At 67.1% G+C, this 57671-nt stretch carries 51 protein-coding genes (1 of these 51 only partly in view); 22 read left to right on the forward strand and 29 right to left on the reverse strand.

The window, feature by feature from the left end:
* The 8 genes from HB681_RS23290 to mnmH all read right to left on the reverse strand — a co-directional run.
* On the reverse strand, window positions 1-618 hold the 5' portion of the coding sequence (locus tag HB681_RS23290) for an acyl-CoA dehydrogenase family protein (protein WP_213957241.1). 498 nt of this gene lie to the left of the window's left edge; the window shows 618 of its 1116 coding nt (coding positions 1-618); the start codon lies at window positions 616-618; the stop codon falls past the left edge of the window.
* 31 nt (window positions 619-649) lie between these two features.
* Window positions 650-2098: an L-seryl-tRNA(Sec) selenium transferase gene (gene selA, locus HB681_RS23295; RefSeq protein WP_213957242.1), complete on the reverse strand. Its 1449-nt coding sequence runs from the start codon at window positions 2096-2098 to the stop codon at window positions 650-652.
* Window positions 2098-3120 (reverse strand): formate dehydrogenase accessory protein FdhE, encoded by a 1023-nt coding sequence (fdhE, locus tag HB681_RS23300; protein WP_213957243.1) that lies wholly within the window; start codon window positions 3118-3120, stop codon window positions 2098-2100. Before fdhE ends, selA begins: the two co-directional genes overlap by 1 nt.
* Complete coding sequence (locus HB681_RS23305; RefSeq protein ID WP_213957244.1) at window positions 3117-3767, reverse strand: formate dehydrogenase subunit gamma; 651 nt, start codon at window positions 3765-3767, stop codon at window positions 3117-3119. The genes fdhE and HB681_RS23305 overlap by 4 nt, the downstream gene beginning before the upstream one ends.
* Before the next feature lie 11 nt (window positions 3768-3778).
* Window positions 3779-4720 (reverse strand): formate dehydrogenase subunit beta, encoded by a 942-nt coding sequence (fdxH, locus tag HB681_RS23310; RefSeq protein ID WP_213957245.1) that lies wholly within the window; start codon window positions 4718-4720, stop codon window positions 3779-3781.
* A 14-nt stretch (window positions 4721-4734) separates the two neighbouring features.
* A complete protein-coding gene (gene fdnG / locus HB681_RS23315; RefSeq protein WP_213957246.1) occupies window positions 4735-7806 on the reverse strand; it encodes a formate dehydrogenase-N subunit alpha in 3072 nt (1023 codons plus the stop codon).
* An 81-nt stretch (window positions 7807-7887) separates the two neighbouring features.
* Window positions 7888-8190: a hypothetical protein gene (locus tag HB681_RS23320; protein ID WP_213957247.1), complete on the reverse strand. Its 303-nt coding sequence runs from the start codon at window positions 8188-8190 to the stop codon at window positions 7888-7890.
* 111 nt (window positions 8191-8301) lie between these two features.
* Complete coding sequence (mnmH, locus tag HB681_RS23325; RefSeq protein WP_213957248.1) at window positions 8302-9360, reverse strand: tRNA 2-selenouridine(34) synthase MnmH; 1059 nt, start codon at window positions 9358-9360, stop codon at window positions 8302-8304.
* Between the two features lie 18 nt (window positions 9361-9378).
* Here mnmH and selD point away from each other — a divergent pair, with 18 nt between their 5' ends.
* Genes selD through HB681_RS23345 form a run of 4 tightly spaced genes read left to right on the forward strand, consistent with a single transcriptional unit; the run spans window position 9379 to window position 11759 of the window.
* Window positions 9379-10434, forward strand: a complete 1056-nt coding sequence (gene selD, locus HB681_RS23330; RefSeq protein WP_213957249.1) for a selenide, water dikinase SelD — start codon at window positions 9379-9381, stop codon at window positions 10432-10434.
* A gap of 53 nt (window positions 10435-10487) precedes the next feature.
* Window positions 10488-10964, forward strand: a complete 477-nt coding sequence (locus HB681_RS23335; RefSeq protein ID WP_213957250.1) for a peptidylprolyl isomerase — start codon at window positions 10488-10490, stop codon at window positions 10962-10964.
* Window positions 10965-10987: 23 nt separating this feature from the next.
* Window positions 10988-11251, forward strand: coding sequence for a hypothetical protein (locus HB681_RS23340; protein ID WP_213957251.1), 264 nt, complete (start codon window positions 10988-10990; stop codon window positions 11249-11251).
* A 25-nt stretch (window positions 11252-11276) separates the two neighbouring features.
* A complete protein-coding gene (locus tag HB681_RS23345) occupies window positions 11277-11759 on the forward strand; it encodes a GNAT family N-acetyltransferase (RefSeq protein ID WP_213957252.1) in 483 nt (160 codons plus the stop codon).
* A gap of 130 nt (window positions 11760-11889) precedes the next feature.
* On the opposite strand, the gene HB681_RS23350 is transcribed toward HB681_RS23345, so the two are convergent.
* Window positions 11890-12669 carry an aspartate dehydrogenase gene (locus HB681_RS23350; RefSeq protein WP_213957253.1) on the reverse strand — a complete coding sequence of 260 codons (780 nt, stop codon included), beginning with the start codon at window positions 12667-12669 and terminating at the stop codon, window positions 11890-11892.
* Window position 12670: 1 nt separating this feature from the next.
* Complete coding sequence (locus HB681_RS23355; RefSeq protein WP_213957254.1) at window positions 12671-13528, reverse strand: DMT family transporter; 858 nt, start codon at window positions 13526-13528, stop codon at window positions 12671-12673.
* A 103-nt stretch (window positions 13529-13631) separates the two neighbouring features.
* Between HB681_RS23355 and HB681_RS23360 the strand changes: the two genes are divergently transcribed.
* The 6 genes from HB681_RS23360 to HB681_RS23385 all read left to right on the forward strand — a co-directional run bounded on the left by HB681_RS23360 (window position 13632) and on the right by HB681_RS23385 (window position 20455).
* Entirely contained in the window at window positions 13632-14660 is a 1029-nt protein-coding gene (locus HB681_RS23360) for an aldo/keto reductase (RefSeq protein WP_213957255.1), read from the forward strand.
* A 411-nt stretch (window positions 14661-15071) separates the two neighbouring features.
* On the forward strand, window positions 15072-16142 hold the full coding sequence (locus HB681_RS23365) for an ABC transporter substrate-binding protein (RefSeq protein WP_213957256.1): 1071 nt from the start codon (window positions 15072-15074) through the stop codon (window positions 16140-16142).
* Window positions 16143-16171: 29 nt separating this feature from the next.
* Complete coding sequence (locus HB681_RS23370) at window positions 16172-17119, forward strand: ABC transporter permease (RefSeq protein WP_213957257.1); 948 nt, start codon at window positions 16172-16174, stop codon at window positions 17117-17119.
* 5 nt (window positions 17120-17124) lie between these two features.
* Window positions 17125-17916, forward strand: a complete 792-nt coding sequence (locus HB681_RS23375) for an ABC transporter ATP-binding protein (RefSeq protein WP_256354170.1) — start codon at window positions 17125-17127, stop codon at window positions 17914-17916.
* Between the two features lie 80 nt (window positions 17917-17996).
* Window positions 17997-19541, forward strand: coding sequence for an amidohydrolase family protein (locus HB681_RS23380; protein WP_213957258.1), 1545 nt, complete (start codon window positions 17997-17999; stop codon window positions 19539-19541).
* Between the two features lie 8 nt (window positions 19542-19549).
* On the forward strand, window positions 19550-20455 hold the full coding sequence (locus HB681_RS23385; RefSeq protein ID WP_213957259.1) for a polysaccharide deacetylase family protein: 906 nt from the start codon (window positions 19550-19552) through the stop codon (window positions 20453-20455).
* A gap of 57 nt (window positions 20456-20512) precedes the next feature.
* On the opposite strand, the gene HB681_RS23390 is transcribed toward HB681_RS23385, so the two are convergent.
* The 4 genes from HB681_RS23390 to HB681_RS23405 all read right to left on the reverse strand — a co-directional run bounded on the left by HB681_RS23390 (window position 20513) and on the right by HB681_RS23405 (window position 25223).
* On the reverse strand, window positions 20513-21712 hold the full coding sequence (locus HB681_RS23390; protein WP_213957260.1) for an OmpA family protein: 1200 nt from the start codon (window positions 21710-21712) through the stop codon (window positions 20513-20515).
* Window positions 21703-23163, reverse strand: a complete 1461-nt coding sequence (locus HB681_RS23395; protein WP_213957261.1) for an adenylate/guanylate cyclase domain-containing protein — start codon at window positions 23161-23163, stop codon at window positions 21703-21705. Before HB681_RS23395 ends, HB681_RS23390 begins: the two co-directional genes overlap by 10 nt.
* Before the next feature lie 265 nt (window positions 23164-23428).
* Window positions 23429-24211 (reverse strand): exodeoxyribonuclease III, encoded by a 783-nt coding sequence (locus tag HB681_RS23400; RefSeq protein WP_213957262.1) that lies wholly within the window; start codon window positions 24209-24211, stop codon window positions 23429-23431.
* A gap of 19 nt (window positions 24212-24230) precedes the next feature.
* Window positions 24231-25223, reverse strand: a complete 993-nt coding sequence (locus tag HB681_RS23405) for an MDR family oxidoreductase (RefSeq protein WP_213957263.1) — start codon at window positions 25221-25223, stop codon at window positions 24231-24233.
* Between the two features lie 191 nt (window positions 25224-25414).
* Between HB681_RS23405 and HB681_RS23410 the strand changes: the two genes are divergently transcribed.
* From HB681_RS23410 to HB681_RS23420, 3 genes are all read left to right on the forward strand, one after another.
* On the forward strand, window positions 25415-26527 hold the full coding sequence (locus HB681_RS23410; RefSeq protein WP_213957264.1) for a pirin family protein: 1113 nt from the start codon (window positions 25415-25417) through the stop codon (window positions 26525-26527).
* An 89-nt stretch (window positions 26528-26616) separates the two neighbouring features.
* A complete protein-coding gene (locus HB681_RS23415; protein ID WP_213957265.1) occupies window positions 26617-26835 on the forward strand; it encodes a SlyX family protein in 219 nt (72 codons plus the stop codon).
* Between the two features lie 199 nt (window positions 26836-27034).
* A complete protein-coding gene (locus HB681_RS23420) occupies window positions 27035-27559 on the forward strand; it encodes a BON domain-containing protein (protein ID WP_213957266.1) in 525 nt (174 codons plus the stop codon).
* Window positions 27560-27577: 18 nt separating this feature from the next.
* Here the strand turns inward: HB681_RS23420 and HB681_RS23425 are convergent, their stop codons facing one another.
* On the reverse strand, window positions 27578-28345 hold the full coding sequence (locus tag HB681_RS23425) for a trypsin-like peptidase domain-containing protein (RefSeq protein WP_213957267.1): 768 nt from the start codon (window positions 28343-28345) through the stop codon (window positions 27578-27580).
* Between the two features lie 55 nt (window positions 28346-28400).
* Window positions 28401-29516 (reverse strand): YihY/virulence factor BrkB family protein, encoded by a 1116-nt coding sequence (locus HB681_RS23430; RefSeq protein WP_213957268.1) that lies wholly within the window; start codon window positions 29514-29516, stop codon window positions 28401-28403.
* A 253-nt stretch (window positions 29517-29769) separates the two neighbouring features.
* On the opposite strand from HB681_RS23430, the gene HB681_RS23435 reads away from it, so the two are divergent.
* A complete protein-coding gene (locus HB681_RS23435; RefSeq protein WP_213957269.1) occupies window positions 29770-30078 on the forward strand; it encodes an antibiotic biosynthesis monooxygenase family protein in 309 nt (102 codons plus the stop codon).
* A gap of 29 nt (window positions 30079-30107) precedes the next feature.
* On the opposite strand, the gene HB681_RS23440 is transcribed toward HB681_RS23435, so the two are convergent.
* From HB681_RS23440 to HB681_RS23450, 3 genes are all read right to left on the reverse strand, one after another.
* The gene (locus HB681_RS23440) at window positions 30108-31010 is read right to left on the reverse strand and encodes a cytochrome c (RefSeq protein ID WP_213957270.1); all 903 of its coding nucleotides are present in this window, start codon (window positions 31008-31010) and stop codon (window positions 30108-30110) included.
* Window positions 31011-31140: 130 nt separating this feature from the next.
* Window positions 31141-32139: a type I glyceraldehyde-3-phosphate dehydrogenase gene (gene gap, locus HB681_RS23445; protein ID WP_213957271.1), complete on the reverse strand. Its 999-nt coding sequence runs from the start codon at window positions 32137-32139 to the stop codon at window positions 31141-31143.
* Between the two features lie 29 nt (window positions 32140-32168).
* Window positions 32169-34283 carry a transketolase gene (locus HB681_RS23450; RefSeq protein ID WP_213957272.1) on the reverse strand — a complete coding sequence of 705 codons (2115 nt, stop codon included), beginning with the start codon at window positions 34281-34283 and terminating at the stop codon, window positions 32169-32171.
* Window positions 34284-34411: 128 nt separating this feature from the next.
* Between HB681_RS23450 and HB681_RS23455 the strand changes: the two genes are divergently transcribed.
* Both HB681_RS23455 and HB681_RS23460 read left to right on the forward strand, forming a co-directional pair.
* Window positions 34412-34801, forward strand: a complete 390-nt coding sequence (locus HB681_RS23455; protein WP_213957273.1) for an S-adenosylmethionine decarboxylase — start codon at window positions 34412-34414, stop codon at window positions 34799-34801.
* A 30-nt stretch (window positions 34802-34831) separates the two neighbouring features.
* The gene (locus HB681_RS23460) at window positions 34832-35524 is read left to right on the forward strand and encodes a nucleotidyltransferase family protein (protein WP_213957317.1); all 693 of its coding nucleotides are present in this window, start codon (window positions 34832-34834) and stop codon (window positions 35522-35524) included.
* A gap of 73 nt (window positions 35525-35597) precedes the next feature.
* Here the strand turns inward: HB681_RS23460 and HB681_RS23465 are convergent, their stop codons facing one another.
* A complete protein-coding gene (locus tag HB681_RS23465) occupies window positions 35598-37757 on the reverse strand; it encodes a hypothetical protein (protein WP_213957274.1) in 2160 nt (719 codons plus the stop codon).
* A gap of 230 nt (window positions 37758-37987) precedes the next feature.
* Between HB681_RS23465 and HB681_RS23470 the strand changes: the two genes are divergently transcribed.
* Entirely contained in the window at window positions 37988-39370 is a 1383-nt protein-coding gene (locus HB681_RS23470) for an aminopeptidase P N-terminal domain-containing protein (RefSeq protein ID WP_213957275.1), read from the forward strand.
* A gap of 16 nt (window positions 39371-39386) precedes the next feature.
* On the opposite strand, the gene HB681_RS23475 is transcribed toward HB681_RS23470, so the two are convergent.
* The 6 genes from HB681_RS23475 to HB681_RS23500 form a co-directional block, all read right to left on the reverse strand.
* The gene (locus HB681_RS23475) at window positions 39387-41486 is read right to left on the reverse strand and encodes a hypothetical protein (protein ID WP_213957276.1); all 2100 of its coding nucleotides are present in this window, start codon (window positions 41484-41486) and stop codon (window positions 39387-39389) included.
* Window positions 41487-41798: 312 nt separating this feature from the next.
* Window positions 41799-43388: an FAD-dependent oxidoreductase gene (locus HB681_RS23480; RefSeq protein ID WP_213957277.1), complete on the reverse strand. Its 1590-nt coding sequence runs from the start codon at window positions 43386-43388 to the stop codon at window positions 41799-41801.
* 55 nt (window positions 43389-43443) lie between these two features.
* Window positions 43444-45015 (reverse strand): polyamine aminopropyltransferase, encoded by a 1572-nt coding sequence (locus HB681_RS23485; protein ID WP_345944730.1) that lies wholly within the window; start codon window positions 45013-45015, stop codon window positions 43444-43446.
* Window positions 45016-45028: 13 nt separating this feature from the next.
* Window positions 45029-45247, reverse strand: a complete 219-nt coding sequence (locus HB681_RS23490) for a DUF350 domain-containing protein (RefSeq protein WP_213957278.1) — start codon at window positions 45245-45247, stop codon at window positions 45029-45031.
* Window positions 45248-45271: 24 nt separating this feature from the next.
* Window positions 45272-46747, reverse strand: coding sequence for a DUF4178 domain-containing protein (locus HB681_RS23495; RefSeq protein WP_213957279.1), 1476 nt, complete (start codon window positions 46745-46747; stop codon window positions 45272-45274).
* Between the two features lie 3 nt (window positions 46748-46750).
* Window positions 46751-47803, reverse strand: coding sequence for an SPFH domain-containing protein (locus HB681_RS23500; RefSeq protein WP_213957280.1), 1053 nt, complete (start codon window positions 47801-47803; stop codon window positions 46751-46753).
* A 209-nt stretch (window positions 47804-48012) separates the two neighbouring features.
* On the opposite strand from HB681_RS23500, the gene HB681_RS23505 reads away from it, so the two are divergent.
* The 4 genes from HB681_RS23505 (at window position 48013) to HB681_RS38290 (ending at window position 51627) form a co-directional block, all read left to right on the forward strand.
* Window positions 48013-50358 carry an NADP-dependent malic enzyme gene (locus HB681_RS23505; protein WP_213957281.1) on the forward strand — a complete coding sequence of 782 codons (2346 nt, stop codon included), beginning with the start codon at window positions 48013-48015 and terminating at the stop codon, window positions 50356-50358.
* A gap of 182 nt (window positions 50359-50540) precedes the next feature.
* On the forward strand, window positions 50541-50954 hold the full coding sequence (locus HB681_RS23510; RefSeq protein ID WP_213957282.1) for a ribonuclease domain-containing protein: 414 nt from the start codon (window positions 50541-50543) through the stop codon (window positions 50952-50954).
* 44 nt (window positions 50955-50998) lie between these two features.
* On the forward strand, window positions 50999-51433 hold the full coding sequence (locus HB681_RS23515; RefSeq protein WP_256354240.1) for a barstar family protein: 435 nt from the start codon (window positions 50999-51001) through the stop codon (window positions 51431-51433).
* Window positions 51434-51492: 59 nt separating this feature from the next.
* A complete protein-coding gene (locus HB681_RS38290; RefSeq protein ID WP_256735072.1) occupies window positions 51493-51627 on the forward strand; it encodes a hypothetical protein in 135 nt (44 codons plus the stop codon).
* Between the two features lie 131 nt (window positions 51628-51758).
* On the opposite strand, the gene rsmA is transcribed toward HB681_RS38290, so the two are convergent.
* From rsmA to lptD, 3 genes are read right to left on the reverse strand one after another with little or no spacing between them, the layout of a single operon-like run.
* A complete protein-coding gene (gene rsmA / locus HB681_RS23525) occupies window positions 51759-52523 on the reverse strand; it encodes a 16S rRNA (adenine(1518)-N(6)/adenine(1519)-N(6))-dimethyltransferase RsmA (protein ID WP_213957285.1) in 765 nt (254 codons plus the stop codon).
* Window positions 52520-53968, reverse strand: a complete 1449-nt coding sequence (locus HB681_RS23530; protein WP_213957286.1) for a peptidylprolyl isomerase — start codon at window positions 53966-53968, stop codon at window positions 52520-52522. The genes rsmA and HB681_RS23530 overlap by 4 nt, the downstream gene beginning before the upstream one ends.
* Window positions 53969-53979: 11 nt before the next feature.
* A complete protein-coding gene (gene lptD / locus HB681_RS23535) occupies window positions 53980-56382 on the reverse strand; it encodes an LPS assembly protein LptD (RefSeq protein WP_345944731.1) in 2403 nt (800 codons plus the stop codon).
* Between the two features lie 188 nt (window positions 56383-56570).
* Between lptD and HB681_RS23540 the strand changes: the two genes are divergently transcribed.
* A complete protein-coding gene (locus tag HB681_RS23540) occupies window positions 56571-57662 on the forward strand; it encodes a phosphotransferase (protein ID WP_213957287.1) in 1092 nt (363 codons plus the stop codon).
* Window positions 57663-57671 lie beyond the last annotated feature (9 nt).

The raw sequence follows: 57671 nt of genomic DNA on the forward strand, positions 1-57671 counted from the left end.
GGCCGCCGCGATGCGCACGCCCTGCGCCGTGATCGGTGTCGAGGCATTGCCGCGCAGGCCGAGGCCGTCGAAGCTGCCGGGCTGCGACAGGCCATCGGCTTTGGCATCCACGTACCAGAGCGTGCTTGCGCCCTCGGCCGCGAGCGGCTTGCTCGACCAGACGTAGCTGTCCGCCTCGAAGGCCGAGGTCACCCAGCTCTTGCGCGCGTCGAGCAAGATCTGCTCTGCGTCTGCGCGCGCGGTGCCGGTCGGTGCCCAGAAGTGGCTGCGCGAATCCGCTTCGGAGAAGGCCAGCGTGCTCAGGTGCTGGCCCTGCGCGATGGCCTTTCGCACAGTCTCCTCGCCGAACTGTTCGATCACCGCGGTGGCGCAATAGTGCATGCAGAGCACCATGGCGGTGGAGGGGCAGTCTTGCGCGATGCGCGACACGACCTGCGCGGCTTCCTTCATGCCAAGCCCCATTCCGCCAACAGCGGTCGCCGACGTCAAGCCGAGCAAGCCTCGCTCGCCCAGCGCCTGGATCACCTCTCGCGGAAAGCGTCCCTCCCGATCGGTGCGCAAGGCCAGCGGCGCCAGTGTTTCGGCAAGGATGGGGGCGAGTGCGGAGAGGTGGTCCATGGTGGTTCTTCTGGTGGAAAAATCTTGGGCGCTAGGCCAGCAGTTCTCGCAGAAGGGGCAACTGCTTCTCGAAGGCGGCGCTGTCTTCCAGGCAGCGCAGGTCGAGCAGCAGCCGGTCTTCGGCGACCCGGCCGATCACGGGCAAGGGCAAGGCGCGCAGCGCCGTGGCGATGGCATCGAGCGCGGTGCCGATGCCTTTTTTTGCGGTGCCGGCTGGTGTCAGCGCGAGGCCGGCCGACGGCAGCCGCGCCACAGGCAAGGAGCCCGAGCCGATCTGGCCCATCAACTCGACGACCTCGACCGTGAACCGCGGTGCTACCGCGGCGGCAACCCTGGGCTGCAACGCCTGCGCCGTCGAACGGATCGCCTCCGCGGGCCGCGTGAGCATGCGCAGCGTGGGCAAATCTTTGGCGAGCCGCTCAGGCCGCAGATAGAGCATCAGCGTCGCCTCGAGCGCGGCCAAGGGCAGCTTGCTCATGCGCAGGGCACGCTTCATCGGGAACTTGCGGATGCGCCCCACGGCCTCCTTGCTGCCGACGATGAGTCCCGCCTGCGGGCCGCCGAGCAGCTTGTCGCCGGAAAAGGTGACGACGTCGCAACCGGCCGCGAGCATCTCCTGGGGCAGCGGCTCGCGCGGCAGGCCGTAGTGCGCCAGGTCGACCAGCGAGCCGCTGCCGAGGTCCGTGGCCAGCGGCACCCCGCGGGCGTGCGCGATACCCGCGAGCGTGGCTTCGTCGACCGCCGCGGTGAATCCCTGCACCGCGTAGTTGCTGGTGTGGACTTTCATCAGCAGCGCGGTGTTGGCGTTGATGGCGCGCTCGTAGTCCTGCGGATGGGTACGGTTGGTGGTGCCGACCTCGACCATGCGCGCACCCGCGCTCGCCATCACGTCCGGCATGCGGAAGGCACCGCCGATCTCGACGAGTTCGCCGCGCGAGATGATGACTTCGCGCTCGCGCGCCAACGCGGCAATGCTGAGCAGCACGGCCGCCGCATTGTTGTTGACGACAGTGGCGGCCTGCGCGCCGGTGATGGTGCACAGCAAGTCTTCGACGAGCGAATCGCGGTCGCCACGACCACCCGATGCCAGGTCGTATTCGAGGTTGTTGGGCGCGGCCATCACCGTGAGCAGGCGCTGGAGCGCCGCGTCGGCCAGCACCGCGCGACCGAGGTTGGTGTGAATGACAGTGCCGGTCAGGTTCAGCACCGGGCGCATGCGCGGCGCGAGGCGAGCCTGCACGCGCGACGCCAGCGCATCCGCCAACGCATTCGCTTCGATGTGCGCCCTGTTCAAGCTGCCTGCCAGGGCCCGCGCACGCAAGCTGTCCAGCAAGGCACGCGCCTCGTTGGCCACCAGCGTGTGGCCATGTTCATCGAGCAACGCACGCGCCGCTTCCAGCCGAAGCAGCTTGTCCACAGAAGGCAGATCCTGGGGCCTGGCCTTCGAACCGTGAACCACGGATTCGTCGGTCGCAGCCATCAGCCGCCTCCGCCGTCGTCGGGAATGTCGGGCTCGCCGAACAGCAGCATCAGGTTGACGCCGTGGCGCTGGAAGCCCGCTTCGGACACCAGCAGGTCGAGGGTCACGCTGGCCAGGTCGTCGGCCACCGGTTCGACCTGCGCGTCGCGCTCCATGTGCACGATCTTCAGGTAGTGGCCGCATTCATCGCAGGTCTCGGCCTCGACCGGGTGCTTGACGGCCCTGTTGCCCTCCGCGGTTGCGGCGCCGACGGGCTCCAGCGATTGGTACTGGATACCCTTGGTGCCCTCGCAATGGCTGCACTTGATGCGCACCATGTGCCATTGCGTCGAGCACAGCGAGCAATGCAGGTAGCGGTAGTTGCCGGCCGTCGCATTGACGCGCGAGACGCTGGCGGTCGGATGGCTGCCGCAGCAGGGGCAGGCCGTCGCGTCGTCGGTTCGGCCGAAGGGCGCAAGCCGGCTCTTCTCGCCCGCGGCCTGCGTGGACAACACCAGGTGCGTCCAGTACACCTGCAAGGCCGCGCCGATGAGGGGGGCGGGGCCAAGCTCCAGGCCCAGCATGAGGTTGTGCAGCAACAAGTCGGCCTGGGCGTCGAGCCATTCGTCGTCGACCTCGCGCAGGGCCTGGACCGTCGCCAGCGCCGGACTGCCGGCCAGGCGCGGCACCAGGCTGTCGAGCAGCGACCGGAAGACCGCCCGCCATGCCGGATCGCGCGGCCAGTCGGTGGCCGGCACGGCAGGCATCCCGACGCGCGCGGCCGATTCCAGCGCCGCGTCGTCCGGCACCTCCACGGCGGGGCAGTCCTGTAACGCACGGTGCTGCGCATGCACGACCTCGGCCATGAAGATGAGGAAGTCGCGCATGGGGTGGCCGGCCGCCAGTTGCCGCAAGCGGATTTCCCTCTCGGCAAAGACGCTGGCACGCTGGGGCAGGACCAGGAAAGGAACCTGCTGCTGTCCGCCCGCGCGAACGGCGATCTCCTCGGGCGTCAGGAGGGGTGCAGCCTGGGTCAAGCTCATCCCTTCATTCTGCGCTCGGCCGCCGATTCCTCCGCGACAATTTCGCGGTACCAGAGCAGGTGGTGCTTGCGCGCCCAGTTGTAGGTGACGGTGCCGCGCATCATGGCGTGGACCGAGCCCTTGACCCAGATCGCCGCGTACACATGCGTGATCACGCCGAGGATCAGCGCGATCGCCGAGAGCGAATGCACCAACACGGCGATGCGACGCAAGGTGATGGGGAAGTAGTCGACGAACCACGGGCGCCAGAACATGAAGCCGGTGACGAGCAACAGCAGCAGGCAAATGGTGAAGAGCCAGAACACGCCCTTCTGGCCGGCGTTGTACTTGCCGACCGGCGGCATCGCGTCCTCGTCGCCCTTGATGATCAGCTCAGGTGCCTTCTTCACCCATTGCGTATCGATGGGCTTCCAGAGGTTCTCGTGCCAGAACTGGATGAACAGCAAGGCGAAGCCGACCACCATCAGCAGCCCGAAGAAGGGATGCAGGATGCGCGTCCACTGACCGCCGCCGAACAGGTTGCTGAAGAAGAACAACGCCGGATGGAAGATGGCCAGGCCCGACAGCCCGGCGCAGATGAAGAACCCCGCCACGAACCAGTGGTTGGCGCGGGTGAGGTCGGTGTAGCGCCGGATAATGTGCTTCATGTCGGCACTCCTCAGACATCGGTCTTGTTGCGGGCCGGTGCCTCGTCGATGACGGCATTGGCCAGGGCATCGTCCGGCTCGTCTTCCTCCACTTCCAGCGGGCCGACCTTGTTGTAGTGGAAGAAGCTGACCACCGCCGCGCCGACCATCGCGGCCAGTGCCAGCGGCTTCACGGCGCCCTTCCACAACGAGACCAGCGGGCTGATCGTCGGGTTGTTCGGCAGGCCGTGGTACAGCTCGGGCTTGTCGCCATGCTGGAGCACGTACATCACATGCGTGCCGCCCACGCCCGAGGGGTTGTAGACGGCCGCCTGCGCATAGCCGCGCTCCTTCAGGTCCGCCACCCGCTCGCCGCCATAGTCGAGCATGTCGCTCTTGGTGCCGAAGTGGATCGCGCCCGTCGGGCAGGCCTTCACGCAGGCCGGCTCCAGCCCGACCGTGACGCGGTCGGAGCACAGCGAGCACTTGTAGGCCCGGTCGTCCTTCTTGCTGATGCGCGGCACGTCGAAGGGGCAACCCGTGACGCAGTTGCCGCAGCCGATGCAGTTCTCGCTGATGAAGTCGACGATGCCGTTGGTGTACTTGACGATGGCGCCGGGCGCCGGGCACGCCTTGAGGCAGCCGGGGTCTTCGCAGTGCATGCAGCCGTCCTTGCGGATCAGCCATTCGAGCCGCGTCTCCTCGGTGCCGGAGACTTTCATCTCCACCTCGGAGTAGCGCATGACCGTCCACGACTCCGGCGACAGGTCGGCCGGGTTGTCATAGACGCCGACGTTGTTGCCGATGGTGTCGCGCAGGTCGTTCCATTGCATGCAGGCCACCTGGCACGCCTTGCAGCCGATGCAGCTGCTGACGTCGATCAGCTTGGCGACTTCCGCCGTGTTGCGCGCGTGCGGCGGTTGCGTGGTGGTGGCCGAGCGGGCGGCGATGTCCAGTGATTGCAGGGATGACATTTTTCTTTTCTCCCTCAGGCCTTCTCGATGTTCACGAGGAAGGACTTGAACTCGGGCGTCTGCGTGTTCGCGTCGCCGACGAAGGGCGTCAGCGTGTTCACCAGGTAGCCGGGTTTGGCCAGTCCGACGAATCCCCAGTGGTTGGGCAGGCCCACCGTGTCGACCTTGTGGCCATCGCAGTCCAGTTGCGGGATGCGCTTGGTCACCAGTGCCACGGCCTTGATGTAGCCGCGGTTGGAAGAAACCTTGACGGTTTCGCCGTTGGCGATGCCCTTGGCCTTGGCCAGCTCCTCGCCGATCTCCACGAACTGCTGCGGCTGGATGATGGCGGAGGTGCGGACGTGCTTGGTCCAGTAATGGAAGTGCTCCGTCAACCGGTAGCTGGTGGCCACGTACGGGAAGTCCTTGGCCGTGCCGAAGGCCTCCAGGTCGCCCTTGAAGACACGCGCGGCGGGATTGGACCGCGCCTTCATGTTCTCCGGGTGCATCAGGTTCGTGGCCATCGGCGACTCGAAGGGTTCATAGTGAACCGGCAGCGGGCCTTCGGCCATGCCGGTGGGCGCGAACAGGCGCGAGACGCCTTCGGCCGTCATGATGAACGGCTGCACGCGGTCCGGATCGCCCGGGTTCGCGTTGGTGCCGATGTCCGGTACGTCGGATCCACTCCAGGCCTTGCCGTCCCATTGCACCAGGCGCCGGGTGGCATCCCAGGGCTTGCCATCAGGCGCGCTGGAGGCAGCGTTGTAGAGGATGCGCCGGTTGGCCGGCCAGGCCCAGGCCCAGCCCAGCGTCTGGCCGAGGCCCCACGGGTCGGCGTTGTCCCGCCGCGCCATCTGGTTGCCCGCCTGCGTCCATGCGCCCGCGAAGATCCAGCAGCCGGAGGCGGTCGAGCCATCGTCGCGCAACAGGCCGAAACCCGACAGCTGCTCGCCGGCCTTCGCCAGCACCTTGGTCTTGTCGGCGGGGTCGAGCACGTCGGTGAGCGCCTTGCCGTTGTATTCCATCGCCAGTTCCTCGGGCGAGGGGCTGTGTGGGATCTTGTAGGGCCACGTCAGGTTGACGATCGGGTCCGGGAAAGCCCCGCCGTCCTTCTCGTAGGCGGCCTTCATCCGGTGGAAGAGGTCCGCCATGATCTCCGGATCACCGCGTGCCTCGCCGGGCGGGCTCGCGCCCTTCCAGTGCCACTGGAGCCAGCGGCTCGAATTGGTGGCCGAGCCATCTTCTTCCGCAAAGCAGGTGCACGGCAGGCGGAAGACCGTGGTCTGGATCTCGGCCGTCTTCACGTCGTTGTGATCGCCGAAATTCTTCCAGAACTCCGAGGTCTCGGTGTTCAGCGGATCGATGGTGACCAGGCACTTGAGCTTCGACAGCCCCGCGATGATCTTCTTCTTGTTGGGAAACGACCCCACCGGGTTGAAGCCCTGGCAGATGTAGTTGTTGAGCTTGCCCTGGTTCATCAACTCGAAGGCTTGCAGCACGTCGTACAGCTTGTCGATCTTGGGCAGGTAGTGGAAGGCCCAGTCGTTCTCGGCGGTCGCGGCCTTGCCCCACCACGACTTTTGCAGGCTGACGAAGAACTTCGGATAGTTCTGCCAGTAGCTCATCTGGTTGGGACGCAGCGGCTTCAGGGCGCGGGTCTTGTAGTAGGTGTCGAGGTCCTGTTCCTTGTCGAGCGCCAGCGACATGTAGCCAGGCAACGAGTTCGACAGCAGGCCCAGGTCGGTCAGCCCCTGGATGTTGCTGTGGCCGCGCAGCGCGTTCATGCCGCCGCCGGCAATGCCCATGTTGCCGAGCAGCAACTGCATGATGGCGCCGGTGCGGATGATCTGCGAACCCTGGCTGTGCTGCGTCCAGCCGAGGGCATACATGACCGTCATGGCCCGGTCGGGCACCGCGGTCGAGGCGATCATCTCGCAGACCTTCAGGAACTTGTCCTTCGGCGTGCCGGTGATGCGGGTCACCAGCTCTGGTGTGTAGCGCCCGAAGTGCTTCTTCATGATCTGGAGCACGCAGCGCGGGTGCTCCATCGTCGGGTCGACCTTGGCGAAGCCCTGCTCGTCGAGTTCGTAGCCCCAGCTCGTGCTGTCGTAGCGGCGCTTGGCTTCGTCGTAGCCCGTGAACAGGCCATCGTTGAAACCATAGGCTTCGCCGACGATGAAGGGCGCGTTCGTGTAGCTCCTGACGTACTCCTGCTGGATCTTGTTATTGGTGAGCAGGTAATTGATCACGCCGGCGAGGAAGGCGATGTCGCTCCCCGCGCGGATCGGCGCGTAGTAGTCGCTCATGGCCGCGGACCGCGTGAAGCGCGGATCGACGACGACGAGCTTGGCCTTGTTGTTGTGCTTGGCCTCGATCACCCACTTGAAGCCGCACGGATGCGCCTCGGCGGCATTGCCGCCCATGATCAGGACCAGGTTCGCGTTCTTGATGTCCACCCAATGGTTGGTCATCGCACCGCGGCCAAACGTCGGGGCCAGACCGGCCACCGTCGGGCCGTGTCAAACACGCGCCTGGTTGTCGAATACGAGCATGCCCATCGAGCGCATCACCTTGTGCGTGATGTAGCCCGATTCGTTGGACGACGCGGATGCGGCCAGCATGCCGCTGGATGTCCAGCGATTGACGACCTGGCCGTCGGCGTTCTTGGCGATGAAGTTGGCATCGCGGTCGGCTTTGAGTAGCTTGGCGATGCGCGACATGGCCTCGTCCCACGAGATGCGCTTCCATTCGTTGGTGCCGGGCTCGCGGACTTCCGGGTACTTCAGCCGGCTGGGGCTGTGCACGAAGTCGAGCAGGCCGGCACCCTTCGGGCACAGCGTGCCGCGGTTGACCGGATGGTCGGGGTCGCCCTCGATGTGGATGATGCTGCCGATCACGTTCTTCGCCTTGTCGCCAAGGCTGTACATGATGATGCCGCAACCGACCGAGCAGTACGGGCAGGTGTTGCGCGTTTCCGTGGTGCGCGCGAGCTTGAAGTTGCGCGTCTCGGCCAAGGCCTGCGTGGGCGAGAAGCCCAGCGCGACCAGGCTCGAGGCTGCAAGCCCCGCGCCGCTCACGCGAAAGAACTGCCGTCGATTCATGTCCATCGATGACCCTCCAGCGGCAACGCGGCCGCGCTGAAATCGATCCTCACGGCCAGTTGCTTCCTGCTCCGACCGCCCCCTGTCCTATGGCTTCGCCGTCGTGCCGTCGCCGCCGGTCGATTCGGGCGCGCCGCCCTTCGCAGCCCCGCCGTCCTGCTTGCCGCCCGTCATGCCGCCGATGGCGGTCGAGCCTTCGGCGGGACCGGCCGGTGCCGCCGACGCGGGAAGCTCGCCGCCCGCGTGCGGCTTGATCTCAGACGCTGCCGCGCCGGGAATCGGCGCGCTCTCCGCCTTGGGTGCAGGCACCGCCGGTGCATTGCGATCGCACGCTGACACGGCCAGGACTGCACCGAGCAAGACCACGACGCGCGCGTATCGGGAGTACATGGCTGCTTTCCTCGAACAAGATGGAGTGGACGCCTGCTGGAGGCGCACAGCAAGCACGGAAAACCCCTAAAAACAGTGAACTATGGTTGCACCAAGGCGCAACCGGATGCTTCAGTTTGGCGACGGCAAGGCCAAGACCGCGTCAGCCAAGGCCTCGATCCCCGCGTCGGAAAGGTCCGACGCAACCACGGCGCGGCGCGCCTTCCAGTGGGCGAAGTGGCGTTCCTGCGAGCGCGCGTAATGCGGGTCGTAGTGCCTGCGCATCAGTTCGTCGAACAGCGGCGAGAGCGCATGCTCGCGCGCCCAGGCCTGCCACCGGCCGACCGTTTCCTTGCCCTGCATTTCCTTGAGCAGCCCGAGTTGTCTTGCGAGCGCCTCGGGGTCGTCGCCGAGGTAGGCGTAGTCGCGCAGCAGGTAGGCCAGCCGCGCCTCGGGCGTTGCAACGATCTCGATGCAGTCGCTGGCGCGCATGCGCTCGGCCAGCGGGATCGGCAATGTGATGCGGCCGATGCGCGCGCTCTCGCCCTCGACATACACCGTGCGCCCCAGATCGAAGCGCTCCAGCGCCGTGGCCAGCTGCGTCTCGAAGGCCTTCTGTGAGGGCTGCGGCACGCCCGGCAATGCACCCAGCAGCGAACCCTTGTGCCGCGCCAGGCCTTCGAGGTCCAGCACTTGCGCGCCGCGTCTTTCCAGCGCCTGGAGCACGCGCGTCTTGGCGCTGCCGGTGGCACCGCAGACGACATGCAATCTCAGTTGCGGAATGAACGCCGCCAGCTCATCGAGCACGTGATGCCGGAAGCTCTTGTAGCCGCCGGCAAGCTGCTGCGCATCCCAGCCGACGAGGCGCAGCCACGTGACCATCGAGCCGCTGCGCAGCCCGGCGCGCCAGCAGTACACCAGCGGCTTCCAGCCCGCCGGCTTGTCCGCGAAGGGGCCGTTGAGGTGCCGCGCCAGGTTGGCGGCGACCATCGCGCCACCCACGCGCCGCGCCTCGAACGCGCCGGTCTGCTTGTAGAGGGTGCCGACGATGCGGCGCTCCTCGTCGTCGAGCACCGGGCAGTTGATGGCGCCAGGGATGTGGTCGAGCGCGAACTCGGCGGGCGTGCGCGCATCGATCAACGCGTCGAAAGCGCGGATGTCGGCGACGCGCACGGGGCCGCGATGGGTCATGGGTTTATTCTCGAAGGCATGGAACCGATCGCTCTCACACGTTTCTCGCACGGCGGCGGTTGCGGCTGCAAGATCGCCCCCGGCTTGCTGGCGGAGATTCTGGCACGCGCACCGCAGGGCCTGGTGCCGCCGGAACTGCTGGTCGGCACGGAGACCAGCGACGACGCGGCCGTCTACCGCCTCAACGACACGCAGGCGCTGGTCGCCACCACCGACTTCTTCACGCCGATCGTCGACGACCCGTTCGACTTCGGCCGCATCGCCGCGACCAACGCGCTGTCCGACATCTACGCGATGGGCGGCACGCCGATCATGGCGCTGGCGCTGGTCGGCATGCCGATCGACAAGCTGCCGCCCGAGGTGATCGGCCGCGTGCTGGAAGGCGGCGCGAGCATCTGCCGCGAGGCCGGCATCCCGATCGCGGGCGGGCACAGCATCGACGTGCTGGAGCCGATCTACGGGCTGGTCGGGCTCGGGCTTGTTCATCCGGATCGCGTGCGGCGCAATTCGGCGGCCGAGGCGGGCGACGTGCTGGTGCTGGGCAAGCCGCTGGGTGTGGGCATCCTGTCGGCGGCGCTGAAGAAGGGGCTGCTGGATGCGGCGGGCTACGCGGAGATGCTCCGGCATACGACGCAGCTCAACCGGGTCGGCACAGCACTCGCCGGCCTCGACGGCCTGCACGCGATGACCGACGTGACCGGCTTCGGCCTGGCCGGCCATCTGCTGGAGATCTGCCGCGGCTCGGGGCTCGCGGCCGAGGTGTCGCTCGGCGCGCTGCCGCTGATCGAGAGCGCGCTGCCGTTTGCGCAGCAGGGCATCGTCACGGGCGCATCGGGGCGCAACTGGGCCGGCTATGGTGGTCAGATCGCATGGCCGGCAGCGGCAGCCGACTGGCAGCGCGCGCTGGTGTCCGACCCGCAGACCAGCGGCGGCCTGCTCGTCACCTGTAGTCCCGATGCGGCGCCGGCCGTGCTCGATGCGTTCCGCAAGGCGGGCTTTGCACAGGCAGCGGCCATCGGTGCGTTGCGGCCCGCGGTGGCGGGGGCTGCGGTGGGCGTGTCGTTCAAAGCCTGAACCTTCGCGCTCCGACACAAGCTGCCCAAGAGACCTGCGAGAGAATCACCCCCATGCAAATCACCAAAGACACCGTCGTCACCCTGCGCTACAAGGTCGCGGACGCCAAGGGCAAGCTCATCGAGGAGAGCAAGGACCCGATGGTCTATCTCCACGGCGGCTACGGCAACACGCTGCCCAAGATCGAGGCCGCGCTCGACGGGCGCATGCCCGGCTACCAGGTCACGCTGGAGCTGAAGCCCGAGGACGGCTTCGGCGAGCGCGACGAATCGCTGGTGCGCACCATCCCCAAGTCGGAATTCCCGCCCGGCGTGAAGGTCGGCGGCCAGCTCGAAGGGCGTAACGACAAGGGCGAGCAGCAGATCTTCAACGTCATGAAGATCAAGGGCCCTGTCGTGATGCTCGACGGCAACCATCCGCTGGCCGGCATGGAGCTTCGCTTCAGCCTCAAGGTCACCGAAGTACGCGCGGCTTCCGAGGAAGAAATCGCGCATCGCCACGTGCATGGCGAGCACGGCCATCACCATTGAACGCCACCACGATCGGGCACACCATGACCACCGTCGACCCCAAGCGCTCAGCCCGCGCCGCCGACCAGAAGAAGATGCCGCTCTGCACCAGTTGCGCCGGCATCCAGCGCAACTGGCGCAAGGCCCCGGGCCATGCCGAGCTGGTGCAGCAGTCCACGCGCAAGGAAGAGCGCGAGGGGCATTCGGTGAACGTCACCACCTATCGCTGCGACGCCTGCGGCACCAAGTGGGAATACGAGAACGACAAGACCAACCAGAAGGCAGGTTGGTCGGTGGTCGGGCAATAGCGATCCATTGCGCGGCGCCGGTCCCATGCGCATCCGCGACTTCCGACCCGGCGCCGACGAAGCCGCGCTGCGCGCCGTCTTCCACGCCTCCGTCCACCAGATGGGCACGGCCTGGTACACCCCGGCGCAACTCGAAGCCTGGGCGCCTCACGACTACGACGCCGCCGCGTGGGCCGAACGGCTGCGCACCAACCGGCCCTTCGTCGCCGAATTCGAAGGCCGTATCGCCGGCTTTGCCGACCTGCAGGAGGCGGGCCTCATCGATCATTTCTTCGTGGACGGCGCATTCGGCGGCCACGGCGTCGGCACCGCGCTGATGGCGCATCTGCACCAGTCGGCTCATGCACGCGGCATCGGCCAGCTGCATGCGAACGTCAGCCTTTCCGCCGAAGGCTTCTTCACCCGCTGCGGCTTCGTCGTCGAACAGCGCCAGCAGGTCGACGTGCGCGGCGAGCGCCTGCGCAACGCGCGCATGCGCAAGATGCTGGGCACCACAGCCGGCGACTGAGAAGGTGTGAATATTTCTACTGCGGCCACCGATCTCGGGCCTGCGGTCCTCACCGCACGAGAGTGCGGCTCCGGTCCTCAACCCGACCTCGGCGCCCTCGCTACGAAATCTTCACACCTTCTGAGCGTTGCTACGACCTGAATGCGCTCACCCTGTCGAGCACCGCGCGCACCACGCTCCAGGCCGCGAGCGCTGAGGTCTTGGGATTGTCCGGCGAGGGCAGGTTGTGCGAGCAGAAATCGAGCCGGCCGAAGGCACCCGATGCCTCGATGTGATGCACGTTGCACTGCACGCAGGGGTCGGCGATGAGGGTGACGCGGGTCTTGTCCAGCCCCACGCCGGACAACGCGATGGTGGCCGCGACGTTGGCGTTCTGCGGGTACTTGAGCGCCGCGTCTCGCGCGCTGCCTTCGAAGATGACGGTGGGCTGCGTCAACGCGTCCAGCGCCCCTGGCGCATCGGCGGGCGTGCCCTCCCAGGCGGCCGGTGGCTTGCGGCCGGTGTAGTGCACGCGGTCGAGTCCGCCGATGGCCGCCGCGGCCAACGCATCGAGCGAGCCGATCGCGCCGCTCATGAGTTGCGCGGTGGTGCCGCCTTGCTGGGCGGCGCCGCGCACGGCCGCCTGCACCTGCGGCGCGGCCAGTGCGCCGACCGAGCAGATGAAGCAGGGCACGCCGTTGCGCAAGGCCGGCACCACGTGCTGGGTCACGGCGGCCTCGCCAGCCATCTCGATGACGAGGTCGCAGTAGTCGTTGGGCACGGACGAATACACCGGCACGTCGCGCCAGGTCCGGGCCGAGGCGTCGGCACGCACCACCGCGGTGATCTGCAGCGCGTTGTGATACGGCGCGAGGCGGTCGAAGACCTCGGTCGCAATGGCACCAGCACCGATGAATGTCACATGCATCATGTCAGGGCTTCCTTCGCGTCGGCGACCGAGCGAACAGCACCAGCGCAATGCCGCCGAGGATCGCTGCAGAGCAGGCAATTAAGCGCGGCGTAATGGCTTCCGTCAACATCAGCGCGCCGCCCAGCGCGGCGATCAACGGCACCGACAATTGGACCGTCGCTGCCCGCATCGCGGAAAGATGGGATAGCGCGGCGTACCAGATCACGTACCCCAGGCCCGAGGTGATGGCGCCGGATGCGACGGCCAGCGCGACGCCGCTGGCGTTCGCATGCACGCCCTGCACGAACAGCAGGTTGAGCAGCAACCCCCACGGCGCCGCCCAGGCGAAATTGCGTGCGGTGGCGGCCAGCGGATCGGTCACGCCGCGACCTCGCAGCGAGTACACGCCCCATGCGACGCCGGCAATGGCCATCAGCGCGGCGCCCAGTAGCGGCGGGGCAGCGACGCCCGGCGACACGAGATAGACGAGGCCGCCGACTGCCAGCGCCAGGCCGGCCAGCGCCACCGTGTCGAAGCGCTCGCCCGCACGCAGGCCCGCGCCGAACATCGTCAGTTGCACCGCGCCGAACAGGATCAGCGCACCCGTGCCGGCCGACAGGCTCAGGTACGCGAATGAAAAGCAGCCCACGTAGGCGAACAGCATGAGCGGCGCAACCCGGTCCACTGCGCCACGCGGCGCGGGCTGCGAGCGCATGCGAACGATGAGGGCAAGCGCCAGCGCGCCCGACACCAGCCGGATGCTGCCGAAGCTCGCCGGGTCGATGCCGGCCTGTTGCAGCGCGGCCCGGCAGAGCAGCGAGTTGGCGGCGAAGGCGAGCATCGCCGCCGCGGTGAGCGCGATCGTCTTGAAGGTGGGCATGGGCGTGCGTGGTTTTGCGCCAATCTTGCCCGCCTGCACGTCCCTGCGCAAAGGGATAGATTGCGGGGCTTCGTCTTCGCAAGCAACGCAAGGATTCATCACCATGGAACATCGGCGTCTCGGCCACTCCGGCCTGCGCGTGCCCGCGCTCAGCTTCGGCACAGGCACCTTCGGCGGCGGCAACGACTTCTTCAAGGCCTGGGGCTCGACCGACGCGGGCGGCGCCACAAGGCTCATCGACGTGTGCCTGGACCACGGCGTGTCGATGTTCGACAGCGCCGACGGCTACTCCTCGGGGCTGGCCGAGGAGATCCTTGGCCAGGCCATCAAGGGCAAGCGCAACCGGCTGCTGATCTCGACCAAGGCCACCTTTCCGTCGGGCGACGGACCCAACGACTACGGCTCGTCACGGCAGCACTTGATCGACGCGGTCGACAAGGCGCTGCTGCGGCTCGGCGTCGAACACATCGACCTGCTGCAGTTGCACGGACAGGACTACAACACACCGGTCGAGGAGACCTTGTCGACGCTCGACCAGATCGTGCGCTCGGGCAAGGTGCGCTATATCGGCTGCTCGAACTTCTCGGGCTGGCACCTGATGAAGTCGCTGGCCGTGTCGGACCGCCACGGCTGGCCGCGGCACGTGGCGCACCAGGCCTACTACTCGCTGCTGAACCGCGACTACGAGTGGGAGCTGATGCCGCTCGGCCTCGACCAGGGCGTGGGCGCGGTGATCTGGAGCCCGCTGGGCTGGGGCAAGCTCACCGGCAAGATCCGCCGCGGCCAGCCGGCCAAGCCCGGCACGCGCGCGCACGACATCGCGGGCACCGGGCCGCAATTCGAGGAAGAGCGGCTGTTCCGCATCGTCGACGCGCTGGATGCCGTGGCCGCCGAAACGGGCAAGACCATTCCGCAGGTGGCGCTGAACTGGCTGCTGCAACGGCCGACCGTGGCCAGCGTGATCATCGGCGCGCGCGACGAGGCGCAACTGGTGCAGAACATCGGCGCGGTCGGGTGGAAGCTGACGACCGAGCAGGTGGCGGCGCTGGATGCGGCGAGCGATGTGCCGGCGGCGTACCCGGTGTGGCACCAGCGCGGGTTTCCGATGCTCAACGAGCGGGGCCAGCGCTGAGGTGAGTGCCGGCTGACAGATTCGCGCGGCGCCGCACGCCTTGAGTCGACGCGTCGCCCGCTAACGTCGAGGGGCGTATCGGCCTTCGGCTCGTCGCTGAAACGCGGCGCGGCGGTCCACCGCCGTGCGCCAAAACCATGCCCAGTGCACCACGATGGGTTACCACGGGCCGGAGTCGCCTTGCGTGACTAAGCCAATCGTTCTCCTCACCAGCGAACTGCCACGACCGACCCGGTGGAACGGCTCTTGCTAAATGCTTTCCAGCGCAGGGCGAAAGCCCTCCGGTTGGCGTGCCAAGCGAAACGTGGGAATCGCTTGTGTAGGCCGACCGCAATCTACCTACCTCGCGAGGACCACGTCCTTGTCCCAATGAGCGCACGCCGGGTGCGCTGCAACGTAGAGGTAGTCATCATGTGTGAACGCAACGGCAGAACCCATTCCCAACTCGTTGAACTCTCGCGCCGCGGTTTCCTGAAGACCAGTGGCGTCGCCAGCGCAAGCATCGCCATGCCGGCGGGCCTGGCCACCATGCTGATGTCGACCGCGGCCCACGCGGAGACGACGAGGATCAAGGCCACGCACGGCGCAGGCCTGTGCAACCTGGCTTTCTTCCTCGCGAAGAAGCGCGACCTGGCCAAGGCCGATGGCGTGGAACTGGACTTCGTCGTGACGCCCACCAACGCCGACATCGCCACGCTGTTCGGCTCGGGGCAGGTCGAGATGTCGGTGATCCCGTATTCGAACTTCATGACGCTCTACGACGCCGGCGCACCGGTGAAGATCGTCGCGGGCGCAGGGGTCGAAGGGTGCATCCTGACCGCGAAGGAAGGCATCAAGAGCGCAGCCGACCTCAAGGGCAAGACCATCGGCACCTTCCAGGCCGACACGCTCGAAGTCCTTCCCTACGACTACCTGAAGAAGGGCGGCCTGAGCTTCAAGGACGTGCAGGTGCGCTACTTCAACAGTTCGCCCGAGTTGGCCCAGGCCTTCACCTCCGGCGCCATCGACGCGGCCTGCCAGGTCGAGCCCTATGCGACGCAGTGCCTCACGCTGCGCAAGGGCTCGACCATCATCTCGGACGGCAAGGACCTGTATGGCGCGCATTACTCAGACTGCGTGCTCGCCGTTCGCACACCCCTCATCGAAAAGAACCCGAAGGCGGTGAAGGCCATCATCAAGGCCATGATGCTTGCGCAAAGCCAGGCCGAGAAAGACCCGGACGCGGCCATGAAGGACACCGTCGGCGAGTACTACAAGACATCGCTCGAGTCCGCCAAGATGGCGGCCGCCAAGCAGCCCGCGATGATCGACCAGCGCAACAACACGCAGTTCATCCTGGACCGCGGCCAGTCGATGAAGGAACTGGGCTACATCAAGAAGATCCCCACCCGCGCCGCGATCGACTGGACCCTGCTCGAGCAGGTCATCGCCGAGAACAAGGACCTCTACGCCTCGCTCAAGCTCAAGACCGTCACGACTTGATGCCTGCAGACCTGCAACCGAAACAGCCCATGACATCCATGTCGCTCGGCGGCGCGGACGCGCCCGCCTCTCTTCCTGTCCCTGCACCTTCGCCCGTGGCACCCAAGGCCGACAAGGCCGCCATGGCGAAGTCCCACCATCCACCGGGCCGTGGCCGCGAACTCGCGGCGCGCGTGTTCTGGTGGATCGCATCCGTCGGCACCTTCATCGCCATCTGGGAGCTCTGCTGGTGGCGAGGCATCGCCGATCCCCTGCTGTTGCCGCCGCCGCACCTGTTCCTGGCCAACCTGCCGGAGCAGTTCAAGTTCTTCGACGCGCCGGGCTTTCGTGGCCCGGACGACGAAGGCGGCGGCATCCTGTCGGTGCTGCTCGTCATGGCGTGGACATCGATGCGCGTCGTGCTCGGGCTCGCCATCGGCTTCGTGGCGGGCGTGGCCATCGGCGTGGCGATCCGCTACTTCAAGCTCTTCGGCAAGCTCGTGCTGCCCGTCACCACGTTGCTGACGCCCATCTCGCCCGTGGCGTGGCTGCCAGTAGCGGTGTTCGTCTTCGGCATCGGCAACGTGCCGGCGATCTTCCTGGTGTGCATCTCGGTGTTCTTCGTCATCGTCCTGTCGACCTTGTCGCAGATCGATTCGGTGCCGGCGGCCTACCTGCAGGTCGCGCGGATCATGGGTGCGACGAAGCGCCAGCTGTTTCGCCAGGTCATCCTGCCGGCCATCCTGCCCAGCCTGTGCGTGACGCTGCGCCTGAACCTGTTTGCCGCCTGGATGGTGGTGCTCATCGCCGAGGCGGTCGGCGTCGGCTCGGGACTCGGTCAGATCGTGATGATGGCGCGCAACACCTTCAACGCGAGCCTCGTGTTCTTCACGATGACATTGATCGGCGTGCTCGGTTTCACGTTCGACCGCGGCCTGCTGTGGGTGCAGCAGCGCGTGCTGTGGTGGGTCGGCCCTTCGGCCATGGCGGGGAGGTGATGGCGATGATGAATTCGATGATCAGCATGCGCCAGGTGCGCAAGGTCTGGAACCCCGACACGCCCAAGGCGGTGTCGGCCGTGGCGGATCTCGACCTCGAAGTGAAGGCCGGCGAATTCGTCGTGCTGCTCGGGCCGTCGGGTTGCGGCAAGAGCAGCCTGCTCTACATGGTCGCGGGCCTCGAGCCTGCCACCGGAGGCGAGCTGCTCTGCGAAGGCGTGCCCATCACCGGGCCGGATCCGCAGCGCGGCATGATCTTCCAGGAGGCCTCGCTGTACCCGTGGCTCACCATCGCGGACAACGTCTCGTTCGGGCTGAAGCTGCAGGGCGTGCCTGCAACCGAACGGCAGGCGACGGCACTGGAACTGCTGCGCAAGGTGGGACTCGGCGATGTCGCCTCGAAGCGACCCGACGAGCTGTCGGGCGGCATGCGCCAGCGCGCCGCATTGGCGCGCGCGCTGTCGATGCAGCCCAAGGTGCTGATGATGGACGAGCCCTTCGCGGCACTGGACATCCAGACGCGGGCCAAGATGCAGGGCCATCTGCTCGCGGTCTGGCGCGCGAGCGGCGCCAGCGTGCTGCTGGTCACGCACTCCATCGATGAAGCGTTGGCGCTGGCGGACCGCATCGTCGTGTTCACCGCGCGGCCGGGCCGCATCAAGGAGATCGTGCCGGTCAAGCAGCCGCGTCCGCGCTCGATGCGCGACCCCCTGCTCATCGAGCTGCAGCAGCACCTGGCCGACTTGCTGGCCGACGAAGTGGACCGCGCCTTCCTCGAGCAGGAAGCGTCCCTCTAGATCTGTTCAAACCTCTCGCACGCCCGACGGTTCTGGAACCGTCGGCGCGGCTTGCCACACACTGAAGAAAGACACACCCCATGACACAAGCCATGGTTCGCGCGAAATGGATCGTCACCGGCGTACGCGACCGCCACACGCCCGAGGTCATCGACGACGGCGCCCTCGTCCACGAGCACGGCAAGGTCGTTGCCGTCGGCCCGTTCAACGAGATGCGCATGCGATTCCCCGATGCGCCGGTCACCCAGCATTCGCAGCACATGCTGCTGCCGGGTTTCGTCAACAGCCACCATCACGTCGGCCTTACACCGCTGCAACTCGGCTCGCCCGACCACGCGCTGGAATTGTGGTTCGCGAGCCGCATGGCGGCGCGCACGGTCGACGGCTACCTGGACACGCTGTATTCGGCCTTCGAGATGATCGCCTCCGGCATCACCACGGTGCAGCACATCCACGGCTGGCTGCGCGGCAGTTTCGAGCAGGTGCATGAATCGTCGAGCGCCGTGCTGCGCGCCTACCGCGCCATCGGCCTGCGTGCCTCGTACTGCTATTCGGTGCGCGAGCAGAACCGCCTCGTGTACGAAGACGACGCCAAGTTCTGCGCGAGCCTGCCGAGCGACATCGGCGTGCCGCTGGCCGCGCACCTGAAGCAGGCGACCATGAGCCTCGACGATCACATGAAGCTCTACAAGGTGCTGCGCGACGACAACGCCAACGAATCGCTCACGCGCATCCAGCTCGCGCCGGCCAACTTCCACTGGATCACGGACGATGGCCTGTTGACGCTGGTCGAGCAGGCCAAGGCCGACGACGTGCCGATGCACATGCACCTGCTGGAGACGGTCTACCAGAAGGAATACGCGCGCCGCCGCACCGGCACCACCGCCGTCAAGCATCTCGAGAAGATGGGCGCGCTCGGCCCGTGGATGACGCTCGGCCACGCGGTCTGGCTCACCGAGGAAGACGTCGACATCGTGGCGCACACGTCGACTTGCGTGTGCCACAACTGCAGCTCCAACTTCCGCTTGCGCAGCGGCATCGCGCCGGTCAACGCGCTGGAGAAGCGCGGTGTGACCATCGGCATGGGGCTGGACGAAGCGGGCATCAACGAAGACCGCGACATGCTCCAGGAGATGAAGCTGGCGTTGCGAGCGCATCGCGTGCCGGGCCTCGACGAAGACGAGGTGCCCAGCTGCCCACAGGTGCTGCGCATGGCGACCGAGCATGGCGCGAAGACGACCGCCTTCCGTGGCGAGATCGGCCGGCTCGACGTGGGGATGAACTTCGACGCGGTGGCCATCGACTACCACGGCGCCACCTGGCCCTTCCAGGACACCGACATTCCGCCGCTCGATGCGCTGATGCAGCGCGCATCGACCAGGCACGTCGACACCGTCTACGTCGGCGGAGACCCGATCTACGCACAGGGCCGCTTCAAGTACATCGACCGTGACAAGGTGCTGGGTGACATCGCGGAGATGCTGTCGAAGCCGCGGACGCCGGAAGAGGAGAAACGGCGCTGGCTCGGCAAGGAAGTCTTTCCGCATGTGAAGGCCTTCTATGTGGACTACCTGGAGGAAGAGCCGCCGCGCCAGCCGTTCTACGGCCCGTCGTCCCGCACGTAGATCGACCGATGAACGCCACCCGCGACTTCTCCGGCTACCGCTGGAACTACCCCGCGCTGCGCTGGCCCGGCGACGCGGGCTTGGCGGTGTCCTTCGTTCTCAACGTCGAGGAAGGCGCCGAGCTTTCGTTGAGTGCGGGCGACGAGCGCAACGAGAGCCGGCACGAGGTCAACCACGAAGTGCTGGGCGCGCCCGACCTCTGCATGGAAAGCCAGTTCGAGTACGGCGCGCGCGTCGGCTATTGGCGCATTACGCGCCTGCTGATGGAAAGCGGCGTGCCGCTCACGCTCAACGCCTGTGCGCGTGCGCTCGAAGCAACGCCCTGGATCGCCAGCGACGCGGCGCAGCAGGGCTTCGAGGTCTGCTGCCACGGCTGGCGCTGGGAGTCGCATGCGGGCATGGCGGAGAACGAAGAGCGCGAGCGGATCGCGCGCAGCGTGGAAACCATCCACCGGCTGCATGGTCGCGCGCCGGTGGGCTGGCACACCAAGTCGTCCGCCTCGGTCAACACGCGCCGGCTGCTGGTCGAGCACGGCGGCTTCCTCTACGACAGCGACGCCTACAACGACGACCTGCCCTATTACGTGCAGGTCGCCGACCGGGCCCACCTGGTGCTGCCCTACGCCTTCGATACCAACGACATGCGCTTTTTCGACAGCTTCGCGTATGTGCGCGGCGATGACTTCGCGGACTACGCGATCGACGCCTTCGAATGCCTGTTGCGCGAATCGCGGGACGCGCCGCGCATGATGTCGATCGGCTTGCACACGCGCATCATCGGCAGGCCCGGCCGTATCGGCGGGCTCGCCAAGCTGCTGGCCCATATTCGCCAGAGCCGCGGTGCCTGGTGCGCCACGCGCGAGCAGATCGCGCGCCACTGGCTCGCGAACGTCAAGCCTGGCGCGGTGTCGTGAAGCTGATGCTGCTCGATCCCAATCTCACGCAGGCCGTGACCAATGCAGAACGGCGCGCTATGAGACGCAGCCCACGACCTTGAATTCGACGCGCCGGTCCAACGCGTCGCGCATGTCGTCGGTGCCGGTGCCGACGATGTTCTCGCGGAATCCGAGGCCGGCTTCCCGCAGCTTGCGCCCGAGCTCCGGTGTTTCCGTCTCCAGCCGCTTCTTCACGACCGTGGCGCGTTGCAGCGAGAGCCGGTCGTTGACCGTCTCTGAACCGGTCTTGCTGGTGTGGCCGGTCACCACCACGCAGGATTCGATCTGTGCGCTCTGGCGCGCAATCTGCCGCAACCACATCGGGTAGGGGCCGCTGACCCGCGCATCGCCGACGAAGTCTGTCGACCCGGGCTTGAACAGGAACTTGACGCTGAGGTTGTTGGTCGCGAGGCCGAGCCGGGCCATCTGCCCGAAGGTCTTCTCCGCGGCCTCGCGCTGGCCGAGCTGGGTCTGGGTCAGGTAGAGGCCGCTGTAGATGCTCATCTGCTGGCCATCCGGGCGCTGCGACGCGGCCTCGTAGCGCGCCAGCGCATCGGCATAGCGCTTGTCGTTGTAGGCGGCATTGGCATCCGCGAGCAGCGCCGAGGTCGGCAGCCGCTCCAGGTACAGCGCGTCCGCCGGCTGCCCGGCCCGGGTCTGCGAAGTGCGGATGTAGCCTTCGACGACGCGGTCCTTCGCGATGACCGGGCTGTCGCGGTAGGCCGCCGTCGGATTGGCATTGAGCGCGCTGTCGGCCACGCGTGACGCGGCCTGGGCCAGCACCACGCCGGACTTGATTTCGGTCAGGGCGAGGCTGAGCCGGTACTGGCCCGAGCCGGTCCGGGTCAAGGTGCCGTTCAGCACGTATTGCGCGCCGGCGAGACCGGAAGCGTCGAAGGTCGAGACGGAGAACTGGCGGAAGCGCAGGCGGACGCGCTCCGTGATGCGCTGCTCGGCCCCCTTGGTGGCATCGGTCTGCTGGCCGCTGGTGCCGTCCAGCAAAGGGTCGATGACGATGGCCTGGGAGGGCTTGACCTTCGATTCCACCGTCGCCATGAAAGCCGGCAACTTCTGCGTCTGCGCGAACAGGTCGTCGACCGACTGGTCCACCGCCTGCTCGAAGGGCACGCCAGTCTCGCGCTCGGAGACATGGGCCGCGCAGGCTGCCAGGGTGACGATGCAGATCAACAGCAGGGCGCGCAGCGTGGCGTGGACTTTGGGGAAGGCTATCGGCATCGGGATCTCAGGGTTTCGGCTTCGGCAGGGGACAGTGGGGCGCCCAGGGAGGCGCGCGAGACGATATCGCTGCATTGGGTGGCGGTGGCGGCGCGCTTCGCCTCGGTGCGGGCGGACGGATCGCTGCTTGCCGTGGCGGGTAGCCGGGTCTCGGGCTTGCGTGCGGGGTGGTCGGCCAAGGGCGCCGATCTGGCGGCCACGGCGGCCGGGGCAGACTGCGGCGACAGCGGGGCGGCTGGCAATTGCGACGGGGGATTCGCAGGCTCGGCGGGCTTGGGTGCTGGCTGCGGCGCAGGCTGCGGTTGCGGCTGCGGTTGCGGCGATGGCGATGACCTGCCTTGCGGCGCCGCAACGGCCGGCGCGGGAACCGTCACGCTCGGCGGCGTTGCAACCGCGGGCGCCGGCTCCGCAGGCTTCGCCGGCGAGAGCACCAGCGCGCAGAAGCCGAACATCACCGTGACGATGGCGCTGAGCACGGTCGCCGCACGGCTGCCCAGCCCGCGCAACAGCTTGCCGGGGCGCGCCCACAGTGCGGCCGGCCACCCTGTCACGCGCATCAAGTCCAGCAACGCAATGGCCACCGCCAGGCCCAGGCTGGCGAAGAAGCCGATCCGGGTCAGCGAGCCACCGGGAGCCAGGCGCTCCAGCCACGAAATGCCGATGCCCACGAAGGCGGCCAGGGCGTTGAAGGGCAGGATCCAGGTGCTGATCGTCTTGAGGATCTGCTGCTCGGTCGTCACCACCGGCTCCGGCGCGGCGGATGCGGCGGAGGCGGCGGATGCGGCGGAGGCGGCGGATGCGGCGGAGGCGGCGGACGCGGCCGGCACGTCAGGCACGGGTGGCGCGGGTGGCGCGGGTGGTGCCAGCGTGGCGACAGGCTTGACGCCATGGCGCGCTTCCAGGCGCATGCGCAATTCCGACGGCGGCCGCGTCAGCAGGAAGGCGCCCACCTGCCGGCCATCGCCTTCGGTGAAGCTCCCGCTCGGCACGAACACCGGTCGATAGTCACTCGAAAGGTGGCCCAGCGCATCGCGGAACTCCGCGGACGCCTGGATCTGGCCGGCGCTCGCATGCTGCATCACGCGGGCCGCCACATCGACGCCATCCCCGAACAGGCTGGGATGGCCGTTGCCGTCCATGCCGGACATCACCACGCCCGCATGGATGCCCGCCCGGACCACCGGGGACGCGTCATCGTGCAGCGCGGGCGTCAGCCGGAAGACGGCGGTCATGGCCGCCTCGGCATCTCGCAGGAAGCCGATGGCGATGCCTTCGCCGGTAGGGAAGAGGGTGTATTCGGTGACCGGAATGCCCGCGAGGATCCTGCGGACCAGCGTCCGAAGCGCGTCCGGCCAGGCCGGCATGGCCGCGGCGTCCCACTTCAGGTCGCGGGCGGGTTGCAGGTACAGGACGCTGCACACCCAGGAGGGCGGTGGCGCGGCTGCGTTCACGTTGGCAACTGCTTCGAAAGCCGGTTGCACCGTCGGATGGGACTCACGGGAGGGGATGAGGTCGAGGAGGGAATCGGCGGAGGCGCGGATTGTTCACATATAGTAACAATCACGATCCTAAGCGCAAAACGGGCTGCCTTGCCGCCTCCGGCCACGGCGGATGCGGGGAAGTCCTGACGGCCTTCGGTGACCTTCGGAATTCGTCAACGTTCGGCAGTCGAAGAGATCGGGAGCCCAGGGTCTTCGCGTCAAGGCACAGGCTGCCTCAATCCGTCAATTCGACCCACACCGGCGCATGGTCGCTCGCGCCTTCCAGCCCGCGCACCGCCCTGTCGACGCCGGCATTGGTCATGCGTCCGGCTGCCGACGGGCTCAGCAGCACATGATCGATCCGCAGCCCGGCATCACGCGGCCAGCGGTTGCGCAGGTAGCTCCAGAAGGTGTAGGGCGTCTTGTCCGGGAACTGCCGTTCCAATGCGTCCGTCCATCCCTGCTTGAGCAAGGCCCGCCATGCAGCGCGGGGCTCGGGTTGCAGCAGCGCGTTGTCCTTCCATGACGCGGTCGAGTAGATGTCGGCATCGGTCGGCACCACGTTGAAGTCGCCCGCGAGGACCACCGGGTGCCCGGTCTTGATCAGGCTGGCCGCATGCCGGTTCAGGCGCTTGAACCAGGCGAGCTTGTAGTCGAACTTGGGCCCAGGTTGGGGGTTGCCGTTGGGCAGGTAGAGGCAGGCGATGACGATGCCGTCGACCGCAGCTTCGAGGTAGCGGCTTTCGGTGTCGGCCGGCTCGCCTTTCAACAGGGGCAGGCCGCGTCGCGTTTCCAGCGGCGGCGCCCCGCGCGCGAGGATGGCGACGCCATTCCAGGTGGGCTGGCCGAGCACCAGCGCCTCGTAGCCCAGCGCCCGCAGTTCCTTCGCCGGAAACGCGGCGCTGGTGCACTTGAGTTCCTGCAGGCAGGCCACGTCGGGCTGCGTCACGTCGAGCCAGGCGCACAGCTGCGGCAGGCGATTGATCACCCCGTTGACGTTGTACGAGGCGATGCGCATGAGCCGCCGGGCCAGCGGGTCAGGCCGCGTTCACGTCCACCCGCACGCGCCCGCGCACCTGGCCGGCCAGCAGCTTCGACGCGGCGGTGGCAGCGGCGCCGAGGCCGATCGTCTCCGTGTTGGCTTCCAGCAGATCCAGCGGCAGTTCCCTGGCCAGCCGCGCCCACGCCTCGACCCGCTTCGCATGCGGCGCCATGACGCTGTCCACGCCCGCCAGCGTGATGCCGCGCAGGATGAAGGGCGCAACGCTGGCCGGCAGGTCCAGGCCCTGCGCCAGACCGCAAGCGGCCACCGTGCCGCCGTAGCGCAGGCTCGCGCAGACGTTGGCCAGCGTGTGGCTGCCGACGCTGTCGACGGCAGCGGCCCAGCGCTCCTTCTGCAGCGGCTTGCCCGGCGCGGACAAGGTGGCGCGGTCGACGATTTCTCTCGCACCCAAGTGCTTCAGATATTCGGCCTCGGCGGCACGCCCGGTCGAGGCATGCACCTCGAAGCCCAGCCGGGCCAGCAGCGCGATCGCGATGGTGCCGACGCCGCCATTCGCGCCGGTCACGAGCACCGGGCCGTCAGAGGGCTTGACGCCGTGCGCCTGCAGCGCCATCACGCACAGCATCGAGGTGTACCCCGCCGTGCCGATGGCCATGCACTGGCGCGCGTCGAGCCCCGCCGGGATCGGCACCAGCCAATCGGCTTTCACGCGGGCCTGCTGGGCGAGGCCGCCCCAATGCGTCTCGCCCACGCCCCAGCCGTTGAGCAGCACCGCGTCGCCGGGCTTGTAGCGCACGTCGCTGCTCTCGGCGACGGTGCCGGCCAAGTCGATGCCCGGCACCATCGGGAACTTGCGCACCACCGGCGACTTGCCCGTGATGGCCAGGCCGTCCTTGTAGTTGAGCGTGGAGTACGCGACGTTGACGCGCACCTCGCCCTCCGGCAATTGCGCCTCGTCGAGCGAGGTGATGGCGGCCTGGGTGCTGCCGTCTTCGGCCTTGGTGAGGAGCAGTGCGTCGAAGGTCATGTGTCTCTCTGGAATGGATGGAATGTGGACGGAGCATGCCGCAACGCCTGCGACACGGCCACACCCACAGCCAAATCCGCCGACGACGCGGGGTTGTGCACGCCGCGCCGGGCGCGCATCGTCCTGCTGACGGATCGCAGTGTCCCGCGCCGGCCCCTTTTCGCGCAAAATCCCGCCCCCATGTGTTGTGCATGCCGGACGCGCTCGACATTGCTGCGCGCCGTGCCACTCAAGGAGACCTTGCCGTGTCCACGATATTTGCGAGCCCCATCGTCCAGATCAAGCCCCTGGGCTTTCCGTGGGGGACGATCGACCCCTTCCTGTTCTGCGCCTACCACGACGACGCCTATCCCCAGGGCAACGGCCAGATGGCCGTCGACGACGCCCTGCTGGCCGGGCGCAGCCTCGGCAGCGACTTCAGCCGCAAGGACGGCTGGAGCATGTACCACGGCAACCCGGTGCCGGGCTTTCCGGGGCACCCGCACCGCGGCTTCGAGACGGTGACCATCGTTCGCAAGGGCCTGATCGACCATTCGGATTCGCTCGGCGCGGCGGCCCGCTTCGGCGGCGGCGACGTACAGTGGCTCACCGCTGGCAAGGGCATCGTGCATTCGGAGATGTTCCCGCTGATGGACGTGGCCGCGCCCAATCCGCTGGAGTTGTTCCAGATCTGGCTCAACCTGCCCGCGCGCAACAAGATGGTGGCGCCGCACTTCACGATGTTCTGGGCCGAGGACATCCCGCATTTCACCGCCACCGACGAAGCCGGCCGGACCACCGACGTGTCCAGCGTGGCCGGCCGCATCGGCCCGGTCGACGGCAAGCCGGGCGAAGGCGGCCCGCTCGCGCCGCCACCCGATTCCTGGGCCGCCCAGCCCGATGCAGATGTCGCGATCTGGACTCTGCGCATGTCGCCCGGCGCGCGCTGGACGCTGCCGGCCGCGACGGGCAAGGGCACGCGGCGGGCGCTTTATTTCTTCAAGGGCCAGTCGGTCCGCATTGCGGGCGAGGAGGTCGATCGCCCCGCGATGGTCGAACTGCGCGCCTCGGAGGAGGTCGAGCTGGTGAACGGCCCCGACACGGTGTCCGAGTTCCTGGTGCTGCAGGGCCGGCCGATCGCGGAGCCGGTTGCGCAGTACGGCCCGTTCGTGATGAACACGCAGGCCGAGATCCAGCAGGCGATGCATGACTTCCGCCGCACCCAGTTCGGCGGCTGGCCGTGGCCTGATGAGGCGCCGGTGCACGGGCGCGACCCGGCACGGTTCGCCCGGCATCCGGACGGGCGCGAGGAACGACCGGCATGAGCGGCCGCTGAATCATTGAAATGGGCGCTGAGGGTGGACAGCACCCTCCTATTCCGGTGATTCGGTGGACCAGGTGATCCAATAGCGGCATGGAACAACCGCAAGATGTCATACGCCGCCTGAACGAACTGGAGATCAAGGCGAGCTATGCCGATGACCTGCTGGACCAGCTCAACATGGTCATCTACCGGCAGCAGCAGCAGATCGACAGCCTCGTCGAACAGGTGGCGCTGCTGCGGCAGCAAGGCGCAGAAGCCGGCACCGGCGCGCCGCGCAACTTGCGCGACGAGCTGCCGCCGCACTATTGAGCCCTCAGGGTCGGGTCGAACCCGGCCCGCTGCACGCGAGGAGCCGCGAGACCGGGCCGCATCTCCGAGCCGCGTGCCTGATCGGCATGACGGATCGATGACGTGATTGACCCGCGCTGATGCACCGGCGGCGCGGTCCTACAGGCGCTGGCGAATGACCCGGCTTGCCGCTGCGGCCCGGCCATTCGAGCATGCAGGCATGACCTCGAAATCCATCCTCCCGTTGCCTTTGGCTGCATTGCTGCTGGCCAGCGCGCTGTCGCTGACAGCCTGCGACAACCGCCCGGTCACCGACAACCGCCCCGTGAGCGCGCCCGACCGCGCGCAAGTGGATGCTGCGATCGACAAGACCCGCGACGCCACCGTCGCCGTCGCGAACAAGGCGGCCGACCTGGCCGAGAAGGCGCGCGACCAGACGGTCGCCTTCGCCAAGTCGCCCCAGGTGCGCGAGGACGCCAGCAAGGTCGTCGATGCGCTGAAGAACGTGGGCACCGTCGCTTCCGCGAAGGTGGACGATGCGGCGATCACGGCATCCGTCTCGGCCGGCCTCGCCAAGGACACGGAACTGAGCGCGCGCCAAATCAACGTCGAGACTCGCGCGGGCGCGGTCAAGCTGGTCGGGCCGGCGCCCAGCGCCCAAGCCAAGGCACGCGCCAGCGACATTGCCAGGTCGGTGAGCGGCGTCGCCTCGGTCGACAACCAGCTTGAAGTGCGATCCATGTGATCGCCTGGCAGCGCCGCCCTACTTCGCACCCTGCGCCTGGACCTGGGCAGCATTCGCGCTGGCAGGGGCTGCCGTCAGCGTCATCAGGATGTCCGCATACCAGGCGCTGTTGAGACCCAGCGACTCGTCCAGTTGCAGGTCCCGCGTGCTCATGTCCATGCGCGCGGAATGCACACCCAGCAGCGTCCACGGCAGCTTGCCGCCGGCGGCCGGGACGCGCTTGACCACCGGCGCCCCGCTGGTGCCCCGGTGGGTGCGTGCATCGGTGAGGAAGAAACCCTGCCCCTGGAAACGCACGCCGAAGGCCGACGCCACCACCGCCTGGCGCACCACCGGCAGGTGATGCACCACGTCATGGAAGCCCAGCGGAAAGCCCACGATCAACAGCACGCTGCCGACCTCCACCTCATCGAGCGAGCGCGGCAGGTGCCGGGGCGTGAAGGCGAACATCGCGGCATTCGACGGCAACGCCGCACGCGGGATCTCGATGGCGGCCACGTCGATCTCGCCGCCCATGTCGCTGCCCTGGCGCCAGGCGCTCTTGCCGTCCACGTAGAGCCAAACCGAGATGGCGGTGGAGCGTGTCAGGTCGACCGCGTCGGTGTGCAGCTCGATCTCGATGCGATTGGGGAAATGCTTGGTCGGCGCGTCGATCACCACGTGGCGGCTGGTAACGAAGAAGAGGCGATCGTCGCGCTCGAAGAAGAAGCCGCTCGCGCCGGTGAGGAGCCGGTCTCCGTCGAAGGTCGAGACGCGGGCGGTGGAAAGGAGCAGCGACTCGGCCATGGGGACTTTCAGGTGCCGACACCGCAGGATCGCGGCGCTGGTGGGCTATTGAACACTAGATCCGCTGCCGGCGCATGTGCTGGCGCCGCCGCTTCTGCCACCGCGTGAGGATCGCGCCGGCGAGCGACGCGACGGCGAAGGCCGCAACCTGCCGGGCCAGCGCCTGGGTGGCCGCGTCGAGGCGCTTCGAGACTTCGCGCTCGGCCTGCTCGGTGCGCACCACGGCCGCGTTGCCGGCCGGCGGCGGCACGGGCTTCGTCAATGCATCGGTGCCTTCCTTGTGGACCTGTGCCGCATGCTCGGTGGCGGCGACCGCCTTGGCGCCGGCCACGGAGCCGTGCGCGTTGGCATAGACCTTGGTGAACTCGGCCCCCAGCAGGAAGATCTGCGCCGCGTAGTAGACCCAGGCCAGCAGCACCACCAGCGAGCCGGCGGCGGCGAAGGACTCGGTCATGCCGCTCTTGCCGAGATAGAGGCCAATCAGGAATTTGCCGACTTCGAACAGCACCGCCGTCACTGCGGCGCCGATCCACACGTCGCGCCAGGCGATGGGCGCGGTCGGCATGAACTTGAAGATCATCGCGAACAGCAGCGCGCTCACCGACACCGAGATCAGGATGTTGACGCCCTGCAGCAGCAGTTCCCAGCCCGGCATCAGCCCGCCTGTCCAGTTGCCCAGCACGGCCAGGCCGGCGCTCACGAGCAGCGACACCATCAGCAGGAAGGCCAGCCCGAGGATCAGGCCGAAGGACAGCACCCGCGCACGCAGCAGCGCCCACACGCCGCTCGGCTTCTCGGAGGCGGGCACATGCCAGATGCGGTCCAGGGCGCTTTGCAACTCGGCGAACACGGTGGTTGCGCCGACCAGCAACACGGCGATGCTGATGCCGCCCGCGATGAGGCCGCGCCTGGGCTCGCTCGCGCTCGCCACCAGGCCCTGCACGGCGGTGGCGCCGTCGTGGCCGATCAGGCCGCCCAGTTGCTCAACGATTTCTCCCTGCACCGCTTCACGCCCGAACAGGGCGCCGGCCACCGCGATCACAATCACTAGCAAGGGCGCGAGCGAGAACATCGTGTAGTACGAGATCGCCGCGCCCATGCTCGGCGCAAAGTCGTCGACCCAGGCCGAGACGGCATCGCGGCAGAGTTCATACAGTTGCTTCGGGCTCATTGCGTAACCTCCACGCTGCGAGCGGCTCGGGCGACCGGGCGGCGCTCAGGGCGTTCCCGCGTTGCGTGAGCAGCCACTGTCCGGCGGCGCACGGCTTGTTGGCGTGCGTCGAACCAGACTCCGCGAGTAGGCCAAAGGCGCGGGCCGCGAGCGCGACAGCGCGGATGGCGCCGTTCGTCTAGATTCGACGCGGGCCGCTGCCGGTTATTCCAGCGGGCGGCCACCATCCACCACCACGGAGCCACAGTCCATCATGATCCACGTCGTCGCCATCATCACCGCCAAGTCCGGCCAGCGCGCCCAGGTGCTCGAAGCCTTCGCCGCCAACCGCCCGGCGGTGCTGGCCGAAGCCGGTTGCATCGAATACGTCGCAACCATCGACGCCGCCGGCATGCCACCCTCGCGCGGAACCTTCGGTGACGACACCTTCGTGGTCGTCGAGAAATGGGAGACGCTGGACGCGCTCAAGGCCCATGCCGCCGCGCCGCACATGGCGGCCTATGGAGCGAAGACGAAGGAGATGCTGGAGAGCCGCGTCATCCACGTGCTCTCGCCGGTGTAAGCGCTCCTCGCCCGCGCGCTGCGCGCCGCTCAGCCCTTCTGCAGCGATTGCAGGTAGAGGTGCAGCGCCTGCAGGTCGGTGTCGCTCATCTTGCCCAGCGATTCGAAGGGCATCACCTTCACTTCCGAGCCGTCGGCGCGCTTGCCGGTGCGGAACAGGTGGGTAAGGCTGGCGGCATCGGGGTAACGGGCCATCACCGAGCCCTCGCCGGGCGCAAGGCGCGCGGCCGGCGGCCAGTCGGGCGGGCCGCCGGGCACCTTGCCGCCGGCCAGCGTCGGGCCGTGGCAGCCCAGGCACATGTTCGCCACATAGGCGCCGTGCTCGCGCGACACACCCTGCGCCACGGGCGCGGGCGGCGGCAGCTTGTGGTCGATCTTCGCGGCGGCATCCTGGATCAGGCCAAAGCCGTACATCACGCGCACCGGCAGCGGAAGATCCAGCACCGCGGCGCCGCCTTGCGCCGCCGGCATCGAGCGCAGCCAGGCGATGAGTGACGCGAGGTCATCGTCGGTGTAGCGGTTGTAGTCCTCGCTGGGCATGACGATCAGGGCGCGGCCGGCCGGACTGACGCCGTGCCGGATCGCCCGCACCCAGTCGACCGGCTGGTAGCCCGCGGTGACGCTGCCCGGGCCCGGGCTGATGTGCGGACCGGCCACGCGCATGCCGGTCTTCGGGTCGTCGATGAAGACGCGCCCGCCGCCATTGGCGCCATGGCAATCCGCGCAGCCACGCGACTGGAACAGGTATTGCCCCCGTGCGACCGCCGCCGCGTCGTCGCGCAGCGCAACGGCCTGCACCGGAATGTCGAGCTTGCGCTGCATCTTGCGATCGGCCATTTGCAGGCCCAGCCAGATGGCCGCCGCTGCGAGCACGAGCAGGAGCAACGCCACCACGCCGACCCGGCGCAGCCATTTCTTCGTGGAGAGGGACATCGACGCGGCCCTGTTCTTGGACAAGACGCGGATGCTTGCCGAGTTCGCGCAATGCGTCACTCGCCGAAGCTGCCAAAAGAAAAGCGCGCCTGTCGCCAGGCGCGCCTTGCACAGTTGATTCCGGGTGGGCTTACTTGGCTACCACGCGCACCATCTCGAGCACCTTGTTCGAGTAGCCCCACTCGTTGTCGTACCAGCTCACGACCTTGACGAAGGTGCCATCCAGCGCGATGCCGGCGTCGGCGTCGAACACCGAGGTGCGCGGCTCGCCGCGGAAGTCGGTCGAGACGACCTTGTCTTCCGTGTAGCCCAGCACGCCCTTGAGCGCGCCTTCGGATTGGGCCTTCATCTCGGCGCAGATCTCGGCGTAGGTGGCGGCCGTTTCCAGCTCGACCACCAGGTCGACCACCGACACGTCGGAGGTCGGCACGCGGAAGCTCATGCCGGTCAGCTTCTTGTTGAGCGACGGGATCACCACGCCCACGGCCTTGGCCGCGCCGGTGCTCGAGGGGATGATGTTTTCCAGGATGCCGCGGCCGCCGCGCCAGTCCTTGTTGCTCGGGCCGTCGACGGTCTTCTGCGTGGCGGTGGTGGCGTGCACGGTGGTCATCAGGCCGCGCTTGATGCCCCACTTGTCGTGCAGCACCTTGGCCACCGGGGCCAGGCAGTTGGTGGTGCAGCTGGCGTTGCTGATGATGGCTTCGCCCTTGTAGGTGTTGTCGTTGACGCCGTAGACGTACATCGGCGTGTCGTCCTTGCTCGGCGCCGACATCACGACCTTCTTGGCGCCCGCGTCGATGTGCTTCTGGCCGGTTTCCTTGGTGAGGAACAGGCCGGTGGCTTCGATCACGATGTCGGCGCCGATGTCGCCCCACTTGAGGTTGGCCGGGTCGCGTTCCTGCGTCAGGCGGATCTTCTTGCCGTTGACGACGAGCGTGTTGCCGTCGACCGAGACCTCGCCCTTGAAGCGGCCATGCACGGAGTCGTACTGCAGCATGTAGGCCAGGTATTCGGGTTCGAGGAGGTCGTTGATGCCGACCACTTCGACGTCCCTGAAATTCTGCACGGCTGCACGAAAAACCATGCGTCCGATGCGGCCGAAGCCGTTGATACCGATCTTGATTGCCACAGATAGCTCCTTGGTTGCTTGAAAAAGGGTTACTTCGCGAGCACGGCGCGAACCGTGTCCGCCACGTTCTCGGGCGTGAAGCCGAAGTGCTTGAACAGCGCCGGCGCCGGTGCCGATTCGCCGAAGGTGTCGATGCCGACGACGGCCGCGCAGCCGTACTTCCACCAGCCGTCCGTCACGCCCATCTCGACGGCGATGCGCGGCAGGCCGGCCGGCAGCACGGCCTTCTTGTAGGCCTTGCTCTGGCGGTCGAACACCGACGTGCTGGGCATGGAGACCACGCGCACCGGGATCTTCTTTTCCGCAAGCAGTTTTTGCGCCGCGATGGCGTGCTGCACTTCGGAACCGGTGGCGATCAGCACGGCCTTGGCCTTCTTCTTCAGGCCAACGTCGGCCGGTTCGCTGAGCACGTAGGCGCCCTTGCTGATGTCGGCCAGGTCCGACTTCGCCGCATAGGCGATGTTCTGGCGCGACAGCAGCAGCGCGCTCGGGCGGCCCTGCGTCTGCAACGCCACGGCCCATGCCACTGCGGTTTCAGCCGTGTCGCCCGGACGCCAGACGTCCAGGTTGGGAATCAGGCGCAGCGACGCCGCATGCTCGATCGACTGGTGCGTCGGGCCGTCTTCGCCCAGGCCGATGGAGTCGTGCGTGAACACGTGGATGATGCGACGCTTCATCAGCGCGGCCATGCGGATCGCATTGCGGCTGTAGTCGCTGAAGGTGAGGAAGGTGCCGCCGTAGGGGATGTAGCCGCCGTGCAGCGCCACGCCGTTCATGATCGCGGCCATGCCGAACTCGCGCACGCCGTAGTTGATGTGGCGGCCGATCTGGCCGTGCGCCGGCTCGGCGCCGTTGGTGGTGCTGGCCGGCCTGGACTCGTCTTCGGCGCCCTGGTCGGGCTGCGCCACTGGCGCGGTCAGGACCACATCGCCCTTGGCGTCGAAGCGCAGGGCCGGCGTGCTTTTGGTGTTGGTGAGGTTGGAGCCGGTCAGGTCGGCGCTGCCGCCGAGCATCTCGGGCAGGGCGGCCGTGAAGGACTCCAGCGCCAGTTGCGAAGCCTTGCGCGAGGCGACCGTCTCGGCCTTGGTGTGGGCCGCGACCACGGTGTCGAAGGCGACCTGGTTGAAGTCGGCCGGCAGCTCGCCCTTCATGCGGCGGGTGAACTCAGCGGCCAGCGCGGGGTGCGCCGCGCCGTAGGAAGCGAACTTTTCGTTCCAGGCCGCTTCTTCCTTCGCGCCGCGTTCCTTCCCATCCCAGTCGGCATACACCTCGGCCGGGACTTCGAAGGCCGGGTAGGGCCAGCCGATCGCTTCGCGCGTGAGCTTGATTTCATCGGCGCCCAGCGCCTCGCCGTGGGCCTTGGCGGTGCCGGCACGGTTCGGGCTGCCCTTGCCGATCACCGTCTTGCAGACGATCAGCGTGGGCTGGTTCGCGCTGGCGCCGTGCGCCTTGGCTTCGCTGATGGCCTTCGACACTTCGGCGGCGTCGTTGCCTTCGATCGGGCCGATCACATGCCAGCCGTAGGCCTTGAAGCGCTCCGGGGTGTTGTCGATGAACCAGGGCTTGACCTGGCCGTCGATGCTGATGCCGTTGTCGTCGTACAGCGCGATCAGCTTGCCCAGGCGCCAGGCGCCGGCGATGGCGCAGGCCTCGTGGCTGATGCCTTCCATCATGCAGCCGTCGCCCAGGAAGACGTAGGTGTGGTGGTCGACGATGTCGTGGCCGCTGCGGTTGAACTCGCTGGCCAGCAGCTTCTCGGCGAGCGCGAAGCCGACCGCGTTGGCAATGCCCTGGCCGAGCGGGCCGGTGGTGGTTTCCACGCCGGGCGTGACGTCGACTTCGGGGTGGCCCGGCGTCTTGCTGTGCAGCTGGCGGAAGTGCTTGAGTTGCTCGATCGGCAGGTCATAGCCGGTGAGGTGCAGCACGGCGTACTGCAGCATCGACGCATGGCCGTTCGACAGGATGAAGCGGTCGCGGTTGGCCCAGTGCGGGTTGGTCGGGTTGAACTGCAGGTGTTCGCCCCAGAGCGCGACGGCCATGTCGGCCATGCCCATCGGCGCACCCGGGTGGCCCGAGTTGGCGGTTTGCACGGCGTCCATTGCCAACGCGCGGATCGCGTTGGCCATCAGGGCTTGGTTGGCCATTTGGGAAGGCTTTCGAGGAGGGGGATTGGGGGGAGCCCGCGATTTTAGCGACCGAGCCCCCCGGCCCGCCCGGAAGGGCTGCCAGTGGGCTGCGGGCGGCCTGCCAACAGCCTGCTAGAGTGCCGCGCATGCACGGCCTGCAACTTACCGCCGACCTTCACGATTGCCAATGCGAAGCGCGCTGGATGCTCGATGCACAGGCGTTGAGCGCCGTGTGCGTCGAAGCCGTCGAGGCGGCGGGCCTGCAGGGCGTGGCTCGGCTTTTCCATACCTTTCCATCGACCGCACAAGGCGCCGGCGGCGTCACGGCCACCGTGTTGCTTGCCGAATCGCACCTGTGCATCCACACCTGGCCGGAGCAGCTTGCCGTGACGCTCGATGTCTACGTCTGCAACTTCGGCGGCGACCATTCGGACAAGGCGCATGCGTTGATGGAACGCTTGCTGGCCCTGTTCGCGCCGACCCATGTCGAGCGCCATGCGGTGACGCGCGGCAGGCTGGCGGCGGCGAACGCCTGAGGACCTCGAAATTCGATGAATGCGACAGCAATGATCCTCGCCGCCGGCCGCGGCGAGCGCATGCGCCCCCTGACCGACACCATGCCCAAGCCCCTGCTGGAGGTGCACGGCAAGCCGCTGATGCAATGGCCGATGGAGGCGCTGGCGGCGGGCGGCTTCACCGACCTGGTGGTGAACACCGCGTGGCTCGGCGAGCAGATCGCCAGCCGCTTCGGGCCGTCAGTGACCTATTCCCACGAGGGCCGCGATTTCGGCGGCGCGCTGGAGACGGCCGGCGGCGTGGTGCGTGCACTGCCTTTGCTGGATGAGGTCTTCTGGGTCGCGGCTGGCGATGTCTACGCACCGGACTTCCGCTTCACCCAGGAAGCCGTCGCGCGATTCCGGGCGGGCGGGATGCTGGCCCACCTGTGGCTCGTCCCCAATCCCGCGCACAACCCGCGGGGGGATTTCGGCATTGCGGACGATGGCCTCGCGTTGAGCGAGGCCGCGCACAAGTACACCTTCTCCACGATCGCGCTGTACCGCGCGGCCCTGTTCGCGCCGCCCTGGTGCGCCATTCCCGCCGGCAATCCCGAGGGCGAGAAGGCCGCGCTGGCGCCGTTGCTGCGCGCCGCGATGGCTGCCGGCCGCGTCAGCGCCGAGCTCTACACGGGCGCGTGGACCGATGTCGGGACACCGGAGCGGCTGGCCCAGCTGAACGCCCCGGAAGAACGGCCCGCCTGATACGACTGCGCGATCGAACGCATCACTGCGTCGGATCGCCATGCCGTGCCGCACCACCGTCTGCGGCTGCGCGCTACGGCACGTTCGTCCCGGTCAACTGGAACGGCTTGCCCTGCAGGTCCATCTTGCCGGCGTATTCGATCTTGACCCCGTTGGTCGGCTCCACGGGGCAGCCCGTGGGCCTCGGGCAGGCAATGTCGTCGATGAAGAGCACCGGGCCGTAGCGGAAGTTGTGCACCGCCTTGCCCTCGTAGTCGGCCACTGTGAGCACGAAGGCCCAGTTCGCGAAGTTGTCCGCGTCCTCGATGGTGATCGGGTCCTGCATGCGCGGGTCCTGCAAGGTGCGCACGATGCTGCTGCTGTTGGCGCCGAAGCGAACCCAGGTGATCTTGCGATCGCCCCGCGAGTTCACGAGCACCTGCTTGTTCTGGTCGGCGTACTGCTGCTCGGGGCTGTAGATGTCCGGGTCTTCCGGCTCGCCGCGCGAGATTCCCAGCGAGGTCGGGTTGCGGCCGACCTTGATCGCGAACTGCGGCAACTCGGCAATGTCCCTGGCTGCCGGCGTCGCCGCGATGCCGCCCGGCGCATAGCCGCCGAGGCTGTACACACGCAGCGTTCCATCCTGCGTTGCGATCCAGGCGCGCTGGTTCGGCCCCCACACGGTGGTCTTCACCGCGGTCGGCTTGTCGGACAGGGAGATCATCTTCACCACGGTCGGCGCCTGCCTCGGCTGGTTGGCGAAGGTGTACGGCCACTGGTTGTCGGCCTGGCCGAGGCTGGCCATGCGCGTGTTGAAGGCGCCGATGTCGCCACCGAAATACACGCTGTTGACGTAGCTGAACAGCGGCTTCAGGTCGAGGAAGGCGACCTTCTTCTCGGACTTGGAAAGCACCACCGCCACGCCGCCCTTGGCGTACTTTTTCGAGAGATTGCCGTTCAGGAAGGCCTGCCGGTTGGCTTGGACCGTCAGCGGATGGGTGAAGCCCATGAATCCGATGCCGGCCTGGTCATCGTCCTTCGCCAGGTTGCTGGTCAACGCCGCCGTGATCCTCGCCTCCGCGACCGTGTTGAACGGATCCAGGCCGGTGGCCGTGGTGATCTCGGTGGGTGCGTTCATGGCGCTGCCGTCCGACGCGACGAGGTCGACGTAGCCCAGGATCTTCATGAAGGCGATATTCCCCACGTTCGGCAAACCGGGGTACACGCCGCTCCACTCCCGCCACCAGTTGTACCAGGCGCTGTAGCTGCCGTTGGCATTGCGGTTGTACGGGCTGCAGTCGTTGCACAGGCCGGCCAGCGCCACCACCGCCACCTGGCCCTTCAGGGCAGTCGTGTCCCACACCGTGACCAGCGCGAACTCGCTGTCGTTGGTCATGGCAATGCCCGTCGGCACCTTGTTGGCCGGCAGCTTGAGCGTCGCCTGGTTGGTCGCGGTGTTGTTGCCCAGGGTGCCAATCACGCCGTTCTGGAACACGGCCAGGCCCGAGGCGCAGTAGCCGGCGCGGCGGCCCGAGCAACGCGCGATGGCGATCGGGCTGCCGCTCACGATGCCGGCCTTCCTGTAGGCCAGCACACTGACACTGTCGGTGCCGGAACCGTAATGGGTCCAGCTCAGCTGCGGCAGTTGCGCGAAGGTGCCCAGCATGTGGTTGGTCGTCTGGAAGTCGGTGATGCCGACGCGTGCCGGCGTGTCGGCAACGAAGGCCACGTTGGCCTGGTTGCTGGAATACAGCCCCGGGTTGGCCACTTGCTTGCCGAGTTGCCACAGGTTCTGGGCATCGGCAGACATGAAGGAGTAGTTCAGCGTGAGGTTGTTGGGGCGCGGGCCATACAGCGGGACGCCGCCGCTGGCGCCGCAGGCGGCCGCAGGGGGGCCGTAGCGGTAGGCGATGCCCGCCTCCTTGCTGAGCTGGCCTGCCATCGCACGGTACGCGTCCGGCACGACCTTGAGCGACGCATCGACGACGTCGGTGATGGTGGTGTTGCAGAAGGTCGAGCTGATGGGTACGCCGGAGGATGCGCCGCTGCCGCTGCTCCCGCTGCTGTTGCCGGAACCTGTTCCGGTTCCGGTTCCGCCGGCGACGACGATCGTGCCGCCGCCCGTGCCCTCGGCGCCGCTATTGACGGACCTGCCGATGTCCACAGCGCCAGTGCTCCCCGTGGTCGCGCTGGCGGTGGTGGCTGGCGCGGACTTCTCCTCGGCCGCCGTGCTGAAGGTCGCGGCGGACGCCACAAAAGCACCACCGCCGCCTCCTGCCCCTCCGCCGCCGCACCCGGCAACCGCAATAGATACTAAAAGATGCAATTTTTTCCGGCTTAATACAAACATAGTAGTATTTCCAATTGACTTAAAGAACATTTGGTGGCAGCAACGAATTGCCCGGCAAATGTACTTTCAAAATTGGTTAGTGGGTGCTGCGCTTACAACAAGCGCTTGTTACAGACCTGTGGCATCGTCTAGGCATGACTTCGACCCTTTATTCAGACCGTCGCGCACGGCTCGCCGCCCAATTGGGGCGGGACGGAATTGCCGTGATTCCCACCGCACCCGAACATGGCCGAAATCGCGATAGCGATTTCTTGTACCGACACGACAGTTACTTTTTTTACTTGACCGGTTTTGTCGAGCCAAACGCCTTTTTAGTACTAACCGGTGAAGGCGCGAGCACGCTCTTCTGCGCAGCCAAGGATCTGGAGCGCGAAATCTGGGATGGCTACCGTTTGGGACCGGAAGCCGCGCCGGCCGCGCTCGGCGTCGACCAGGCCTTCGCGATCGGCGAGCTGGACAGCCGCCTGCCCAAGCTGCTGGAAAACCGTTCCGTCGTCTGGTACCCCTTCGCGACGCACAAGGGGCTGGAATCGCGCATCGACGGCTGGCTGTCTTCCGTGCGGGCGCGGGTGCGCTACGGCGCCCTGTGCCCCGAGGAGCAGCGCGACCTGTGCGGCCCGCTGGACGAGATGCGCCTCGTGAAGGACGCCCATGAGCAGGACGTCATGCGCCGCGCTGCGCAGATCAGCGCCCGCGCCCACATCCGCGCCATGCAGCTCAGCGCCCGCATGCTGCGCGAGGGCAAGGACGTGCGCGAGTACCACCTCGATGCCGAACTGCTGCACGAATTCCGCCTGGGCGGCTCGCAATACCCGGCCTATGGCTCCATCGTCGCGGCCGGCGCCAACGCCTGCGTGCTGCACTATCGCGCCGACGCCGCGCCGGTGCGCGACGGCGAACTGGTGCTGATCGACGCCGGCTGCGAACTCGACGGCTATGCCAGCGACATCACCCGCACCTTCCCGGCCAACGGCAAGTTCACCGGCCCGCAGCGCGTGCTGTACGACCTGGTGCTGGCCAGCCAGCAGGCCGCCGTCGACGTGACCAGGGCCGGCGCCCGCTTCACCGACCCGCACGACGCCACGGTGCGCGTGCTGTCGCAGGGCATGCTGGACGTCGGCCTGCTCGATGCCAACAAGGTCGGCAACGTCGACGACGTGATCGAGAAGCGCGCCTACTTTCCTTTCTACATGCACCGCACCGGCCACTGGCTCGGCATGGACGTGCACGACTGCGGCAGCTACGTCGAGCCCTCGCAGGTCGGCGAGGTGAGCGAGCGCAAGGACCCGCTGTCCAACGAGCTCATCAAGAACCGGCCCAGCCGCATCCTGCAACCGGGCATGGTGCTGACCATCGAGCCGGGCATCTACGTGCGGCCCGGCGAAGGCGTGCCGGAGCAGTTCCACAACATCGGCATCCGCATCGAGGACGATGCGATCGTCACCGCCACCGGTTGCGAACTGATCTCGCGCGGCGTGCCGGTGGACGGGGACGAGATCGAGGCGCTGATGCGCTGACGACGCCTTCGGTGTGTCAAGGCACGTTGGTGCCCGTCACCTGGAAGGGCTTGCCGGCCACGGCCATGCCGCCGCCGTACTCGACCGGCGTCGAGCCCGTGGCCTGCACCGGGCATGAACCGGCATTCGGGCACGCGCCGCCGTCCTGGAAGACGACCGGACCGTAGCGGTAGTTGCGCACGGACTTGCCGTTGTAGTCGGCCACGCTCAGCACGTTGTTCTGGTTCGCGAAGTTGTCCGAATCGTCGACCGCCACCGGGTCCACCAGCAGGTTGTGCTGGAAGCTGCGCACGATGCTGCCGCCGTTGCCGCTGAAGCGCACCCACGAGACCGTCCGGTCGCCGCGCGAAGACACGATGACTTGCTGGTTCGGCGCATCGACGCTGCTGTTCGAAGGCTCGTTGCGGGAGGTAGCCAGCGAGGTCGGGTTGCGGCCGATGCCCGCGACGCTGCCAAGCTCGGCGATGGCGCTGGCCGCCGGGTTCGCGACCGATTCACCTGGCGCGTAGCCGCCCAGGCTGTAGATGTGCAGCGTGCCGTCCTGGGTGGCGACCCAGCCCTGCACCGCGCCACCCGAGATCGCCGCCTTCACCGCGGTCGGCCGGTTGGCGAGTGACACCGTCTTGATCACCGTCGGCGTTTGCGATGCCGTGTTGGCGAAGGCGTAGGGCCACTGCGCGTCGGCGGCGCCGAAATTGGCCGTCTCGCTGTTGCGCGAGCTGAAGTAGACGCTGTTGACGAAACTGAAGAGCGGCTTCAGGTCGATGAAGGCCACCTTCTGCTCCGACTTCGAAATCACCACCGCCACGCCGCCCTTGGCATAGGTGGCGTAGTTCGCGCCGCCGCTGGCGAACTTCGGCCAGTTGGCGCTCAGCGGCGAATTGGTCGCGCCCAGGAAGCCGCCGCCGACCTTGATGGTCTTGTACGGATGCATGCCGGTGGTCGCCGCGATCTCCGTCGGCGCCGTCATGCCGGGCAGGTCGACGTAGCCGAGGATCTTCATGAAGCCGATGTTGCCCACGTTCGGCAGCCCGGGGTAGACGCCCAGCCACTCGTTCCACCAGTTGTACCAGCCGGTCGGATTGCCCGTGCTGCAGCCGTCGCACAGGCCGGCCAGCGCCACCACGGCGACCTGGCCCTTGAGCGCCGTCGTGTCCCATACGGTGACCAGCGCGAATTCGCTTTGATTGGTCAGCGCGACCGCCGTCGGCACCTTGTTGGCCGGCAGCGTCACGGTGGTCCGGTTGGTCGCGGTGTTGGTGCCGGACGTGGCGATGACGCCGTTCTGGAACACGACCACGCTCTCGGTGCAGAAGCCCGCCGTGACGCAGCGGCTCGCGGCGATCGGGTTGCCGCTGATCGTGCCCGCGGCCTGGTAGCCCTTCAGCGTTGCGCTGTCGAGTTGCGGGCCAGTCCAGCTCAATTGCGGCAACTGGGCGAAGGTGTTGTACATGTAGCCCGACACCTGGAAGTCGGTCACGCCGACGCGTGCGACCGAGTCGTCGGGCACATACACCAGGTTCGCCTGGTTGGTCGAGAAGGCACCGGCAGTTCCGGAGGGCGAACCGATCTGGTAGAAGAAATTGTTGACCGCGGTGCCGGGGACGATCAGTTGCGAGTCGCTGCGCTTGAACAGCGCCGGGCCGGTGCTGGTCGCGCCGCAGGACGACGAATCGGGGCCGTAGCGGTACGCGATGCCCGCGTCCTTGCTGAGTTGGCCGGCCATGGACTTGTAGGACGCCGGGACTACGTTCAGCGACGCATCGACGATGTCCGCGCTGGTGGTGCTGCAGGTCGTGGTGTTGGCGGGGACTGAGCCGGTGGCGGTGCTGGCGGAACCGGTCGCGCTGCCGGTCGCGCTGCCGGTCGTACCGCCGGCCGCGCTGCCCGTCGTGCTTCCGGCCGTACTGCCAGTCGTGGCACCGGTGCCGGTGGCGGCGCCGGCCCCACCAGCAACAATGGTCTTGCCATCCGCCGACACGCCAGCGGCCGTTGTTGCCGGTGCAGCAGTTGCGGCCGCGCCGGACGTGGTCGCGGCCGGCGCGAAGGCAATCCCTCCACCGCCACCACCTCCACCGCCACAGCCCACCAACGCGAAAGTCGCCAAAACCGACAAATATGTCTTATGTATTACGTTCAAACTACTTACCCTCAATTGACAGCTGCGGTTTTTACATGCATGCGCCGTGCCGGGGCAAATGGACTTTCAAACCCTTTCAGGGGTGTGCTGCGCCGCAACATGTCGTCGTTACAAATATACGGTGACGTTTTTGGCCGGTGCACCGGGGCTCGGCCACCGTGAAGACCCGCGCAGCCTAAGAAACTACGAGAGCGTGCGTTCACGTCCTACAACGCACAGCCCGGATCAATGTCAATCAAATGTCACTGACTAAGCTGGACGACGACTTCGCGTGGCGTCAGGTGGAGCTCAGGCGGCCGAGCCGGCGATGTGCCCCCGCGTGAAGGCTTCCTCGAATATCGAGTAGCCCGACCAGTCCGCATGCGCGAATGACAGCCGGCCTGCGGTCACCGGCCCCGGGGCCTGGCCCCGCGACGCCAGCTGGCCCAGCAGGCCGGGCACCGGCATGGCCATCGCATGGCCATATCGCGTGATGTCGATGCGCGTCGCCCTGGAGCGCAGATCCGCATGCGGCGCCGAGAGTTCGGCCAGCAATTCATCGCGCCATGCCGCCCAGGGCCGGTCGAGCAGCAAGCGCCGCCCGTCGCCCTTGTCGTACGCACTCGGTCCGAGCGGGCGGTACCAGCTCAGCACAGTGGGGCCGGGCGTCGGGTCCAGCGATTGGTGCCGGGCATCGACATAACCCAGCCCGCGGCTGCCGTAGACCACGTTGTCCCAGCTCGGCGCGGCGCCGGCACGGTCGGTCAGCGGGGCGCGAAGATGCACATTGGCAACCAGCCAGGGCGCATGGCGCACGTGGGCCGCCGCGTTGCGCAGCACCTCAGGCGGGTTCTCGACCACACGCGCAGCGATGAACACCGGCAACGCGACGATGCACCGCTCGGCCTGCCAGCGCACCATCGCTTTCGTCGCCGTATCGAAGGCATCGACCTCGACACCGCTGCGCGTCTCGGCAATGCGCGTGACGACGTGGCCCTTGCGGATGCGGTCCCCCAGCGGCTGCGCCATGCGGCGCGTGAGCCAGCCATTGCCCTCGGGCCAGGTCAGCACCGCGTCGCGCTCCGCGTTGTCATCGCCCGGCGCATGAAAACCGTGCCGGCTCGCGAAGTAGTGGATGCCGGCCCATGCCGAGACATGCGCAGCGCCGGCGCCGTAGTCGTCGCGGCAGCAATAGTCGAGGTACCAGCGCAGATGGGGTTCGTCGAAGCCCTCGCGGTCCAGCCACGCGGCGAAGGGCAAGGCATCCAGCGCCAGCAAGGTCGGCGCGAGCGCGGCGCGCAGGGTGGGGATGACGAAGCGAGCCTCCGCCTGCAGCGCGTCGACGCGCTGGCTGAACAGGCGGTACTGCGCCAGCGCGGTCGCGCCGACGCCTTGCACCGGCAACAAGCCGTCCTGCCATTCGCCCTCGATGAAGAGGCGCTCCTGCGGGCTGTGGCACAGGTGCCGTTCGTCGTACTGCCAGCGGCCGGCCACGCGCTGGCGCAGGCCGAGTTCCTCGAGCAGGTCCTGCACTTCGTGCGTCTCATCGCCGGGCACGGGAAGGTAGTGCGCACCAAGCGGGCAGGGGATGCCGCCAACCGCGCCACCACGGCTGTTGCCGCCGGCCGTGTCCTCGAGTTCGAGCAGCGCGAAGTCTTCGATGCCCGACAGGCGCAGTGCCCGCGCCGCCGCAAGACCCGCCACGCCGCCGCCTGCGATCACGACACGGGCACGTCGCGTCTGCGAAGGCGTTGCGCCGTGGAGGGCGCCGTCGCGCAAGGCGTGCCCGCGCACCACGTCAATGCCGGTGAAGCCACCTTCGATCCCGGCGTCCGGCGATTCGCAAGCGCCGAGCGCCAGCGCACTTGCACCCGCGCCAAGAAATGTCCGCCGTCTCATCGGCGTGAAACACCGCGGGGCCGGCCTCGCCGGGGCGCTGCCGTCGTGCCCTTCATCAATGCGCAACCACCTTGCCCCACTCCCGCTCGTAGGTGGTGACGAGGACCTGGTTGGACAGCCGATTGACCTCCGCCGGCACGCGGGCCATGTCCTTCGGAAAGGCGAACAGCAATGGCAAGGTGCCGGGCGTCAGGAATTGCAGGCCATCGGGCAGCGTGTCCGGCAGTCGATAGGGCCGCCGGCTCGCGATGATGTAGCCCCATTCGCCGAAGCTCGGCACATGCGCGTGGTAGGGCGTCGCGGTCATGCCGACCGATTCGATGGTTGTCACCACGGTCCAGAAACTCCGGCGCGCAACCAGCGGCGAGGTGGTCTGGATCACCGCATAGCCGCTGGCCGACAGGCGCTTGTCGAGCAAGGCATAGAAGGCATTCGTGTAGAGCTTGCCGATCGCGAAGTTGGTCGGATCGGGGAAGTCCACCACGATCACATCGAACAGATCGTCGGCCCCCGCGCTTGCCGCACCCACCTGCTGCAACCACTGGAACGCGTCGGTGTTCACGATCCGCACCTTCGGCGACTTCAGCGAACCGCCGTTCAGGGCAGCGAGCGTCTCGTGCTCGGTGAACAGCTTCGTCATGTTCGGATCGAGTTCGACCAGCGTCACCTGCTCGACCGACGGATATTTGAGGATCTCGCGCACCGCCATGCCGTCGCCGCCGCCCAGCACGGCCACCCGTTTCGGCGCACCGTGCGCAGCCATCGCCGGATGCACCAGCGCCTCGTGATACCGGTACTCGTCGCGCTCCGCGAACTGCAGGTTGCCGTTGAGGAACAGTCGATGCCCGAGTTGCCCCCGCGTCACCACGATGCGCTGGTACGGCGAGGTGGCGCTGAACACGATGCGGTCCTGGTAGAACTTGTCCTCCGCCACCGTGGTGATGTGGTCGGCGCCGGCGAAGGCCGCGGCGATGACCGCGAGCGTCAGCGCACAAGCCACCGCATGCGAGCCCACGCGCCGCAGTTCATGCCGGAACAGCCAAAGCGCCCACACCGCCACCGCCGCGTTCATGAATCCGAACAGCAGGCCCGTGCGGATCATCCCGAGCTGCGGCACCAGCAGCAGCGGAAACGCGATCGACACCGCCAGCGCGCCCAGGTAGTCGAAGGTCAGCACTTGCGACACCAGGTCCTTCAGCGCCACGTTGCGCTTGAGGATGCGCATGACCAGCGGAATCTCCAGCCCCACCAGCATGCCGACCACCAGCACCAGCCCGTACAACAGCAGGCGAAACGCCCCCGGCAGCCAGGCGTTCGCGATGAACAGGATCGCCGGCAGCGCGCCGCCCACCAGCGCCACCAGCAACTCGATGCGCAGGAAGTGCGCAGGCAGTTGCCGCTCGAAATAGCGCGACAGCCACGACCCCACGCCCATCGCGAACAGGTAGGTGCCGATGACCGTGCTGAACTGCAGCACCGAATCGCCGAGCAGGTACGAACTCAGCGCGGCCGCGCTCAGTTCGTAGACCAGCCCGCAGGCCGCGATGACGAACACGCTCGCCAGCAACGCGACCTCGACCGGCCGCGCGCCGGCGCCGGCCCGCGCTTGCGGAAGCACGGCGCTCACGACAACGCCAGCGTCAATGAATCGCCGCCGCGACGATCACGCAGATGCCCAGGCTCATCGCGGCCACCACGAGCCCCAGCGCCATGTTCTGCTTCTCGACGATCTCGCGCCACAGGTCGTAGGGCGTGATCTTGTCGATGATCACGAACGCGACCCAGAACACCGCGACACCGATCACGGCGTAGATGAGCGAGCCGAGGATCACACCCGGTTTCAGCCATTCAAATCCCATGGGGACCTCCAGTCAAAAGTCATTTCACTTATGCCCACCGCCACTCGAGAATCCGCCCGATGAACCACCCGAACTGCGGTAGCCGCCACCCGACGAACTGCTGCAGGTGCTCAGGATGATCAAGAGGATGATGATCACCACCGCGATCAGGATGATGGTGCCGCAGCCCAGGCCCGACGCGGCGCTCACCGGCGAGGCGTCCGCACGCTTGAACATTTCCTTCTTCGCGTCGAGCTTGAAGGCGGTTGCCACGGTTGCGCTGTCGATCTTGTCGCCGGACGACCAGGTCAGCTCGTTGGGCGAGCGCTCCATCGACAGCAGGCTGTTGCCGCTCGCGAAATCGCGGTTGGAGGTGGTCTGCCCGCGCTCGACCTTCCAGTAGAACTCGCCCGCCACATACGTCGTCTCGGCGTTGTACGCGTATTGCTGCAGGTAGCGCTTGCCGAGATAGGTAGCCGAGGCGCCGTTCTGCGCCATGGTGGGCGCGCCGGTGGTCGGCTTGACCACGCTCCAGCCGTCCTCGGCATCGACCAGGAAGCTGAAGCCGCGCTTCTTGTTGAACAGCAGGTATTCGTCCCAGCCGAAGTGCTCGTCATCGCCGGCCGCATGGCCCATGCGGTGCTGGAAGCCGACCACCTGCCACTGAACGCCCTGCAACGTGCCCAGCGTGCCAAGCGCGATCAGCGGGCGCACCGGCTCGTCCTGCTCGGCATGCCTCAGCTCGCCGCCAATGCCCTGCGTCAGGTCGATGATGCTGCTGCAGTTGCGGCAGGTGATGCTCTTGCTGCTCTCGAAATTGACCGTGACCGTCGCGCCGCAGTTCGGGCAATTGAAGCTGCGTCCCTTGTCCTCCCTGGCCGACTCGCCGCGCAGGCCGGTGAGCTTCAGGTCGTCGAGCTGCACCGCACGGCCGAGGTAGGCGCCGGGTGGATCGGAGCCGTAGTCGAGGCTCAGCACGGCACCCTTGTCGCTGCGCAGCTCGACCACGGCGAAGGGTCGGCCCAGTTCAGGCAGCTTCGGCAACTCGCCCTGCGCTGACAGCAGCTGCACCTGCTCGTTGGAAGCGACCGTGTAGCGCTCGCCATTGATCGCGGTGGTGGCGCCGACGCGCAACGTGGCGGCCGGCGGCGCGGCCTGCAGCAAGTTGAGCGGCAGCGAGAAGACGAAGGCCCCGTTGTCCTCGCTCAGCGTGCCTGTCTGATCGCCGTCGAGCGCGGCGATCCACTCAGTCCAGCGCCCGCCCGCATAGCTGTACTGCAGCCGCCCGACCAGCGTGAACGCCCTGTCCCGGACGCGCCCGGCCGCGAACAGCTGCAGCGGGCTGAAGTCATCGAACAGCTCGGCCATCTTGCCGATGCGCGCCAGCGTCTCGCCCTGCCGGACCACCGTGCTCTGGCAGTAGGGGCAGACGGCAAAGGTCGATTGCGCCGAGCGAAACTCGACCGGCGCGCCGCAGCCGGGGCAGGGCGCGCGATAGGCGCGCTGAGTTTCCTCAGCCAATCGCTACACCAGCTTCTTGAGCAGTTCCGCCTTCTTGGCGTCGAATTCTTCCTGCGTCAGGATGCCCTTGGCCTTGAGCTCCCCGAGCTTCTCCAGCGTCGTCATCACATCGGCCGCGCTGACCACCGCCACCACCGGCTGGGCCACCGCCGGGCCGGCCGCTGCGGCATTGCTGTTCGTGTTCAAGCCTTGCGCTAGGTTCTGCGCCAGCACCTGCCCGAGCGCCACGCCGGCGCCCAGCCCCATCGCGTCCCCGGCGATGCCGCCACCGCCGCCCGCGCCTTCCGCGAACTTCGGAATTGCCTGCGCCGTCTGGTACTGCATGAACTTGGCCATGTCGTTGCCGACCATGCCCATGCCGATCTTCTGGTCGAGGATCTTCTGCAGCTCCTCGGGAAGCGACAGGTTCTGCACCGTGATGTTCTCGAGCTTGATGCCGATCTTGGCGAATTCGGGCACCAATTGCGTGGCCAGCGCCGTCGCAAACTGGATCTGGTTGGCCGCCAGGTCCAGGAAGGGCACTCCGCTCGACGCGATCGCGTTGCTGATGTTCTGCAGTACCAGCCCGCGCAGTTGCCCGTCGAGGTCGGCCGCGGTGTAGACATCGCGCGTGCCCGAGATCTCCGTATGGAACAGCCTGGCATCGCCGATGCGGAACGAGTAGTTGCCGAAGGCGCGGATGCGCACCGCGCCGAAGTCCTTGTCGCGCACCGTGATCGGCTGCGGCGTGCCCCACTTCTGGTCGACCTGCTGGCGCGTGCTGAAGAAGTAGACGTCGCTCTTGAACGGGGACTCGAACAGCTTGTCCCAGTTCTTCAGGTAGGTCAGCACCGGCAGCGTCTGCGTCGTGAGCTTGTACATGCCGGGGCCGAACACGTCGGCCACCTTGCCCTCGTTCACGAAGACCGCGACCTGCGACTCGCGCACGGTGAGCGACCCACCGTTCTGGATTTCCATGTCCGCCATCGGGAAGCGCCAGGCCAGCGTGCCGTCGCCGGTTTCGGTCCACTGGATGATGTCGATGAACTGCTTCTTGATGAAATCCATCAGGGCCATGGTCGCGCTCCTCAACTGGGTGGTCGGCAAGGTGGTTCTGCGGCGCGGATATTGCCACATCGGCATCGCGGCATGCCTTGATTTCATGCCCGTGCGCCGCGCCCTGCCGCGGTATCGCCTGCAAACCGAGGTCTACAATCGCGCCCCCAACAAACCATGTCGCCGACGGCTGAATGCGTGTGCCCAGCGACTGCAGGAGCCAGGTGTCCATGTCCGATTCCCCCGCGTCCACGACCACCCCCAGCGCTGAAGACAAGCGCGCCGAGCTGCGCCGCGCAGCGCTCGAGTACCACGAGTTCCCGGTCCCCGGCAAGATCGCCATCGCGGCAACCAAGCAGATGACGAACCAGCGCGACCTGTCGCTGGCCTACTCGCCCGGCGTGGCCGCCCCCTGCGAGGAAATCGTCAAGGACCCGGCCAACGCCTTCAAGTACACCTCGCGCGGCAACCTGGTCGGCGTCATCAGCAACGGCACCGCCGTGCTCGGCCTCGGCGACATCGGCCCGCTGGCTTCCAAGCCGGTGATGGAAGGCAAGGGCGTGCTGTTCAAGAAGTTCGCCGGCGTCGACGTGTTCGACATCGAGATCGACGAGAAGGACCCGGTCAAGCTGGTCGAGATCATCGCCGCGCTGGAGCCGACGTTTGGCGCCATCAACCTCGAGGACATCAAGGCCCCGGACTGCTTCTACGTCGAGCGCGAACTGCGCAAGCGCATGAGGATCCCGGTGTTCCATGACGACCAGCACGGCACCGCCATCACGGTCGCGGCGGCCATGGTCAACGGTCTCAAGGTCGCGGGCAAGGACATCGGCAAGGTCAAGCTCGTGGCCTCGGGCGCGGGCGCCGCGGCACTGGCTTGCCTGAACCTGCTGCTCAAGGTCGGGCTGAAGCGCGAGAACGTGTTCGTCACCGACCTGGCCGGCGTGGTCTACGAAGGCCGCGAAGAGCTCATGGACGACGACAAGCGCCAGTACATGCAGAAGACCGACATGCGCAAGCTGTCCGAAGTCATCGTCGGCGCGGACGTGTTCCTCGGACTGTCAGCCGGCGGCGTGCTGAAGGCCGACATGGTCAAGAGCATGGCGCCCCGCCCGGTGATCTTCGCGCTGGCCAACCCCAACCCCGAGATCGCGCCCGAGGACGCGCACGCCGTGCGCGACGACGTGATCATGGCCACCGGCCGCACCGACTACCCGAACCAGGTCAACAACGTCCTGTGCTTCCCGTACATCTTCCGCGGCGCGCTGGACTGCGGCGCGACCACCATCACCGACGAGATGGAGATCGCCGCGGTGCATGCCATCGCCGACCTGGCCCAGGCCGAGCAGAGTGAACGCGTGGCCGCCGCCTATGCCGGCGAGAAGCTCAGCTTCGGCCCCGAGTACCTCATCCCCAAGCCCTTCGATCCGCGGCTCATGATGAAGATCGCCCCTGCCGTGGCCAAGGCGGCCGCAGACAGCGGCGTGGCGTCGCGCCCGATCCAGGACATGGACGCCTATCGCGACAAGCTGCAGAGCTTCGTCTACGCCTCGGGCACCGCGATGAAGCCGATCTTCGACGTGGCCCGTCGCGCCACCCGCAATCGCGTGGCCTTTGCCGAGGGCGAGGAAGAGCGCGTGCTGCGCGCCGTGCAGATCGTGGTCGACGAAGGCCTGGCGCGCCCGACGCTGATCGGCCGTCCGACCATCATCGCGCAACGCATCGAGAAGTTCGGCCTGCGCCTCAAGGAGGAACTCGACTACGACATCGTCAACGTCGAGCAGGACCACCGCTACCGCGACTTCTGGCAGACCTATCACCGCATGACCGAGCGAATGGGCCAGACGGTCCAGACCGCCAAGATCGAGATGCGCCGCCGCCTCACGCTCATCGGTTCCATGCTGCTGCACAAGGGCGAGGTGGACGGCCTGATCTGCGGCACCTGGGGCACGACGCAGACACACCTGCACTACATCGACCAGGTCATCGGCAAGCGCGCCGGCGGCTGCGAGAGCACCCCGCAGGACGTGCCCGTCTACGCGTGCATGAACGGCCTGCTGCTGCCCGACCGCCAGGTCTTCCTGGTCGACACGCACGTCAACTACGACCCGACGCCGGAGGAGCTGGCCGAGATCACCACCATGGCCGCCGAGGAAATGATGCGCTTCGGCCTGAAGCCCAAGGCGGCGCTGCTGTCGCACTCCAACTTCGGCACCAGCAACCAGCCGACCGCGATCAAGATGCGCAAGACGCTGGCCTTGCTGCGCGAGCAGGCGCCCTGGCTCGAAGTCGACGGAGAAATGCACGGCGACGTCGCTCTGGACGGCAAACAACGCGCTGCGGTGATGCCGCACAGCGCACTGGCGGGCGATGCCAACTTGCTCGTTTTCCCGAATATCGATGCTGCCAACATCTCCTACAACCTGCTGAAAACGGCCGCCGGCGGCAATATTGCCATCGGCCCGGTGCTTTTGGGTGCTGCCAAGCCCGTGCACATCCTCACCGCGAGCGCCACCGTTCGCCGGATCGTCAACATGACCGCACTGACGGTCGCGGATGCAAACTCCGAGCGTTAAGACATACAACGACAGCGTGCGCTAACTTTCACTCGAAGCTGGCGCGTCCATGCACTGCTCATTTCTTGGGCAGGTGCTTGCTATTCGCGCGCGTCTGGTGCACACTAATGGGCTTGAATTTCCGGGTTAACCCCAAGTTGGCCCCGGATTCGGTCTCGCTCTCTCTTTCCTCCTGGTGCCTCATGGCGGCTCACGCCCCGTTCACGTTTCCTGTTTCCAAGTTTGCGCTCACTAGCCTTTTGCTGGTGGCGCTTTCCACCGGAGTCCAGGCCCGTGAATGGTTCGGTTCCGGGAGCGAGCAGCCGAACACGGGACCGATCGCGTTGACCGAGTTGCCTGTACAAGGGCAGAAAACATACGCGGCCATCCTGAGTGGTGGCCCCTTCAAACATGAGAAAGACGGCACGGTGTTCGGCAATCGCGAACGCCAGTTGCCGCGGGAACGGCGAGGCCATTACCGTGAATACACGGTCGACACCCCTGGTTCGCGAGATCGCGGTGCCAAGCGCATTGTTTGCGGCGGCGAACAAACCACACCGTCTGCCTGTTGGTATACGGCTGACCATTACGCAAGTTTCAGGCGCATTACGCCATGAGTGACGATTTGGAATGGAGGGGCGCCTTGACGCGCCAGGATGCAATGACGACGACAACCATTGAAAGACCAGCGGAGATGACTTTATCCCTTCGTGCCGTGCGGCCGAACATCGTGCAGTCGATTCGCGCATTCCGCGTGAACGACCTGCAGGAGGCCGCGCACGCAGCCGGTCAGCACTTCCTGTACGCCAACCTGGGCAACGCCCAGACCAAGCAGGACGTGCTCGACCTGATCGCGCAACAGTTCACCTTTCCGGCGCATGTCGGCAAGAACTTCGATGCGCTGTATGACTGCATGACAGACCCGCTGCACAAATCGGGCCCGCAGCCTGGTTTCGTGGTGGTGCTGGAGCAGATTCCGGCCAACACCAAGTTCGACAAGGAAGCACGCGAGCAACTGCTCGACATCTTCCGCGACGCCTCAGACTACTGGGGAGACCGGAAGATACCGTTCAGGTGCTTCTATTCTTTTCTGTAGCCCGTTCTGCACACACCAGCCAAGCAGAACGGGCGAACGAGGCTTCGCAGGGCACAGCCGTGCTCTCCGGGATCGCCGTCGAGGTCGATCCCAACGCCGAGAAAATGCCGACCGACAAGTTGGTCGATGTCTCGCCACTGGCGCTGCGCATGAGCAGCCCCTTCAACGCAGGATATTGGTTGGCCGCAGCCTGATTGCGGTTCGCCGTGGGTCGCGCATTCGTCGTGGCGCGCCCTGCATCCATGCGTCGTCGCAGTCACTGACCGGCAATGCCGGCCAGTGACGCTCCGCCAGCCATCCAGGCCCGTCCATCCGACGGGCTTTTTTATGGCGCAACAGCTTGCGCCAGCGCGACGTACTCCGCCACAGGCACTTCCTCCGCGCGCCGCTGGATGTCGAACGCGCCGCCGAAGCGGTGCGCCTCCAGCCACTTGCCCAGCGTGTGCCGCAGGATCTTGCGCCGCTGGCTGAAAGCGACCTGCACGATTTCGCCCAGTCGGCCGACGTCGACGACGGGCGGCTCGGCCAAAGGCACCATGCGCACCACGGCGCTGTCCACGCGCGGCGGCGGATCGAAGCTCTCCGGCGGCACGAACAGCACGTTCTCCATGGCGTAGCGCCACTGGAGCATCACGCTCAACCGGCTGTAGTCGGAGGTGGCCGGGCGCGCCACCATCCGGTCGATCACCTCTTTTTGCAGCATGAAGTGCTGGTCGGCAATGAGGTGCGCGAAGCCGAGCAGGTGGAACAGGATCGGCGTCGAGATGTTGTAGGGGAGGTTGCCCACCACGCGCAGTGCGGCGGGGGCCTTTTGCGCGGCCAGCGCCGCGAAGTCGACCTTCAGCACGTCGGACTCGATCACATCCAGTTGCGCATGGTCGCGCAGCCGTGCGGCCAGGTCGCGGTCCAGTTCGACGACGGTGAGCCGCCCCAGCCGCTCGACCAGCGGTTGTGTCAGGGCCGCGAGCCCCGGCCCGATCTCCACCATTGCGTCGCCCGGCTGTGGCGCGATCGCCAGCACGATCGCGTCGATGATGCCGCCGTCGGTCAGGAAGTGCTGTCCGAAGCGCTTGCGCGCAATGTGCTTCAAGACTGTGGCGGCTCGCGGAACTCGACGTAGGCGCGCGCGCGCACCTCTTGCGCCCAGATGTCGAAGGCCTCGTCCAGCTTCTTTTCGCGCAGCGCGGTGCGTGCGGCATCGCGCTGCTCAGCGGGGTTCAGCCTGGTGTCGCGCCGGCCCTCCACCTGGATCAGGTGCACGCCGAAGCGCGACACCACCGGATCGCTCACTTCGCCGGGCGACAGGCGGTTCATGGCCTCCTCGAATTCAGGCACGAACTGGCCGGACCGCGACCAACCGAGTTCGCCACCGTCCTTGGCGCTGCCGTCCTGCGAGTTGTCGCGCGCGAGCCCGGCGAAATCGGCCGTGCCGTTCTTGATGCGGAGCTTGAAATCGGCGAGCTTGGCCATCGCCTGCTCGGTGCTCATCTTGGCGTCGGTGCGCAGCAGGATGTGGCGCACCTGGGTCTGCGTGACGGTTGCATCGGCGGCGCCCGGCTGTGACCTGGCGAGCACCTTGAGCACATGGAACCCGGCCGGCGAGCGCACCGGCCCGGCAATGCCGTTGACCGCGGTGGTCTCGACCGCTTCCCGGAACAGCTGCGGATAGCGGTCCGCGCTGCGCAAGCCGATCGCACCGCCGGCGATCTTGTCGGGCGCGTCGGACAACTCGCGCGCCAGCTTCGCGAAGTCTTCGCCGGCGCGCACGCGTTTGGCGATGGCCTGCGCCTTTTGCTCGAACGGGGCAGCCTGGGCCTCGGTCGCGCCTTCGGGCACGGCCACGAGGATCTGCGCCAGGTTGATGTCGAACGGCAATGCGGCGTTGGGCGCCGAGCGCTGGTCGCGCAGGAACTGGTCGACCTCGAGGTCGCTGACCTTGACCTTGGGATCGACCTCGCGCTCACGCAGGCGGGTCAGCGTCAGCTGGTTGCGCAGGTCGCGCCGGAAATCCGCTTGCGAGATGCCATCGGCCGCCACGCGCCGGCGCAACTCCTCGACACTGAGCTGGTTCTGGCGCGCGACAATCTGTTCGGCCTGGTCGACTGCGGCATCGTCGACCTTGATGCCCTGTTCCTTGGCGAGGTGCAATTGGGCGCGCTCGCTGATCAGACGCTCCAGCACCATCGAGTTCAATTGCGCCCGCGGCATCTTGCCGGCTTCGTTGGGGTTCTGCTCGATGATGCGCTCCACGCGCGCCTGCACGTCGGAGTTGGTGATGGGTTCCGAATTGACCAGCGCGACGATGTATTCGGCCGAGCGCTGCACCGCCGGGGCCGCGGGCGCACGCGGCGTCTGCGCCGGGGGCACGACGAAGCTCTGGGGCGCCTTCATGATGTCCGTGATGCCGCGGCTGGGCGTGCCCGCGGGAGAGCCGTTGCTCGTGGTGGCGGGACGGAGGCCTTGCGCCTGCGCGCCAGCCGCCATGGCGAGTGCCGTGGCAACGGCCAGCGTGAGGGTGGAGCGAAGGTGTTTCATGACTGGGATGCTCAATCGTAATTTGTGTAACGGCTGGGGCCGGTGACCGGCTGGCGCAGCGGTGTGTAGCGCGGAATATTCGTCTGCAGGGTGCGCATCGGGCTGGTGCCGACGCTGGTGAAGCCCACGAATTCGATCTGGAACATGATGCGCGTATTCGCGGTGACCTGACCAGTCGTAAGCCTTTCCAGCACGACACGCCCGATGTAGCAGCAGCCGTCGTACTCGAGGCCGATGATGCCGTCGGTCATCTGGCGATCGATCAGGCTGTAGTTGAGCCGACCGACGGCAAACCAGCGTCCGCCGCCGAGCCCGCGTCCCGGCCCCAGATTCTCGTCCTTCGTGCCCCAGAGGTCATTGAGCGGCCATTGCCAGCCGATGTCGAGCGACTTGTTGCCGTCGCCCGCGCCGGGGGTCGAGTCGGCCTGGTAGCGGTAGGCCGCGCTGATGGTGCGGTACGGGCCCGGGCTGTAGCGCAGGCTCAGCGTGTTGCGGGTCGATATGTGGCTATCGGGGTTGTACTGGATGGTGGTGTCCAGGCTCCACTTCGGCGTCCAGTTGATCTGCGCGCCCATCAGCACGTCGCCCACGCCCTTGTCGACCGTCGGAACGCCCGGGAGTTGCACCTTCTGATCGCTGAATCGCAAACGCTGCGCAATGCCGAAGCGTGCGGCTTCCGCGCCCGTGTCGGGATCGATCAGGCGCGAGGTCACGCCCAGCGTGAGCAGGTTGTTGTCGGCGATGCGGTCGTTGCCTGAAAACGCGTTCTCGGTGTAGACGGTGGCGAAATTGAAGTCGTTCGCTGCTGTGTCGTAGACCGGGATCGCGCTCTGGTCGCGATAGGGCGTGTAGACGTAGAACGCGCGCGGCTCCAGCGTCTGGACCAGCGAGCGGCCGAAGAAGCTGGTGTCGCGCTCGAAGACCAGTCCGCCATCGAGACTGAAAGTCGGCACCGTCACGTTGGCAGACGAGACTCCATTCAATTTTCCGTAGGCCTGCGCGTCGGACCGCACCTCGAGCGGATCATCGAACGAATAGGCTCGCGCATGCAGCTGGAGTTTAGGAACGACGAAGCTGCCAGGCGTCAGGAACGGACGGCTGATGGTTGCCTGCGAGTACACCCGTTCGGCGTTCGGCTGGGTGAGCAAGGCCCCGGATGCGAACTGGCGGGATTGCAGAGCCGGGTCGCCATCGAAGCGCGTGTAGTCGTTGTTGAGCGAGATGTCGAAGCCGTTCCAGTCGTACTTGTTGTAGTCGGCAGTGACCTGCGGCATGCGGTTGTACGGCGGGATGATGGTCGCGGACGTCGTGCTGTCCTGCAGCGTCTGGTAGTACAACGCACGCGCCTGGCCGCTCCAGTCGCCCTTGCTCCAGTTGAGCGTGCCGTCGCTTGCCAGCAGGCGCTGCGTGAGCGAAGGGGTGCGCGAGAAGTCGCGCCAGTAGTCGTCGTCGCTCACGCGGTTGATGTTGAGCGAGCCGCTGAAGCTGCTGAGCCCGAGGGCCTTCGCATCGAAGGTTTGCGTGTGCGAGGACCAGATGCCCCAGCGATCGCGACCGCGCAAGACGTCGCTCGGCATGTAGTCCACGCGTGCCTCGCCGTTGTAGCCCTTTTCGAGGTAGCGGAAGTCGGTGCTGAGGTCGATGCCGCGCTTGCTCATCAGCGTGGGCGTGAGGGTCAGGTCCCGGTTGGGTGCGAGGTTCCAGTACCAGGGCTGGGTGATCTCGATGCCATTGACGTTGTCCACGCCGATCGTCGGCGGCAGCAGGCCGGTCTTGCGGTTGCTGTTGAGCGGAAAGCTCAGGCTCGGAAACGGCGGCGTGCTGATGCCCATGAAGGACAGTTGCGCGTTTTCCGCGACGCCGACGTTTTCCTCGGTGTCGGTATGCAGCGTGGTCGCGCTCAGCATCCAGGCCGGCATCCAGCCCGGATAGTCCTCGCGCCGGCAGGTGGTGTAGGTGGCTTCCCGTGCGACCGAGCGGGCCGCGTCGACGAAATCGATGCGCTGCGCGTCGCCATGGCCGCCGGTGGCCAGGAAGCGATAGCGCACGTTGTTGAAGAAGCCTTCGAAGCTCTCGACCTTGAGCTCGAGGTCCGGCCCCGAGTACTCGTTGCCGGCCTGGTTCACGCGCACGTGGCCGGCGGCCTTGGCCAGGTCGGTGGGCTGGTCGTAGGAGAGCTTGTCGGCGTTGATCACGGTGTCGCCGCGGCGCAGCTGCGCATTGCCAGTGACCACGGTTTGCAGGTCAGGCTGTCCCGAGATCTGCTCGCCGGTGATGAAGCTCGTCTGGTCGCCGCGCAAGGGCTGCGGCACAGTTTCCTGCAACTGCGGCGTTCGCTTGAGCGTGAGCGGTCCCGCCAGGTCGATCGCTTGCGCGGCCGCACCGTGCGCGTGCAACAGCGCGAGCGAAAGCACGGCCAACGGAAGCGGGGGTCGGCACCGGCGCTGGATGGCACGGGTCAGGTCAGGCGTCGGCACAGGCAAGGGCGTCGGGCAATGGAGGCAGAGGGGGCCGGTCGGGATTGGCAAGGTTCGGCCCGAAGCCGAGTCGCAAGGCTGCCGGCGGCCGTCCGCGCCAGGCGGATTTGTAGAATCGATTATCCATGACAGTACCTTCGCCAACGCCCAACGGCGCCGACCGGGCCATCGCGTGGAGCGACCCCGCCCGCGCATCTGCATTTGAACGATGGCTTGCGGCCATCGCACCGGCCCAGGGACTGCGACCCGAAACCGTGCAGCTGGCCTCGGCCGATGCCAGCTTCCGCCGCTACTTCCGCGTCGACAGCGTCGATGCCGCGATCGGCACGCGCATCGTGATGGATGCGCCGCCCGCACTGGAAAACAGCGCACCCTTTGTCCAGGTGGCCGGGCTGATGGCCGGCGCCGGCGTGAAGGCGCCGCGCGTGCTCGACTGGAACCAGGCCGATGGCTTCCTGCTGCTCGACGACCTCGGCCGGCAGACGATGCTCGACGTGATCGACGCCGATCGGCCCGAGGCCAACCTGCCGCACTACCTGCAGGCGATCGACGCATTGATCCGATGGCAACTCGCGTCGAAGCCGGGCGTGCTGCCTCCCTATGACAAGGCGCTGCTGGAGCGCGAACTCTCGCTGTTCCCGCAGTGGTACCTGGGTGCGCACCGTGGCGTGGCGGTCGAGGGCATGTTGAAGGAGCGGCTCGAACGCGCCTTCAAGATCATCGTCGAGACCAATCTCGCGTCGGCCAACGTGTATGTGCACCGCGACTTCATGCCGCGCAACCTGATGATTGACCCTGGCGACAAGCAACTCGGCGTGCTCGACTTCCAGGACGCCGTATACGGCCCCATCACCTACGACATCGCCTGCCTGATGCGCGACGCCTTCCTGAGCTGGGACGAGGAATTCGTGCTCGACGTGACCGTGCGCTACTGGGAAGCCGCGCGCAAGGCCGGGTTGCCGGTCGAGGAGGACTTCGGCAGCTTCTACCGTGCGGTCGAGTGGATGGGCTTGCAGCGCCATCTGAAGGTGGCCGGGATCTTTGCACGACTGACGCTGCGCGACGGCAAGGCCCGCTACCTCGCCGACACGCCGCGCTTCATCCGCTACATCCGCACGACCTGCGCGCGCTACAGCCAGCTCACGCCGCTGCTGCGCGTGATCGACGAGGTCGAAGGCACGACCGATTCCATCGGGTTCGCGATTCCGCGCGTCTGACCGACGCCA

The sequence above is a fragment of the Variovorax sp. dw_954 genome, assembly GCF_018449755.1.
Classification (GTDB): domain Bacteria; phylum Pseudomonadota; class Gammaproteobacteria; order Burkholderiales; family Burkholderiaceae_C; genus Variovorax.

Excerpts from the sequence above, each read along its gene's own strand:
- HB681_RS23320 (WP_213957247.1), bottom strand. The coding sequence starts at position 8,190 with ATGTACTCCCGATACGCGCGCGTCGTGGTCTTGCTCGGTGCAGTCCTG.
- HB681_RS23425 (WP_213957267.1), bottom strand. The coding sequence starts at position 28,345 with ATGGCCGAGTCGCTGCTCCTTTCCACCGCCCGCGTCTCGACCTTCGAC.
- HB681_RS23515 (WP_256354240.1), top strand. The coding sequence starts at position 50,999 with ATGACGACGACAACCATTGAAAGACCAGCGGAGATGACTTTATCCCTT.
- HB681_RS23460 (WP_213957317.1), top strand. The coding sequence starts at position 34,832 with ATGATCCTCGCCGCCGGCCGCGGCGAGCGCATGCGCCCCCTGACCGAC.
- HB681_RS23305 (WP_213957244.1), bottom strand. The coding sequence starts at position 3,767 with ATGAAGCACATTATCCGGCGCTACACCGACCTCACCCGCGCCAACCAC.
- mnmH (WP_213957248.1), bottom strand. The coding sequence starts at position 9,360 with ATGACCCATCGCGGCCCCGTGCGCGTCGCCGACATCCGCGCTTTCGAC.
- HB681_RS23390 (WP_213957260.1), bottom strand. The coding sequence starts at position 21,712 with ATGCCGATAGCCTTCCCCAAAGTCCACGCCACGCTGCGCGCCCTGCTG.
- fdxH (WP_213957245.1), bottom strand. The coding sequence starts at position 4,720 with ATGTCATCCCTGCAATCACTGGACATCGCCGCCCGCTCGGCCACCACC.
- HB681_RS23370 (WP_213957257.1), top strand. The coding sequence starts at position 16,172 with ATGACATCCATGTCGCTCGGCGGCGCGGACGCGCCCGCCTCTCTTCCT.
- HB681_RS23350 (WP_213957253.1), bottom strand. The coding sequence starts at position 12,669 with ATGATGCATGTGACATTCATCGGTGCTGGTGCCATTGCGACCGAGGTC.
- HB681_RS23345 (WP_213957252.1), top strand. The coding sequence starts at position 11,277 with ATGCGCATCCGCGACTTCCGACCCGGCGCCGACGAAGCCGCGCTGCGC.
- HB681_RS23355 (WP_213957254.1), bottom strand. The coding sequence starts at position 13,528 with ATGCCCACCTTCAAGACGATCGCGCTCACCGCGGCGGCGATGCTCGCC.
- HB681_RS23440 (WP_213957270.1), bottom strand. The coding sequence starts at position 31,010 with ATGTCCCTCTCCACGAAGAAATGGCTGCGCCGGGTCGGCGTGGTGGCG.
- HB681_RS23420 (WP_213957266.1), top strand. The coding sequence starts at position 27,035 with ATGACCTCGAAATCCATCCTCCCGTTGCCTTTGGCTGCATTGCTGCTG.
- HB681_RS23340 (WP_213957251.1), top strand. The coding sequence starts at position 10,988 with ATGACCACCGTCGACCCCAAGCGCTCAGCCCGCGCCGCCGACCAGAAG.
- HB681_RS23430 (WP_213957268.1), bottom strand. The coding sequence starts at position 29,516 with ATGAGCCCGAAGCAACTGTATGAACTCTGCCGCGATGCCGTCTCGGCC.
- HB681_RS23470 (WP_213957275.1), top strand. The coding sequence starts at position 37,988 with ATGACTTCGACCCTTTATTCAGACCGTCGCGCACGGCTCGCCGCCCAA.
- HB681_RS23510 (WP_213957282.1), top strand. The coding sequence starts at position 50,541 with ATGGCGGCTCACGCCCCGTTCACGTTTCCTGTTTCCAAGTTTGCGCTC.
- HB681_RS23450 (WP_213957272.1), bottom strand. The coding sequence starts at position 34,283 with ATGGCCAACCAAGCCCTGATGGCCAACGCGATCCGCGCGTTGGCAATG.
- HB681_RS23540 (WP_213957287.1), top strand. The coding sequence starts at position 56,571 with ATGACAGTACCTTCGCCAACGCCCAACGGCGCCGACCGGGCCATCGCG.
- HB681_RS23415 (WP_213957265.1), top strand. The coding sequence starts at position 26,617 with ATGGAACAACCGCAAGATGTCATACGCCGCCTGAACGAACTGGAGATC.
- HB681_RS23505 (WP_213957281.1), top strand. The coding sequence starts at position 48,013 with ATGTCCGATTCCCCCGCGTCCACGACCACCCCCAGCGCTGAAGACAAG.
- HB681_RS23410 (WP_213957264.1), top strand. The coding sequence starts at position 25,415 with ATGCCGGACGCGCTCGACATTGCTGCGCGCCGTGCCACTCAAGGAGAC.
- HB681_RS23500 (WP_213957280.1), bottom strand. The coding sequence starts at position 47,803 with ATGGCCCTGATGGATTTCATCAAGAAGCAGTTCATCGACATCATCCAG.
- HB681_RS23375 (WP_256354170.1), top strand. The coding sequence starts at position 17,125 with ATGATGAATTCGATGATCAGCATGCGCCAGGTGCGCAAGGTCTGGAAC.
- selD (WP_213957249.1), top strand. The coding sequence starts at position 9,379 with ATGGAACCGATCGCTCTCACACGTTTCTCGCACGGCGGCGGTTGCGGC.
- HB681_RS23490 (WP_213957278.1), bottom strand. The coding sequence starts at position 45,247 with ATGGGATTTGAATGGCTGAAACCGGGTGTGATCCTCGGCTCGCTCATC.
- HB681_RS23455 (WP_213957273.1), top strand. The coding sequence starts at position 34,412 with ATGCACGGCCTGCAACTTACCGCCGACCTTCACGATTGCCAATGCGAA.
- HB681_RS23405 (WP_213957263.1), bottom strand. The coding sequence starts at position 25,223 with ATGACCTTCGACGCACTGCTCCTCACCAAGGCCGAAGACGGCAGCACC.
- HB681_RS23480 (WP_213957277.1), bottom strand. The coding sequence starts at position 43,388 with ATGAGACGGCGGACATTTCTTGGCGCGGGTGCAAGTGCGCTGGCGCTC.
- HB681_RS23365 (WP_213957256.1), top strand. The coding sequence starts at position 15,072 with ATGTGTGAACGCAACGGCAGAACCCATTCCCAACTCGTTGAACTCTCG.
- HB681_RS23360 (WP_213957255.1), top strand. The coding sequence starts at position 13,632 with ATGGAACATCGGCGTCTCGGCCACTCCGGCCTGCGCGTGCCCGCGCTC.
- fdhE (WP_213957243.1), bottom strand. The coding sequence starts at position 3,120 with ATGAGCTTGACCCAGGCTGCACCCCTCCTGACGCCCGAGGAGATCGCC.
- HB681_RS23385 (WP_213957259.1), top strand. The coding sequence starts at position 19,550 with ATGAACGCCACCCGCGACTTCTCCGGCTACCGCTGGAACTACCCCGCG.
- HB681_RS23380 (WP_213957258.1), top strand. The coding sequence starts at position 17,997 with ATGACACAAGCCATGGTTCGCGCGAAATGGATCGTCACCGGCGTACGC.
- selA (WP_213957242.1), bottom strand. The coding sequence starts at position 2,098 with ATGGCTGCGACCGACGAATCCGTGGTTCACGGTTCGAAGGCCAGGCCC.
- HB681_RS23400 (WP_213957262.1), bottom strand. The coding sequence starts at position 24,211 with ATGCGCATCGCCTCGTACAACGTCAACGGGGTGATCAATCGCCTGCCG.
- HB681_RS23335 (WP_213957250.1), top strand. The coding sequence starts at position 10,488 with ATGCAAATCACCAAAGACACCGTCGTCACCCTGCGCTACAAGGTCGCG.
- HB681_RS23435 (WP_213957269.1), top strand. The coding sequence starts at position 29,770 with ATGATCCACGTCGTCGCCATCATCACCGCCAAGTCCGGCCAGCGCGCC.
- HB681_RS23530 (WP_213957286.1), bottom strand. The coding sequence starts at position 53,968 with ATGAAACACCTTCGCTCCACCCTCACGCTGGCCGTTGCCACGGCACTC.